At 59.3% G+C, this 40,489-nt stretch carries 26 protein-coding genes (1 of these 26 running past the window's edge); 12 read left to right on the forward strand and 14 right to left on the reverse strand.

Translation table 11 applies throughout. The annotated features are described in order from the left end of the window. The 4 genes from CLV41_RS20735 to CLV41_RS20750 form a co-directional block, all read right to left on the reverse strand. Window positions 1-2,371, reverse strand: the 5' portion of a protein-coding gene (locus CLV41_RS20735; RefSeq protein WP_103224335.1) for a translocation/assembly module TamB domain-containing protein. It extends 1,976 nt beyond the left edge of the window; only the first 2,371 of its 4,347 coding nucleotides appear in the window; it begins with the start codon at window positions 2,369-2,371; its stop codon lies off the left edge, out of view. A gap of 5 nt (window positions 2,372-2,376) precedes the next feature. Next, on the reverse strand, window positions 2,377-4,299 hold the full coding sequence (locus CLV41_RS20740; RefSeq protein WP_103224395.1) for an autotransporter assembly complex protein TamA: 1,923 nt from the start codon (window positions 4,297-4,299) through the stop codon (window positions 2,377-2,379). A gap of 346 nt (window positions 4,300-4,645) precedes the next feature. Then, entirely contained in the window at window positions 4,646-5,557 is a 912-nt protein-coding gene (gene folD, locus CLV41_RS20745) for a bifunctional methylenetetrahydrofolate dehydrogenase/methenyltetrahydrofolate cyclohydrolase FolD (RefSeq protein ID WP_103224336.1), read from the reverse strand. Window positions 5,558-5,702: 145 nt separating this feature from the next. Beyond that, window positions 5,703-6,731: an AGE family epimerase/isomerase gene (locus tag CLV41_RS20750; RefSeq protein WP_408014152.1), complete on the reverse strand. Its 1,029-nt coding sequence runs from the start codon at window positions 6,729-6,731 to the stop codon at window positions 5,703-5,705. Window positions 6,732-7,058: 327 nt separating this feature from the next. On the opposite strand from CLV41_RS20750, the gene CLV41_RS20755 reads away from it, so the two are divergent. From CLV41_RS20755 to CLV41_RS20775, 5 genes are all read left to right on the forward strand, one after another. After that, window positions 7,059-8,243: a polysaccharide biosynthesis/export family protein gene (locus CLV41_RS20755; protein WP_235867209.1), complete on the forward strand. Its 1,185-nt coding sequence runs from the start codon at window positions 7,059-7,061 to the stop codon at window positions 8,241-8,243. A 75-nt stretch (window positions 8,244-8,318) separates the two neighbouring features. Then, the gene (locus tag CLV41_RS20760; RefSeq protein WP_208987636.1) at window positions 8,319-9,668 is read left to right on the forward strand and encodes a capsule biosynthesis protein; all 1,350 of its coding nucleotides are present in this window, start codon (window positions 8,319-8,321) and stop codon (window positions 9,666-9,668) included. Further along, on the forward strand, window positions 9,652-10,974 hold the full coding sequence (locus CLV41_RS20765; RefSeq protein WP_103224339.1) for a capsule biosynthesis protein: 1,323 nt from the start codon (window positions 9,652-9,654) through the stop codon (window positions 10,972-10,974). The genes CLV41_RS20760 and CLV41_RS20765 overlap by 17 nt, the downstream gene beginning before the upstream one ends. Then, on the forward strand, window positions 10,971-12,713 hold the full coding sequence (locus tag CLV41_RS20770; protein WP_103224340.1) for a capsular polysaccharide export protein, LipB/KpsS family: 1,743 nt from the start codon (window positions 10,971-10,973) through the stop codon (window positions 12,711-12,713). The genes CLV41_RS20765 and CLV41_RS20770 overlap by 4 nt, the downstream gene beginning before the upstream one ends. A 57-nt stretch (window positions 12,714-12,770) precedes the next feature. After that, window positions 12,771-13,580, forward strand: coding sequence for an SDR family NAD(P)-dependent oxidoreductase (locus CLV41_RS20775; protein ID WP_103224399.1), 810 nt, complete (start codon window positions 12,771-12,773; stop codon window positions 13,578-13,580). Between the two features lie 33 nt (window positions 13,581-13,613). Here CLV41_RS20775 and CLV41_RS20780 read toward each other — a convergent pair whose 3' ends face one another. From CLV41_RS20780 to CLV41_RS20795, 3 genes are all read right to left on the reverse strand, one after another. Further along, window positions 13,614-14,972: an aminotransferase class I/II-fold pyridoxal phosphate-dependent enzyme gene (locus tag CLV41_RS20780; RefSeq protein WP_103224341.1), complete on the reverse strand. Its 1,359-nt coding sequence runs from the start codon at window positions 14,970-14,972 to the stop codon at window positions 13,614-13,616. A 40-nt stretch (window positions 14,973-15,012) separates the two neighbouring features. Continuing rightward, entirely contained in the window at window positions 15,013-22,626 is a 7,614-nt protein-coding gene (locus CLV41_RS20785) for a type I polyketide synthase (protein ID WP_208987637.1), read from the reverse strand. Between the two features lie 739 nt (window positions 22,627-23,365). Then, a complete protein-coding gene (locus CLV41_RS20795) occupies window positions 23,366-24,904 on the reverse strand; it encodes a trimethylamine methyltransferase family protein (protein WP_103224343.1) in 1,539 nt (512 codons plus the stop codon). 358 nt (window positions 24,905-25,262) lie between these two features. Between CLV41_RS20795 and CLV41_RS20800 the strand changes: the two genes are divergently transcribed. Next, window positions 25,263-27,824 (forward strand): GcvT family protein, encoded by a 2,562-nt coding sequence (locus tag CLV41_RS20800; RefSeq protein WP_103224344.1) that lies wholly within the window; start codon window positions 25,263-25,265, stop codon window positions 27,822-27,824. 93 nt (window positions 27,825-27,917) lie between these two features. Continuing rightward, window positions 27,918-28,943, forward strand: coding sequence for a betaine--homocysteine S-methyltransferase (gene bmt / locus CLV41_RS20805; protein ID WP_103224345.1), 1,026 nt, complete (start codon window positions 27,918-27,920; stop codon window positions 28,941-28,943). 25 nt (window positions 28,944-28,968) lie between these two features. On the opposite strand, the gene CLV41_RS20810 is transcribed toward bmt, so the two are convergent. Further along, window positions 28,969-29,472: a hypothetical protein gene (locus CLV41_RS20810; RefSeq protein WP_208987638.1), complete on the reverse strand. Its 504-nt coding sequence runs from the start codon at window positions 29,470-29,472 to the stop codon at window positions 28,969-28,971. A 126-nt stretch (window positions 29,473-29,598) separates the two neighbouring features. Beyond that, the gene (locus tag CLV41_RS20815) at window positions 29,599-30,561 is read right to left on the reverse strand and encodes a hypothetical protein (protein WP_103224346.1); all 963 of its coding nucleotides are present in this window, start codon (window positions 30,559-30,561) and stop codon (window positions 29,599-29,601) included. Window positions 30,562-30,832: 271 nt separating this feature from the next. Here CLV41_RS20815 and CLV41_RS20820 point away from each other — a divergent pair, with 271 nt between their 5' ends. Beyond that, window positions 30,833-31,258 carry a PaaI family thioesterase gene (locus CLV41_RS20820; RefSeq protein ID WP_170107269.1) on the forward strand — a complete coding sequence of 142 codons (426 nt, stop codon included), beginning with the start codon at window positions 30,833-30,835 and terminating at the stop codon, window positions 31,256-31,258. A 69-nt stretch (window positions 31,259-31,327) separates the two neighbouring features. Here CLV41_RS20820 and CLV41_RS20825 read toward each other — a convergent pair whose 3' ends face one another. Then, entirely contained in the window at window positions 31,328-32,536 is a 1,209-nt protein-coding gene (locus CLV41_RS20825; protein WP_103224347.1) for a GGDEF domain-containing protein, read from the reverse strand. Window positions 32,537-32,855: 319 nt separating this feature from the next. Here CLV41_RS20825 and rplM point away from each other — a divergent pair, with 319 nt between their 5' ends. Continuing rightward, window positions 32,856-33,323 carry a 50S ribosomal protein L13 gene (gene rplM, locus CLV41_RS20830; RefSeq protein WP_068417336.1) on the forward strand — a complete coding sequence of 156 codons (468 nt, stop codon included), beginning with the start codon at window positions 32,856-32,858 and terminating at the stop codon, window positions 33,321-33,323. Between the two features lie 2 nt (window positions 33,324-33,325). Next, the gene (gene rpsI, locus CLV41_RS20835; RefSeq protein ID WP_103224348.1) at window positions 33,326-33,802 is read left to right on the forward strand and encodes a 30S ribosomal protein S9; all 477 of its coding nucleotides are present in this window, start codon (window positions 33,326-33,328) and stop codon (window positions 33,800-33,802) included. Between the two features lie 371 nt (window positions 33,803-34,173). Here the strand turns inward: rpsI and CLV41_RS20840 are convergent, their stop codons facing one another. After that, window positions 34,174-34,614 carry a helix-turn-helix domain-containing protein gene (locus tag CLV41_RS20840; RefSeq protein WP_103224349.1) on the reverse strand — a complete coding sequence of 147 codons (441 nt, stop codon included), beginning with the start codon at window positions 34,612-34,614 and terminating at the stop codon, window positions 34,174-34,176. Between the two features lie 68 nt (window positions 34,615-34,682). Between CLV41_RS20840 and CLV41_RS20845 the strand changes: the two genes are divergently transcribed. Then, the gene (locus CLV41_RS20845; protein ID WP_103224350.1) at window positions 34,683-35,936 is read left to right on the forward strand and encodes an MFS transporter; all 1,254 of its coding nucleotides are present in this window, start codon (window positions 34,683-34,685) and stop codon (window positions 35,934-35,936) included. Here the strand turns inward: CLV41_RS20845 and guaD are convergent. Both guaD and CLV41_RS20855 read right to left on the reverse strand, forming a co-directional pair. After that, window positions 35,933-37,252, reverse strand: a complete 1,320-nt coding sequence (gene guaD / locus CLV41_RS20850) for a guanine deaminase (RefSeq protein ID WP_235867205.1) — start codon at window positions 37,250-37,252, stop codon at window positions 35,933-35,935. The genes CLV41_RS20845 and guaD overlap by 4 nt on opposite strands. A 185-nt stretch (window positions 37,253-37,437) precedes the next feature. Beyond that, window positions 37,438-38,373, reverse strand: coding sequence for a cation diffusion facilitator family transporter (locus CLV41_RS20855; protein WP_103224351.1), 936 nt, complete (start codon window positions 38,371-38,373; stop codon window positions 37,438-37,440). Between the two features lie 217 nt (window positions 38,374-38,590). On the opposite strand from CLV41_RS20855, the gene speB reads away from it, so the two are divergent. After that, on the forward strand, window positions 38,591-39,553 hold the full coding sequence (gene speB, locus CLV41_RS20860; protein WP_103224352.1) for an agmatinase: 963 nt from the start codon (window positions 38,591-38,593) through the stop codon (window positions 39,551-39,553). A 20-nt stretch (window positions 39,554-39,573) separates the two neighbouring features. Here speB and CLV41_RS20865 read toward each other — a convergent pair whose 3' ends face one another. Next, window positions 39,574-40,179, reverse strand: a complete 606-nt coding sequence (locus tag CLV41_RS20865; RefSeq protein WP_103224353.1) for a DUF6653 family protein — start codon at window positions 40,177-40,179, stop codon at window positions 39,574-39,576. Window positions 40,180-40,489 lie beyond the last annotated feature (310 nt).

Here is a 40,489-nt window from a genome sequence, read left to right on the forward strand (position 1 = left end):
GAGCATAAGGAGCCGCAACGTTGGCTTTCAGCTTCAGGTTGCTGAAACTGACCGACGGTATGCCGATATCGGCGCCGGTCACGTCAACAGCCAGCGTTCGGTCTTGCGGGTTGGCGGAAAGCGTGCCCTGCAGGCGGCCACTGATGTCGGTGAGCAGCAAGGGGGAGAGGGAGGCGAGATCCGGAGCATCGATCTTCAGATCGCCCTTCAGCGTCTCGACGGGCTTGTCCACGTCTGCGATGGAAAGGGCCCCCGTCACAGTGTTTCCGGCAAGGCGGATCGACAGGGGCTCGACGTCGGCGCCACCGTCCTTGCTCGTCAGCACCACATCGACGGCAATCGGCTGACCGTTGAGCGATGCCGTGCCTTTCACGGCAGCCGTCGGCGCGGCCGGATCGGCCGTCGCATCCGCTGAAAAGCTCAGGTCATCGAGTGGGGTTCCGGCAAGCAGAATCTGTTGAGAGGTGGCGTTCGCCTGTACTTCAAGAGCGCCGAGCGGACCGGACGAACGGACGTCCAGCGCGAGGCCGCCTTCAAGACGGGGATCGACCTTGGAAAGATCCTCGAGGCGGACTGTCAGATCGGACGTCAGAGAGGCCTTTTGGTAGTGCGCGTTGCCGCGAATCTCCAGGGCCTCGTTTTTCACCGCCAGGCTCTTGACGGTTACGTCATCCCGCCCGGCCAGATCCAGTGTCAGATCGACGTTGCTTTCGCCAGTGAGCAGCGCGTCCGCCTGAGACACGTCTGTTTTCAGCTCACGCAGAACAAGCGCGCCCGTTGCCGAACCGGTGAGTGTGTCCGGGTCAAGGTCGGCGGAAAAGGTTCCGGCAAGGCTTCCCGCGAGATTGCGCCCGGCAAGACCAGAGAACATTGCCAGATCCGGTACGGACAGGCGGCCACGAGCATCGATTTTACTGGCCGAAATCTCCGAATCCGTCAGATTGGCCTGGCCGGCCGTTGTGCTGACGGAAAAGCCGGCGATCTGCAGGGACTTGTTTTTACCGTCAGCCGTACCATTCCCCTGCAAAGACACCGGGCCCGACAGCGGAGCGGTTTCTTTCGTCAGTCCTTCCAGTCCGGCAATCGCGAGAGAAAAGCGGAACGGGGAGGTCATGACGGTGGGGGTAAGGTTGGCGCCCGAGCCCGAAGCCTTGAGATCCATCTCGCCCGTCCGGACTTCCGCCGTTTGAAAGGACGCAATGCTCACTTCGCTCGACCAGTCTGCGGATGATCGCTGGCCGGAAACGGTAAAATCGGCTTTCACCGGGCCGAAAGCAATCCGCCGGTTGGCCAGTTCAACGGCAATCAGGGCGTTTTCGCCCGCGCTCACCGAAAGGTTTGCGGTGGCGTTGATTTCCGCGCTGGTGAGGTCTGCGCTGGCGTTAAGAGAGACGGTTCGGGTGGTAAGGGCGAGCTGAGCCGATTGCGGGGCGAAATCGCCGGAAAACCGGGCTTGCCCGGAAGCGTTCGTGGTGCCGAGTAAAAAGGCCTGGACTTCGGGTGGCGCCAGGGGGGCGAGATCGCCGTCCAGATCGAAGGATAGATGCCGGCCGCCGGTGTCTTCCTCGATTCTTGCGGAACCGGTAACAGTTGTTCGTCCGTCGAGAGCCAGGTTGAGCTTGGCCGCCCAGTTGGTCAAGGGGCCGTCGCCTTTCAGCTCAAGGCGCAGGGCCGGAAGGTCCGGGACCTCAAGCAGACGGGCAGCCAAACCTCCGCGTGGCTCCGACACTGTGATGTCGAAGGCAAGTTTTTCTGCTGCAGGTTCGAATTCCGCGGCGGCGATCAGACCGGCGTCGACACCGTCGATCCGGTGGACGTCGAGATGAGCGGTGAGGAGGGCGGGGTTGGCAGCGAAGGCACCGGATCCGGAGGCGTTCAGAGAAACGGGTGTTCCGAGCAGTGCCGGCCCAAGATTGATTTCCCCAAGACGGAAACTGTCCAGAGTGACATCGACGGGCAGCGAGAAACCGGTAGAACCATCGCTTTTGGAACTGGCGCTGGCGGCTTCGTCCTGCGGGGCTGAGGGCTGTCTTTCCAGATCGACCTGGCCTGCTGTCACGCTGGAGATGTCCAGCTCGCCTGAAATGAGCTGCAACGGGTTCCAGCTAAGAGTGATCCGGTCGGCGGCCAACCAGACGCCGGCCTCATCGGCAACTGTCAGTCGCTCAAGTCCGCCGTTGAGTCCGAAGCCGAGATAAAGGCCTTCGACCCTGACTATCCGTCCGTCCGTGGAGACAAGGTTGCTGACGACACCCGAAACAAAAGCCCGGCCGGCCGATACCTGCATTGCAGCGATCGCGAGAATCGGAACGATAATCGCGAGCGCGATCAGGAATCCGAAGATCCGTAATGAAAGCTTTAGAAAACGCATATGCGCTAAAACGCCTGGCTCAAACCGACATAAAGGGCGAAATCCGGGTCACCCGGTCCCGGATCCAGAGGTATGGCCGCATCGATGCGAAGCGGTCCTATAGGGGTAAAGTAGCGCAGCCCGGCACCTACGCCCACCTTGAGGCCCTCAGAAAAGTCGGGAAAACTGTTCTCATACGCGTTTCCGGCATCCACAAATCCAACGACACCGATCGTTTCGGTCATTCTGACGCGAACTTCTCCGGACAATTCGATGAGGGAGCGGCCTCCCGTTACTTCGCCATCCACACGCGGACCGACATTGCGGTAGGCATATCCGCGGATCGAGCCGCCACCGCCGGCAATGTAACGCCGGCTTGCCGGGACAGCTTCGACGGAGGGCGCGAAAATGGAGCCCGCGGTGACTTTGCCGGCAAGGATGAAGCGTTTGGATTCATCCAGTGCGTAGTAGCTTGAAACCGTGCCTTTCACGAACCCCATGGCGTTGGCATTCAGCGTGTCATATGCCGGTTCCGCGAAGAACGCGGCAAAGACCCCTTTGGACGGGTTCAGAAGATTGTCCCTGTTGTCGAAGGTCAGGTCGGCAGGCAATCCGACGAGCAGATAGTCGCTGTCCCCGAAGACGTCCTCTTCATTGGCATAGAAGACCTCTGCGCCCGCACGGCCCTTGAGCTGATCCGTGAATTGGCGGTTCAGATAAGCATCATAGGTAATGGTGCGGCTTAAATAGGCATCGGGATTTTCCTGCCGCGCGCCCAGGCTCGTTGAAAAACTGGTCAGGGGACCGAACACTCCGGGTTTTTCAAAGGCAATGCGTGCGGAATATTCGAGGCTCTCCAGGCTTTCGTTACCGAGCCGGCCGACGGATCCTTCGATCGACAGCAGTTCACCGCGGCCGAACAGGTTTCTGCGCCGCCAATAGGATTCCACTCCGAAGCCTTCCGTGCTGGACCAGGAAGCCCCCGCACCGATCACATGACGTTTGCGCTCAGTCACCTCAATGGTGATCGGCATTGTGCCGTCCGGGCCTTCGATGTCACCCTCGACCAACCGGACCGATGAAAAAATACCGAGGTCATTCAGTCGCTTGCGGGTGCGTGCAAGGTCCTCCGGGGAATAGAGTTCACCTTCCGGCAACATCGCCTGCTGAACGACAAATGCCGGATCGGTCACTTTCGTTCCGCTGACTGAGACGGCGCCGAAACGGGCCTTGGGACCGGCATCCGCGATCAGGGTGACGGCGAGACTGTTGGTGCTGTGATCGGCCGTAATCCTCCGCTCGGCGATTTTAGCCTTCGGATAACCACGTCCGCGCAGGACGGAGACCATGCGGCTTTCCGCTTTCAGGATCTCATCGGAAGCTGCCACCTCGCCGGGAGAAAGCCCCCAGAAAGCCGGATCTGTGGAAAGGTCCGATCCGCGCGAGGAAATCGAAATGTCCGCGAAGGTGAACACGGGACCCGGATCCACCAGAATGATCACGCTGACCGGACGAGCCTCGGGTAAATCGGACTGCTCCAGGGCCGTCTCGAGCGGGATACCCGCGAGCATGATTTCGACTGTTCCACCATAGCGGCCAATTGCGTAAAGCTGTGCGATCAGGCGTTCGCGGTCGGAGAGCGCGCGTGCCAGCAATCCGGCTTCTCCGGAAGGGGGGCGGTCCTTTTGCTGCATCAGGAGCGATGCATCCCTCAATTCCGTCGCTATACGTTCATTGTCGTTTGAGACGGTGAGTTCGGGTTCGTAGGAAATGGGGTCCGGAACGGCCTCGGAATTTTCTTCAGAAGATCCGAAGGGTTTCCAGCCGAAAAGTTCGAAAGAATGAGCCGATTGCGGTGCTGCCGTCAGTACCGTGAAAATCAGTCCGGCCTGGAGGAGGCGTCTGGCAGCACAAAACGCACCGCGCGCCGGCAAGCCGGCCAGTGTCATCAAAGCGTAACCACGCGCACCCGAATCAAAGCCGGGTTTGCAGGACGGTAGACCCTTCACTTACTGCCGCCTGACGGTTTGGCATGGCCGGATTGCCTCGGTGCGACCTGTCACAATCAAGCCAAACTGCATACGCAGCCCCTACGTTTCTCACGTTAGGTCAACCACGGTTAATGTACTCTCAACACGATAGATCATGGCGTCGCGGGCAGCGCAAGTGCGCAGGCGCTACAACGACTTCGCTCGAACAGGTGTTGCCGCGGCCACAAGCGGTGCAACCTTCGTTCGAAGGAACAAGGATTGCTCGAGCATTTCAAGTTCGATCGGTTTTGCTATGGAAAGATCCCTAGAACAACGGGTCTTCTTCCTGAAGGTTGAGCAGGCGCCGTGCGGCGGTTAGCGTGTTGACCATCAACATGGCGATGGTCATCGGCCCGACACCGCCGGGAACCGGCGTGATTGCGCCTGCATGTTCCAGCGCTTCTTCGAAGGCGACATCGCCGACAAGCCGGCTCTTGCCCTCGCCGCGCTCAGGCGCGGGAATACGGTTGATACCCACGTCGATCACCGTCGCCCCCTGTCCGATCCAGTCCCCCCCGATTATCTGGGGACGGCCGACTGCGGCGACGACAATGTCGGCCGCGCGCACGACATCGGGCAGGTTTCTGGTCCGGCTGTGGGCGATTGTGACGGTGCAGCTCTCCTGCAGCAAAAGGCTGGCCATGGGTTTGCCGACAATGTTGGATCGTCCCACCACGACGGCGTTCTGCCCGGCAAGCGTGTCCCCCAGCGTCCGTTTCAGGAGAACCAGACAACCCGCTGGCGTGCAGGGAACCAGCGCGCTGGCCCGTTCTCCGGCGGTCAGAAGGCCGACATTGACGGGATGGAACCCGTCGACATCCTTTTCCGGCCGGATCAGGCGAAGCACCTTGCTTTCGTCGATATGCCCGGGCAGAGGCAACTGCACCAGAATGCCGTGAATGTCCGGGTCGTTGTTGAGCTTGTCGACGAGCGAAAGAACATCCGCTTCGCTGGTCTCTGCGGGAAGCGTATGCTTGAGCGAATGAAAACCGCAGGCTTCCGCCGCCCGGTCCTTGTTGCGCACATAGACCTGGCTTGCCGGATCTTCCCCGACCAGCACGACTGCAAGGCCTGGACGCACACCGCTGGTCTCAAGCAGCGCCGCCGCCCGGCGGGTGATTTCTTCGCGAACCGTTTCCGCGATCGCCTTGCCGTCAATGATCTGTGCCTCGGGCATTCCGCTTCCTTGTTACTGTGTCCATGAGCTGAAATCCGGATTCGACGACAAGCTATAGATTGCCGTGAGCAATTGAAAAAGACGGTTTGCGTCTTTTCCTGCTCCCGTTTCGTCATTAACGCCTGATACAGGCCGTCGCATTCCTTTAAAGAGACTTCGCAAATGCGCTCAATTCGGAAATTGCGCAAACGATGTGATAGAGCGAACTGGCCGGGGCCGGCTCGTCGAGAAACTGGCCCTCCGAAGTGAGCTTGTCGTGCCAGAGACCGTCCGGCACACCTTTGAAGTAGATCTGCAGCGCATGCACCGCATCCGGTATATCGGCGAGATAGGCTTCTCTCTCGGCCCCGGTCGAGATCCGCGCCAAAGCGACTGCCGCCTTGATCCATTCGGTTTGTCCCCAAAGCCGGGCAACCGGATCGCGGACGGTGAAATCGTCGTTCAGCGCCATGAAGGCCACGCCTCGGCTTTCGTCGATGCCGTATGTCCAGCCGATGTCATAAAGGCGCCTTGCGGCGATAAGGGCGCCCGCATCGTTTCGCGATTGTCCCCAACCCGCCAGCAGCCAGGCCCATTCGAACTGATGTCCGGGTTCCATCACCCGGCCCTTGTCGCCGGGCATCGGCGTCCAGTCCAGATCGAAGAATTCACGCAGGCCGCCGTTCACGGGATCGATAAACCGGGTCAGCGCAAGTTCGGCGATTTCATCCGAGAGGTCTCTCCAGACCGGATCGTCGGATATAACTTCCCAGGCGAGGCACGCCTCGAACAGGTGCATGTGCGGATTGGAGCAAAGTGGCGCCTTGTCCGGTTGGGCCTCCCGGAAACCGGCTTCAGAATGACGGTAATTCTCGAACAGAAAATTGAGAAGATTTAAGGCCTGTGCGGCTGCCGAGGCCCTGCGTTCGGGGGGCGCCGCCGCTATCTGGGCGAATCCCAGCAGGGCGAAGGCCTGATTGTAGAGGTCGAACGAAGGATCCGTGATGCGGTTTTCCATATCCACGGCACCAGCGAAATAGCCTGCATCTGTCAGGAACGCTTTCCCGTGCCAATCCGACAGCTTTATCGCAAGCTCACCGGCCGGACCCGCCCAGCCAAGTTTTGCACCTTCCAGAAAAGAATAAATCTGCCGGGGAACGACACGCGCCCGGCGCGGAACTGGAACCGCCCGCATGCTTGCCAAGTCGATTGCTTCGAAACACTCACCAGTCACAAGGTCAGCGCCTGCTGCAAACCAGACAGGAAGAGCTTTTTCTGTCAGCCACCTAGTTAAATTTTCAGAGGATTTCTTTACTGTTTCACGGATTGTGGTCAGGTCGTTTGCGGTCATCGATGTCCTCATCGGGAGCGGGGAAAAACCGGGTCACTAGCGCGTTGTGTGTGCCGATCTTAGGACGATAAATCGGAAATTAATCAATTCACTAGGAAAAAGAGGTGTACTGTTACAGCAAAGTCACAGGTGGGACATTTCTCCTGGGAATAAGGCTGTTGCGTCTTGGACATGACGGCAAGAGGATGCTACCAGACGGACAGCAAACGGGTGGATCGGGATCTAATGCGAATTTTGTCAGTACTGGTGGTTGCGGGGGCGTTGTTCGGATGTTCCGCTCTACCCGGAGACGGGCCGGCCGCGATTAATATTACCTCGCAGGATGTTGAGGAAAGCGCCAAGGCTGGCGATTATACCGTCGTAGTACTGGAAGCGACAAATATCGATCTGGTCAAGGCCTATCGGCCCCTTGCATTCGCAAACCAGTTCCATGGCGTCGGCAGCGGCGGTTCGTCGTCCCTGCTCGGTGTCGGTGACACACTTGTTGTCACTATCTGGGAAGCGTCTCCCGACGGCTTGTTTTCCAGCGGTGGGGGTGGGTCGAGCCAGATTCCGTCCGTGGTGGATGAAAACGGTTCTATTTTCATCCCGTATGCAGGGAGCGTCCGCGCAGCCGGTCTCAGCATCGAAGGGCTGCGCCAGTCGATCCAGAAAAAACTGATCGGAAAGGCCGTAGAACCGCAGGTCCTTGTTTCACTGAAGGACAAGCTCAGCACCACCGCGGTGGTTGTCGGAGACGTGGCGAAGCCGGGCGTTTACCCTCTGCCCCTGCGCAATACGCGTCTACTTGACCTCGTAGCCCAGGCGGGTGGGTCCCGTGAGGCCACTTACGAGACGGTCGTTACGCTGAAACGGGGAAACCGCGCCGGTACGACACGGCTGGAAGATCTCATAGATTATCCGGAAAATAACGTTCTCATTTCACCGAGCGACAACATACTGCTGTCGCATCGTCCGCGCACCTTTTCAGCTTTTGGAGCTGTGAAAGACAATCAGCTGGTTCCGTTCAGGACCAAGACCGTGACGATGGCCGAGGCGCTGGCAACGGTAGGCGGGTTACGCGATGATCGTGCCGACGCGAACGGGGTGTTCCTGTTCCGTTATGAAGATGCCGCGCTTGTCCGTAAACTTAAGCCGGCCCTCGACCAGAAGCTTTCCGGCCAGACGGCTGTTCCGATGGTCTACAAGCTAAGCCTCAGAGATCCCCAAGGCTTCTTCCTGGCTCAGAACTTCGAGATGCGGGACAAGGATATCATCTACGTCTCGAACCATCCGACCGCGGAACTCGGGAAATTCCTCCAGATCATCGCGCCGCTGATCAGCAATTACTCGACGGTACAGAGAATTTACGATTAAAGATTGCTGGTCGCAACATTCGGCGGTTCGAACCGGCTTCTCAAGCCGCCTAAGCCAGCAGATTGGCAAAACGCAATGAGTCCAGTCAGCTCCATGGTGGTGCTTTTTCTGCAAGGTCCGCCCGGGATCTTTGCGCGCACGATCGCGGACAGCCTGGAGAAACGCGGCGTGCGAACCTTGCGGGTCAATCTGTCGGCAGGTGACTGGCTGGGCTGGCATGACCGCAGATGCCGCTCCTATCGTGGCAACCTTGAGAACTGGCCGAATTGGCTGCGGGACTTTTGCCGGCAGAACAGAATTACCCACATCGTCTATTACGCCGATCGCATTCCTTATCATGTCGCGGCGGCTGAGGTCGGCGCGGACTTGGGGCTAACCTGCCTGACCTTTGAAAACGGATATCTGCGGCCCGACTGGATCACTCTGGAACATTGCGGAATGTCAGCCCACTCTCTCTTTCCGGAGGATGCGGACCACATCCGCAGAAGCGGTGAGGCGCTTCCGGAAATTGATCGCCAGCCTTTGTACAAGTATCCGTTCATCAACGAAGCGGTGAACGAGGTTACTTACAATATGGCCAACGTGATTTTCGCATGGGCCTTTCCTGGTTATATACGTGACAAGCTCTATCATCCCTTCATCGACTATCTCAGCAACATTCCCCGGTTCGCGATGGCCAAGCGCCGCGACCGTCACGCCTATCATGTCATCGACGACATCATCGCTACCGGGCTTCCTTACTACGTTTTTCCCCTGCAGCTTCAGAGCGATTATCAGCTTCGTTACAATTCCCAGTACGATCATATTGCCGACGCGGCCGAGGATGTCATTCGGTCCTTTTCCCTCCATGCCCCATCGTCTGCCAGGCTGGTCTTCAAGGTTCATCCGCTTGATAACGGGATGGAGCCATGGTCGCGGATCTTGCGCACAATCGCCAAAAAACACGGCGTCAAGAAACGCGTTCTGCTTGTGGATGGCGGAAACCTGAACAGGCTGCTCAGCCATGCGGCAGGATCCCTGACCATAAACAGCACGACCGGTTTACACGCTTTGCGGGCGAACTGTCCGACGAAAGTTCTCGGGATTGCCCTCTATGACATTGAAGGGCTTACCTGTCAGAAACCGCTGGACACATTCTGGCGTGAAGGATCGGCTCCCGACCAGGAACTTCTGGACGCGCTGGAACGTCTGCTGGCAGCTTCGATACAGGTCAAGGGTTGCTTTTATACCAGGGAAGGCCGTGAAGCCGGCGCGGAACTGATGGCCGAACGCATCATTGCCGGCACCGTCAATTTACCGGACGCGTTTTGCGAGGCACCTCCCAGGCTGGAAAAGGCCCGATCGCGCGGCATAGCAACAACTTTTTGCGAGCAGCTGAAGGCGCGCGGCAAGATGGAGCGATGGACTCATGTCTGGCCCGGCTGATCCCCGCAAGGGAGAGGTCAGGGCGGACTGCTCCGAGCGACGGATACTCTTTCTGCAGGGGCCGCTGTCACCTCTTTTCAGAATGACGGGAAACCATCTCAGGAAATTCGGCTGCCAGGTGTTCCGGATCAATTTCTGTGCCGGAGACTGGATGCAGTGGCACGGAAAGGAATGCACCAGCTTCAAAGGCTCACCGCGGGACTGGCCTGACTTCATTGAAGACTATTTGGCCGTGCATGGAATTACAGACCTGGTGCTGCACGGAGATCAGCGGATCTACCACAGGATCGCCGTCGAAAAGGCGCTGCCGCTGGATATTCAGATTGCCGTGACCGAACTTGGGGCATTGCGGCCCGGTTGGATGACGCTGGAGAGAGACGGGTTGTCGACACTGAGTCGTTTTCCCGCCGATCCGGATGCCGTCCGGGCTGTTGCGGACAGGGCGGGAGATGTGGATTTGGAACCGCGGTTTCCATCCTCCTTCTGGCTTCAGACGGCTCCGGATGTCGCCTACAATCTGACGAACGTCTTTTTGAAGCTGCTTTATCCAAACTATGTGCGGCATACGATCTACCCGCCGATAGAGGAGTATCTGCGAGGGGCCTCGCGGCTCCTTCGGGAAAAAAGGCGGACTGCCGAAGCGGATCGTAAAATCGAGGCGCTCCGGCAAACAGGTTGCAGCTATTTTGTGCTGCCGATCCAGCTGGAGGGCGATTTCCAGCTTCGCAGGCATTCCCCGTATCAAAGCTTTTCCCAGGTTCTGGAAATTGTCTTCCGGTCCTTTTCCGAATCTGCTCCAGAGGACGCGCACCTGGTGTTGAAAAGCCATCCCCTCGATGTCGGCTTCGAGGACTGGTCTGGGGTATCGAACGCATTGGCGCTGAAATACGGCCTGAGTGCCCGTATGCATTATTTCGATGGCGGCGGCCTGTCGAAACCCCTTGAGGCAGCGGCGGGAGTGGTGACGCTCAATTCGACCGCCGGCCTGGAAGCCTTGCAGGCGCAGGTCCCGGTCAAAACCCTGGTGCCCGCCCATTATGACATGGAGGGGCTGACCCATCAGGGAGACCTTTCCGGTTTCTGGAATGATCCTCACAGGCCGGACCCGCTGCTTCTCAACGCCTATATACGCGCGCTGGCGGCGACAACTCAAATTCGCGGATCGATCCATAACCGGGAGGGCGTTTTTGTCGCTGCCTGGAATATCGCGGATCGCATCGCAAAACGTGAGCTCAATCCGCTCGGGGCCTTTGTCGAACCGCCTCCAAGGCTTGAAAAAGCACGTAAACTTGGAGTGCCTCTATGAGCGCGCGCGTCAAAGATCCGAAAATACTCTTCGGCGCGGCCCCTTCGCTCGTCAGGTGGAAGACGCTCATCAGGCGCGCGCTCGATGCGCAAGAGGCGAAGGAGCAGAACCGGGAACAACTCTATGTCGTCGCCGTACCGGAACAGCTGCCTTTGGCTGTCGACATGGCGAAGCGAAAGGCAGCGGTCCTTCTTCTCGTGCTACCGGGACCGACGCCGATTGAGGCCAAACGCGTTCCCGCAAGCCTCATTCTGCTGCCGCTGGACAAACCCGGCAATGAAGATCTGAGCAACCCGTGGCTGCTCCTCGCACGCGCCTGCGCGGACGCGATCGGTGGGGCTGCGGAGCGGTCCGACCAGCAATTTGTCAGCACCTGGCGTTCCCTTGACCTTTCTTGCGACGCAGCCGGAGAATCTGAAACTTCTGCCCGCGGCGGCGTGGATCTGGAAGGTGTTCTTTCGGACCGTAAGCACATTGGGAAGGAGGCGAGCGGGGTTTGGCGTGGCATCGAAGAGACTTCCGCCGAGCATGATATCGCTCCAGAGGCTGTACTGGAATCGATACTGACGCATAATACGGTCTGGTTTTCACCCTATACCGGACAACCGGTCAGGTGGTCCGAGGCCCTGCGAATCTTCCATACGGTCCAGACGAGCTGGCAGGAAAACTGCCGCGCGAGCCACTGCTATGGAGCCCAGTACTGGAACCATCCTTCAATCCGGGCAACCTTCTCCGGTACGGGCGGTGAGGTGTCATTTCACGAAACGCAGGAAGAGGCGATCGCGGCGGCAGGGCGAAGCGGCGGGCAGATCCTGTCCTGGGCGGGACGGACGGACGCGGCGTTTGAGGAAGCCTGCTCGGAAGCAGGAATCCCGCTCTTGCGGATCGAGGACGGATTTCTGAGGTCGGTGGGGCTGGGGGCCGGTCTTGCCCGCGGCGCGATGCTTGCCGTCGACGATCTCGGGATCTATTACGATCCGTCCCGGCCGAGCCGCCTGGAGGTGTTGCTGAAAGACTATGAGCTTTCTGAGGCGGAACAGCAGCGCGGCAAATGCCTTGTTGAACTGATCAGTGCCGCACGCGTGTCGAAATACAATTTCGGCAAATCGAGATCGTTTTCCTTTCCCGCGGACAGAACAACGATCCTGATCCCCGGACAAGTTGCTGACGACGCGGCGATCCGCAAGTCAATGTCGGCGACAATCGACTGCGCCAATACGCCGAATGTCAACCTGGATCTGCTGAAACTGGTGCGCGGCCGGCATCCGGACGCCCATCTGATCTTCAAGCCGCATCCGGATGTGGAAACAGGGTTGCGCAAAGGCAAGGTCGAACGGCGAACGGCATTGAACTATGCCGATGAAATTGCCGAAGATGCCAATATCATCGATCTGATCGAAGCGGTCGATACTGTTGAAACTTTCTCTTCGCTTTCCGGCTTTGAAGCGCTTCTTCGCGGCCGTAAAGTTACTGTGCACGGCGCACCGTTTTATGCCGGTTGGGGATTGTGTGAGGATCTGACGGAAATACCGGGCAGGGGACGCGCGCGCAGTCTGCCGGAACTGGTCTATCTTGCGCTGGTGAAATACGCCCGCACGGTCGATCCGGTCTCTCTGCTGCCCTGCACACCTGAATTCCTCGTGGCGAGGCTGAGTGAACAGCGCGGGGACCGAAAACACCTTCTTGTCACGGCGCTGAAGCGTCATTCATCCTGGCTCGGACGCAAACTGGGCATTTGATGTCTCAATTCAGCAGAACATATATGAAAGCGGAGCAATCCGGATGAAGGAATGGCCATGACGAACCGATATGACAGGGTCATCGTGCTGACAGGAGCCAGCGGCGGCATTGGCCAGGCGCTGGCCAGGGAATTTGCCTGCCCGGGAACCTATCTGGCGTTGATCGCGCGCGACGAGGCGCGGCTCGGACCGGTCATGACAGAAATACGCGCACTGGGCGCAGAAGGAGAAGCCGCGGCGATCGACATCCGTGATCGGAAAAAACTGCACGCCTACCTGAGCGACCTCGATACACGCCATCCCGTCGATCTTGTCATTGCCAACGCGGGAGTCACAGCCGGCCTTGGACCAAACAGGACCCGTGAGAGCGATGCGGACAGCGACCGGCAGATCGACGTGAATTACCGTGGTGTCGTCAATACCGTCTCCGGTGTTGTCGATGCCATGCAAGCGCGCGGGCGGGGACAGGTCGTTCTGGTTTCCTCACTTGCGGGAATGCGGGCCCTTCCGGACATGCCGAGCTACAGCGCAACGAAGGCCGCGATTATCGCCTACGGCCACTCTCTGCGCGGCTGGCTTAAACCCTTCGGCGTTTCGGTGACAATCATATGCCCGGGTTTCGTGACGACCCCGATGTCCGCCAGGCACAAGGGAGCAAAGCCTTTTGAAATGCCTGCGGAAAGGGCTGCCGTACTGATGCGGCGCGCGATAGAACGCAGGCGCGCCTTCTACGCCTTTCCGTTTCTGCTGGCATTCGGCATCCGGTTGCAGAATCTGTTGCCGCCGATCCTCGGCGATCTGTTCCTAGGGGGATTTGAAGCGGAAATCGAACGTGATCCGCGTTACCGGGAACCATCTGACAGATAGCGGAAAACGCGGCCGCCGGAGTAGCCTCCAGGGTTACCTGGCGGCCTTGATCAGCCGGTCGACCGCTGTCCCGTCCGCGCGCATGGCATCGAGTTCGGCGGCAGTCGTTTCCACGGCGCGGATGATCTGTTCTTCCGTGTGCTCGCTCGTGATGAAGAAGCGGATGCGTGCGGACTTTTCCGGAACGGCCGGAAAAATGATCGGCAGCGCGTTAATGCCTTTCGCAAGCAAACGGTTGGAAAGCGTTGCCGCACCGGCGGAATCACCGACAATAACCGGAATGACCGCGTATCCGGTACTCGGCCCGGTATTCAGCCCGGCTTCTTTTGCGAGCTTCAGAAACAGCGTTCCGTTTTTCTGCAGGCGCTCAACCCGCTCAGGCTCCTGTTCCAGCAATTCCGCCGAGGCGATGGCGGATCCGGCAAGGGCGGCGGACAGGCCAACGGAAAACACGAACCCCGGAGCCGAGACCTTCAGATAATCACACAGGACTTTCGAGCCGGCGATATAGCCGCCGCAGGAGGAAAAGGTCTTGCTGAGGGTTCCCATCCAGATTTCGACTTCGGTCGGATCGATCCCGAAATGCTCGGAAATTCCATGACCGGTCTTGCCGAGTACGCCAATCGAATGCGCTTCATCGACCATTAGCCAGACATCGTAGGCCTGCTTGAGTTTCACGATCCTCTTGAGGTCGGGAAAATCGCCGTCCATCGAGTAAAGGCCTTCGACGGCGATCAGGACTTTTTCGAATTTGTGCCGGTGATCGGCCAGCATCTTTTCCAGCGCATCGAGATCGTCATGCGGGAAATTCATGCGGGTGGCGCCGGAAAGCCTGACACCTTCGGCAATCGAATTGTGCACGAAGGAATCGGTGAGGACCAAGTCCCCCTTTTGCATCAGATGGCCGATGGTTGTCACGTTGGTGGCGTGGCCCGAGACCATGACGATGGCGGATTCAACGCCGTGAATGCGGGCCAGGGCCGCTTCCAGTTCGCCATGAAAAGGCCGTTCGCCGGCAACGATCCGGCTGGCGGACACACTGGTGCCGAAGCGGTCGATTGCTTCCTTCGCCGCGGCGTTCACCTTCGGATGTCCATTCAATCCCAGATAATTGTAGGACGCGAAATTGTCGTAGTTGTGCCCGCCGATAACGCTGGTTTCAGTCGCTAGCCCGTCATGCGGCCTGAAAAAGGGGTTTTCGATCCCCATCATGTCCGCGGCTGCCCGGTGCATCTGCAGCTGTTTGACCTGAGGCAATTCCTTGAAGTCGAAAACCTTGCGTTTGGGAGAGGTTGCCTGAGAGCGGTCGGGCGCTGACGCTGTGCGTCCGCGCGCGGACCGCCGGTTGGCTTTCAAGCTGTCCATAAGCTTGGCCCGATCATCTGAGCCCATAGCTGTCATTCCTTATTGCATCCGGCCTAGCTACTGGCAGTCAGAGGAAGGAACCGAGTTCACGGCTCTTGCTCTCGACTTCAGCCGCGACGTCGGAAAGGTCTTCTGTCTCGGAACGTTCGTCATCCGTGTGCAGGCTGGCGAGCTGTTGACTCTCGTCCGACATGCCGGACGCATTTTTTTCTCCAAGAACACGATTGGCCACGCGGCTGGACAAGTCAATCAGCGTTGCGCCATTGGCTAGTGACATCAGCGGAATGTCGATACCGAGCTGGCGTTCCGCGCTCATGCGCAGTTCCAAAGCCATCAGCGAATCCATACCGATATCCGAAAGCGGTTTATGCGGATCGATTTCCTCCGGCGCGATCCGAAGGATCTTGCCGATCTCCGCGGCCAGAAGCTTTGCAACCGTTTGAGCGGCGGTGACCTGATCCATGCCCAGCAGCATGACGGCCAGATCTATAACGCCATCGGAACCGGTGTCGTCTTCATCGCCAAGACCAAGCAGGCTGACAAATGGCGTTCCCACCAGAGCCAGATCCTTGCGCGCTGCCTGCCAGTCGACACGGGCGTAGCCGAGCGCTGCGAGGCTGACGTCTTTCGACTGCTCCGGCTGCGCCATCAGCGCCATGAGGCCATCCAGGGCTTCCTTGGCCGTCAGCGCGTGCCGGCCAAGCTTGCGGGACAGCAGTTCGCTGACGTCTTCGTTGCGGGCGAGATAACCGGCATCGGAAATGGCGCCCCAGGCAACGGCAAGCGCCGGCCGGTCTTCGGCGCGGCGTTTCCTGGCCAGCCCTTCCAGATAGCCGTTCGCGGCCACATAGTTGGCCTGGCCCGGATTGCCCACGAGAGTGGTTGCCGAGGAATAGAGAACGAAATGGTCCAGGGGATCGTCCGCCGTCAGGCGGTCGAGCAGCTCCGCGCCGCGGATCTTTGGAGCAAGCACCCGGGTCAGGCCATCGTGATCCATGTTGGCAATCAGGACGTCGTTCAGAACCATGGCCGTGTGGAACACACCCTTGATGGGTTTGCCGTGCGCGCGAATTTCGGCAAGCGTGGTTTTAACCGCCTTTTCGTCGGTGATATCGCAGGCATGGCCCTTGATGGTCACGCCTCGATCCGTCAACTGGCTGATGACGGACTGAGCTTCGTCACTGGCATCGCCTCTGCGGCTCAGCACCGCAAGGTTTCGAGCTCCGTGGTCGGCAAGCCGGTTCAGCAGAGCTGCCCCGAATCCGCCGAAACCACCGGCAATCACATAGACCGCGTTGCCGTCGAACGCGATGTCGGTTGCCGTGGGTATCGAAGCAGGCACCTCGGGCGGACGAATGACGATCTTGCCGATATGCCCGGCCTGCTGCATCAGGCGGAACGCATCGACAACGTCGGCCGCTTCGAACACACGATGCGGCAGGGGCCGCAGGGTGCCGTCCTCGAACAGTTCGACAAGCTTGACGAAAAGGTCGACGGCCAGTTTCGGCTGGCGGGTCAGCAACTGATCGGCGTCGATACCGAAATATGTGAGGTTCTGGCGGAAGGGACGCAGGCCGATCCGGGTATTGCCGTAATAGTCCCGTTTGCCCAGCTCCAGGAAACGGCCGAACGGCTTCAGCACCTCAATGCTGCGCTCCATCGCTTCGCCGAAGAGCGAGTTCAGAACCACATCGACGCCATCGCCGCGGGTTTCTTCAAGAACGGCATCGACGAAGGCGAGGCTGCGGGAATCCAGCACAACATCCGCCCCGAGGAGCTTCAAAGTGTTGCGCTTGTCTTCGGACCCGGCTGTGGCGATGATCTTCGCACCGCGCCATTTTGCGATCTGCAGGGCCGCCAGGCCAACGCCACCGGCGCCACCATGGATCAGCACGGTTTCCCCTTCGGACAGGTTCGCCAGATGCACGAGCGCATAAAAGGCGGTCAGGAAGGTCACCGGAATGGTGGCCGCTTCCTCCGCCGACACCGTCGAGGGCATCGGGGCGCATCCGCTTTCGTCGACCGTGACATGGGAGGCGAAACAGGCCGGTGCGAAGGTGATGACCTTGTCGCCGGCTTTGAACCGGGTGACATCAGGACCGCAGGCGATCACATGACCGCAGCACTCCATGCCAAGGGTCGGACCGGCAAAGCCGTCTTCCAAAGCCTCTTCCGGCAACAGGCCGAGCGCCCACATGACATCACGGAAGTTGAGGCCGCTGGCTTCAACCGCGATTTCGATATCCCGGCCGGCAAGCGTATTGCGCTCGACCGCCTTCCACGTCAGTTGGTCAAGCGATCCCTGACGCGAAATATCGAGCCTCATTGCGGGACGCGCACCTTCCGGGAGGGCGGCATCCGACAGGACACCGCCCTTGAGGAGGCGCAGGCCGGACCGCGTCTCGCTGTCGAGAACAATTTCCCGTTCGCAATTCGCGATCAGGATCTCCTCGGCGACACGGGCCGCGGCAATGCCCGGCTCCAGATCCGGAGAGACATCGATCAGCTTGAGGTTCGCATCCGGATATTCATTCATCACCACCCGGCCGAAAGCCCAGATGCCCGCCTGATCGGGGGCGGGCGCCTTGCCGCCGGCAATGTCCTGGGCTCCGGCCGGAGCGAGCAGGGTGAATTCACCCTTTTCAGCTCCGAGAGCTTTCAACAGGATCATCATGCTGTAGGCGCGGCTATCAACGGAATTCAGCGCGTCGCCCGGTTTGGCATAAGCGCCGCGCATGTGAACCAGACGCCCGTCATGAGCCGCCAGAAGTTGCCCAAGCGTCTCGTCCGGTGCTTCTGGTGGTCGATCCAGCTCCAGCGCGGCGCTCCAGATGCCATCGCCGAGCTGTTCGGTCACTTCGCCGGGGACAAGAAGCGTCGCCGCGTGTCCGTGCCGTTCCATGCAGGACTTCAGGCCTTCTGCCAGACGGTGCGCGGGGCCCTCCGCATCGGTCAGTAGCAGAAAAGCCTTCGCTTCCGGAGCTGCTTCCGCGGCTTCTTCGTCTTCCTCGGTACGGGGAAGGTCCGCATCTTCCGGAATGCGCGCACTGATCAGGTCCGCCTCGATCAGTGTACTCTTCAAGGGGACGATTTCGACTTCCCCGAGTCCGGCGGCTTCGAGGGTTTTCGTCCAGTCGCTCTGCTGCCTGGAGATCGGTTCGGCGGCGGTTGCTTGTTCATCCCACCAGCTCGACCCGACACCCATGATCAGGTCCGAAAGTGGTTGCGGCAGCGGTTCGGCCGCAAGCACCACGCCGCCAGGTGTGAGCGACCTGACGAAACGCTTCAGTGTTTCAGGATCGATATCGGCAAGCGAGGTATCGAACAGCACCAGGTCGAAATAGCTAATGGCATCGAATTCCGCTTCCGTGGGCTCAAGAAAGGTCGTTGCGGAACTCCCTTGCCAAAGCCGCTCCCCGCGGCCAACGGCGGCGGATGTCGCGTCTGTGACCGTCATGGCCATGTGGGTTGGATCGAGGTCCTTGTCGAGGTTTGCGGCGAGGCCGCCTCCGGCACCCACGAGAAGCACCCGCAAAGCCTGATCCTTCGACCAGTTCGCGAAAATCGATCGGGCGCTGCTTTGCAGCGCTGCGGACAATGCCCGCTTGCCCGGAGAGGAGGAACGGTAGGCGTCGAACAGGCTGGAGGCATAGACCTTGGAGGCCGTGTCTTCCAGGCCTGACAGGAATATGTCGCTCAGACCCGTCCACAGCCGCGCGAGAAGAGCTGCTTCCGCGATATGTTCTCCGCCGCCATCGGTGAGGGCCTGGAGCAGATCATGCGCCGCAGGATGTCCTGCAGGATCCTCGAGTCGGAAACCCTCATCCGTTTCCTCGCAAAGGCCGCTTTCCGACAACCAGATCAACATGCTCGAAGCAAGCGGCGCGGCCGTTTCGTGCAGTTCGCCCGCCGCCACAAGATCGCGAACACGGATTTGCCTGTCACTGAATTTTCCGAACAGCGTGTGATGAGAGATCGCCCGGCCGAGCGCCTCGATCAAAACGCGGCTGTCCTCCGGTTCCTGCTCTTCTGAACCGGCAAGATCCAGTCTTTTCGCAAGGCTGGCGAGTCCCTCGAAGGTTTTCAGCAACGGGGAGACGCGGTTCGGATCGGGAAGCACAGTCGCGATCTGCCGGTAAACGAGATCATCCGGCCGTGTGTCCTGGCCGAGCGTAACCGCCTTGAAACGGGCCTTGTTCAGGCGCACGACCGTCTGTCCTTCCGCATCCAGAAATTCGAAACTCGCCTCGATCGACCGTGGAGAGGCCTTGGTGACTTCTATGCGCACCGAAGCCGGATGCGTTTCAGGCGCAAGAAGGCGCAGAGTTCCCAGCCGGATCGGCAGGAAGGAGGTATTTTGCGGTACGCCCTTTACACCATCGAGAAGGGCGAAGAGCCCGTGAAATCCGGCATCGACCAGTGTCGGGCACAGCGCGAAGGACAGCTTTTCCACACTTTCGTCCTGGCCCATCAACTCGACGGTCGCGGTCGTATCGGAATGTTTGATCACCCGATGGGCCCGCCGGAAGGCCGGGCCGTAGTTCAGGCCGAAACTCTCTGTGACCTTGTAAAGGGTTTCATGATCCAGAACAGAAACCGTGTCCGTGCCTGTCTTCAGCCACGGCGTTCTTGAAGTGGTCGAAGGGGTAATGAAGGTTCCACGGGCATTCAGCGACCAGTCATTATCCGACAGCCGCGGCCGGGACAGGATTTCGATCACATTGTCGTCTGCTGAAATCCGGACCTGCGTTTCCCAGACCTCGTCGCCGTCTATAACCAGCGGTCGCACGATGTCGAAATCGCGCAGTTCGATCTGATCGCTCCTCGTCCAGCGCAAGGCCGCCCTGAGGCACATTTCGATGTAGCCTGCCGCTGGAAATACAACGCTTTCTTCGACCTTGTGGTCATGAAGGAACGGCAAGGAGCCGCTGTCGATATGGTTGAACCACTCGGCAGTGTCCTTGCGCAGCCGGTATCCCAGCAGCGGCCACGTCTGGCCGAACATGAAATCGACCTGTTCCGGGCTGCTTTCCGGGCGGTATTCCGTGTTCTGCCAGGGATAGGAGGGCAGGGCGGCCCGTCGGGCGGGTTTCGGCCCGACGTATTTTTCAAGATCCGTCTTGCCGCCATGGGCCAGAATGGAAGCGGCGATCCGGTCGAGCGGGTTGCCCGTGGCCGGGGCCGACTTTTTGGACGGTTCCTTGAGCGTTTCGAGGAACTTGGCTTTCTTGCCCTTGGCTCTCAGAACGTCATTGATATAGGTGCCAAGGACGGGCTTGGGACCGATTTCCACCAGGACGCTGAAATCGTCGGCGGTCATGTTTTCTATCGCAGCGGCGAAAAGAACCGGTTGGCGCACATTCTTCCACCAGTATTCACTGGAAACGCTGACGTTTTTTTCCTCGGGCGCCACGGTCGAATAGAACGGCAGCACGGCTTCATCCGGTTTGAGCCCTTCCAGAGCGGCCAGAAGCGGTTCTTTAATCGGGTCCACGAGCGCACTGTGGAATGGATAGGCGAGGTTGAGACGGCGCATCGCCCATTTTTTCTTGCGGGCGAACTTGGCAAATGCGTCCAGACTGTCGCTGTCGCCGGAAATCGTCACGCTGCGGGGGCTGTTGTCGGCTGCCAGTTCAAGACGGGGCAGGCCGCTTTCCTTGATGGCGGCAACCGCCTGATCGGCCGACAGCAGCAGAGCGCCCATGGAACCGAGATCCCGGACGACTTCCTGCTCGCTTGAACGGGCCCGGATGACACGCACGGCCTGTTCCAGATCAAGTGCACCGGCGCACCATGCCGCCGCGACCTCGCCGACGGAATGCCCGGCTGTGCCCGATGCCGTGATGCCGCGTTTGCGGAGCGATTCCACGATACCGATCTGAATCGCAAATAGCAGCGGCTGGGCGATTTCCGACCGTTCCAGATCGCTTTCCAGGTCCTCGGCAAACAACGTGGTCACCAGTGACCAGCCGCTCAGACCCATGAAGATCCTGTCGACCTTGTCGAATGCATCCCGGAAAGCCGTATCCGCCTGGTAGGCTTCCTGGCCCATCCCGGCCCATTGCGAGCCGTTTCCGGAAAAGACGAAACCGACTTTCGCATTCGCCTTGATAACGCTTCCCGAAATAAGGCCGGGCAGTTCTTCGCCGTTTTCGGAGAAAGAACGCAGCGCGTCGAGTTTTTCCTGCCTGGACTTGCCCAGAACGACCAGGCGTTCGGACAACAGGTCGCGGCTGTGGGCGCTCGAGGCGATCAGATTGCCCGCGGCTTCCTCGCCGGCTGCGTCGAACCGCTTCAGGTAGCGTCCGGCAAGTTCCTGCAGGGCTTCCCTGGAGCGGGCGCTGAGAATGAGCGGCGCATCTTCCGGCGCCTTCGTTTCGCTTTCTGGAACCGGGTCCGGATCGCCGATGACGGCATGTGCGTTGGTGCCGCCGAAGCCGAAGGAGTTGACACCGGCAAACCTGCGTTCCTTCGAGGGCTCAAGAGCAATTGCTTCTCCTGCGACCTTGAGATTGAGCTCTTCGAACGGAATATCCGGGTTGGGCGTGTTGAAATGAAGTGACTTGGGAAACAGATCTTCCTTGAGAGCCATCAGGGCCTTCAGGAAGCCAACAAGCCCGGAAACCGGCTCCAGATGGCCAACATTGGTTTTGACGGACCCGATCGGCAGTGCGTCGCTTCGTTTTTGTCCGATCACCTTGCCAAGCGCATCGGCCTCGGCCGGATCGCCGACGCGTGTACCGGTGCCATGCGCTTCGACGAAGGCCAGTCTGGACGGATCGATACCGAGCCCTTCGTAGATCTCGCGCAGTAAATCTGCCTGGGCATAGGGCGAGGGGAGAGAGAGGCCGACGGTGCGTCCGTCTGCGTTGATGCCTGTGGCCAGCAATTTGCCATGACTTTTGGAACCTTCGGGCATCCCGGCACGCGCAGCGCGCAGAATGACCACCGCGCCGCCTTCGGACCGCACATAGCCGTCACCATTGGCGTCGAATGCCTGGCAAAGCCCGGTCGGGGAAAGCATGGTGGCTCGGGAAAAACCGACAAAGGCGAACGGACTGAGAAGCAGGCTGACGCCGCACACGATCGCGGTGTCGATCTGGCCGCTCTCTATCGCAGATACGGCTTCATGAAGCGCGACGATCGAGGAAGAACAGGCGGTATCGACCGTGAAGCTCGGGCCTCTCAGGTCATAAATATAGGAAATTCTGTTGGAGACGATCGACAGGGTATTGCCGGTCATGAACTGCATGTCCGCCATGGCCGGATCGACCAGAAAGCGGTGATGGTAATCCAGCGAAGATGCGCCGACATAGACCCCGGTTGAAGTGCCGGCAAGATCGCTCGGCCGGATATTGGCGTGTTCCAGAGCTTCCCAGACGAGTTGCAGCAACAGACGCTGCTGCGGGTCCATCTGTACGGCTTCGCGTGGCGAAATACCGAAAAAGGCCGGATCGAATCCCCAGACGCCATCCATTTGGCCGGCTGCCCAGGTGTAGGTCTTGCCGGAGGTGGATTGAAGCGGATGGCCGAATCGCGCCAGCGGCCAGCGATCAGGCGAAACCGATGTGACGGCGCATTCACCGTTTTTCAGAAGCGACCAGAATTCGTCAGAATCTTTGGCTCCGGGAAGCCGACTGGAAAAACCTAAAATGTCGATGTTTGAGGTAAGCGCCGCCACAGAACAACCTGTTTTTATTGGTTAAGATCGATCAACCTATTGAGTTTTAAACAAAATTATAGTCAACGAATACTCATTTCTCAACGCTCCCTCAACGTCAGAATCGCTTGCGGATGGTCCATCCTGCATAATGCCGCGAGCAAGCTTATCCCATGCCCCGGCCCGATTCCACCGGCCGGAGCCTTCCTTATCCGGGAACCATTAGCCTAAGCGGAATTTTTGTGGAAGGCATTTAGCGTAAAAAGAACATGCTTTCCGAAAGTCTTGCCTAATTTATACGGCAATCGCGGTAAATTTGAGGGGTGCGGTCAGGAAATGTCCTTTCCATACAGCATTCCGGAGCGTAGAGGCGCAAGGCGATTCAGAATAGAAAGCATCCCGCGTTCGGATGAACACGGGACGCTCTGAGATCGGTGAACTTTGCAGCCTTGATGTGAGCCCGAACGTTAGCTCAATTATGGGGCCGTGACCTTGGGTCTGTGGACAATAAGGATTTGGGTCGCGGCGCGAGCCGGATTTCGGTGTCCGAACAGGAGGAAAGTCCGCAGTGGTGCCGCCCACCACAAGGACTTTCCGACGCAGTCGGGACCGAAATCCGCCGCGTCTCGAAGAGATTTGGCGCAAAACGCCCATTTCGGCGTCCCAATGTCTTGAAAGGGAACACCCTTCCTGCGACCTTGCTTCTTGAACTGGGCGTTTTGCATCCAAACCTCGACCAAATCCTTATTGTCCACAGACCCTAGACGTTGCTGTCCGGGAACGAGGCCTTGCGCTCGGTCATGAAAGCCTGCAGCGCCTCATCTGTGCCGGTATCGAGTTCCGGACCGCTATAGGCTGCAAGCTGTTCTTTCCAACGGGCATTCGCACGCCGGGATGCATCCAGTTCGCCATCGGCATGCCACTGTTCGTAGGAATTGTTGTCGGCGATGGCGGAGCGGTAGAAAGCGCTTTCGAAGTTCCGCTGGGTATGCGCGGCGCCTAGGAAGTGTCCTCCCGGTCCGACTTCCTGCAGGGCGTCCATGGCAAGGCTTTCCTCCGACAGATCTATCCCCTTTGCCAGAACGTGCATCATGCCCAGCTGATCCGCATCCATGATGAATTTCTCGTAGGACGAGCACAGTCCGCCTTCCAGCCAGCCAGCCGCATGAAGCGCGAAATTCACACCCGACTGCACTGTTGCCAGGATCGTCTGTGTCGATTCCTGCGCCGACTGGGCATCTGGAAGCTTGGACGCGGTGAAGGAGCCGCCGGACCTGAACGGCAGGTTGAGCCGTCTGGCGAGCTTGGCGGCCCCGGTGAGCAGAAGCGACCCTTCCGGGCTGCCGAAGGTCGGTGCACCGGACTGCATGGAGATGGAGCTGACGAACGCGCCGAACACGACCGGAGCGCCTGGACGGACAAGCTGTGTCAGCGCACAGCCCGCCAGGGCTTCGGCAAGGACCTGGGACAGGGTGCCCGATACCGTCACGGGGCTCATGGCGCCCGCCAGAATGAACGGCGAGACGATGCAGGCCTGGTTGTGGCGGGCATAGACTTTCAGTGCGCCGAGCATGGTGGCGTCGAACACAAGCGGTGAATTGGCGTTGATCAGCTGTATCATGACGCAGTTCTGGTCGACGAAGTCCTCGCCGAAGGTGATCTGGGCCATCCTGACGGAATCTTCCGCCCGTTCCGGTGCCGTCACCGATCCCATGAACGGCTTGTCGGAATATTTGATATGGGAATAGACCATATCGAAATGGCGTTTGTTCACCGGCAGGTCCACCGGTTCACAGACCGTTCCGCCTGAATGGTGGAGCCACGGCGACATATAGGCGAGTTTCACGAAATTCCGGAAATCCTCGATCGTGCCGTAGCGGCGGCCCTGGTCGAGATCGGTAACGAACGGCGGACCGTAGACCGGGGCAAAGACGAGATTGTTGCCGCCGATCTCGACGTTGCGGGCCGGGTTGCGGGCATGCTGCGTGAACTGCGCCGGCGCAGTCTTGAGAATCTCGCGCAGCATGCCTTTGGGAAATCGCACGCGTTCGCCGTCAACTTCAGCCCCGGCAATCTTCCACAGGTTCAGAACCTCGGGGTCTTCGCGGAATTCCAGGCCGATTTCCGCGAGAATGCGGTCGGCATTGGCCTCGATCAGTTCCGCACCCTCATCGCCGAGTACATCATAGACCGGAATTTTTCTGGAAATGTAGGGAACGGCTTGGCCGCCCGGGCCTGCTTGCCGCCGCTCGCGGCGGGCATTTCTTCCTCGGCGGCCTGATATGGCGGCGTCTGACATTCTAAGGCTCCCAAGATGAAATTTCGTCTATCGCAGTCTTCACCAGCTCATGCGGCGATCCGGGTCCAGATGCGTCTTAACCTACTCTAATTCCGGCATCGAGGTCCCGGAGTATTTCCTTGTTATTGTCAAGGTGGCGGTATTTCGGTTCAGCGTGTCGTGGTGACACTGCCACCATGACGCAATTAAGCTATTTTGCAGGGGAATCTGCCGCGATACTGCCCGTCGGAAGAATGACCTCCGGCGCCGGTCCATGGGGAAGCGGCGTCCGGATCGGGGGTATCCGTCGCGAAAATATGCGGGCTGCGGCAGCGTGTCGTTGGCGCTTCACTGCCAGTCCATTGAAAAGGAATGAAAAATGTCAGAATTTCCTGGCAAGGCTAAAGTCGTCATCGTCGGTCTGGGCGGCATTGTCGGTGCTTCGGTGGCCCATCACCTCATCGAACGCGGCTGGGACGATATCGTTGGCATCGACAAATCCGGTATTCCCACTGACATCGGCTCGACGGCGCACGCATCCGACTTCTGCTACACGACAAGCCACGACTATCTCTCCGTCTGGACCACGCAGTATTCCATCGATTTCTTCGCCAGGATGGGCCACTACGCCCGTGTCGGCGGCCTGGAAGTCGCGCGCACAGGCGATGATGCCTGGATGGAGGAAATCAGGCGCAAGGTGACCTCGGGCAAGGCCTTTGGCACGAACGTGCGCCTGGTCACTTCCGCCGAGATCAAGGAAAAATTCCCGCTGATCGAGGAAGATATGGTTCAGGGCGGCATGTGGGACCCCGACGCCGGTCTGGTCATTCCACGCTCGCAGACCGTGGCGGGCAAACTGGTCGACGAGGCTGAAAAAACCGGCAAGCTGAAAGCCTTCGCCAACACCCCCGCCCAGTCGCTGCTCGTGGAAGGCGGCCGCATCAAGGGCGTCGTTACCCATCGCGGCACGATCATGGCCGACCACGTCATCGTCTGCGCCGGTCTCTGGGGCCGTCTGATAGCGAACATGGTCGGCGAAGATCTGCCGGTGATGCCCGTCGATCACCCGCTCACATTTTTCGGTCCCTATAACGAGTTCGAAGGCACCGGTAAGGAAATCGGCTTCCCGCTGCTGCGCGACCAGGGCAATTCCGCCTACATGCGCGATACCGGCGATCCCAGGACCGCGGAAGGCGGCCAGATCGAATGGGGCTTTTACGAACCGGACCGGCCGCGCATGTGCCACCCGCGCGATCTCCTGGAAAAGGATCAGGCGCGCCTGTCGCCGTCACAGCGCGATCTGGAGATGGAACAGGTGATGGAGCCGCTTGAGCGCGCCATGGAACTGACCCCGGTCCTCGGCGAGATCGGTTACAACGAGGGCCATTCCTTCAACGGCCTTTTGCAGGTTTCAGCCGGAGGAGGCCCTTCCTGCGGAGAAAGCCAGAAGGTGCGCGGCCTTTGGTATTGCATCGCCATCTGGGTCAAGGACGGTCCCGGCTACGGCAAGCTGATTGCCGACTGGATCACCGATGGCCGCACCGGAATCGATCACGCTTCCATCGACTATTCGCGTTTCTATCCGCATCAGCTCACCGAGGACTTCATTGCGGGCCGCTGCTATGAGGCCGCCCAGAAGATCTATTTCCCGGCGATCCACCCGCGCGAACCCTATGCAAGCGGCCGCAACGTCAAGCGCTCTCCCTTTTATGAGCGTGAGGTGGAACTCGGCGGTCATTTCATGGAGCTTGGCGGCTGGGAGCGCGCCCACGGATACGCCGCCAACGAGCACCTGCTTGAAAAATATGGAGACAGGGTCCCCGTTCGCGAAAAAGAGTGGGACAACCGCCATTTCTGGCGCGTCTCCAATGCCGAACACCTGGCGCTGAGCGAGGATTGCGGCCTCATCAACCTGTCGCACTTCTACATGTTCGATGTGGAAGGCCCGGACCATGTCGCGCTGCTGGAATGGTTGTGTGCCGCCAGGATCGGCGGCGAAGCCAATATCGGCAAGGGTATCTACACCCACTTCCTCGATGACGACGGCAATGTCAGGGCGGATCTGACGGTCTTCCGCATGGCCGATCGCTGCCGCATCGTCGATGGCGCCGATGCCGGTCCACGCGACTATCGCTATGTGAAGCGCGTCGCCGAGGACAGGGGTTTCGATGTCACCGTGAGCGATGTCAGCGAGCAATTCACGACCATCGGCATCTGGGGCCCCAACGCCCGTGACAACCTGAAGAAAGTCGTCGCCGATCCAGCCGGCCTCGATCCGGAGACTTTCCCGTTCGCGGCCATCCGGCAGATCGAGATTGCCGGCAAGCCGGTCTCCGCGCTGCGTCTCTCCTATGTCGGCGAGCAGGGCTGGGAACTGCACATGAAGTACGAGGACGGTCTGGCCGTTTGGGACGCGCTGCGTGCAATCGGTGTCATGGCCGTCGGTGTCGAGACCTATGCCAACTCGCGCCGCATGGAAAAGAGCCTCCGCCTGCAAAATGCCGACCTGCTGACCCAGTACAACCTCTATGAGGCCGATCTCGCCCGGCCGAAGGTGAAGGAAGCCGACTTCCGCGGTAAAGCCAGACACGTGGAGTACAGGGCGCGCGAACATCAGCCCGCCATGCTCTGCACCCTGGTCATGACGGAAAACACGGACGCGGATGATGTGAAGCGCTATCCGGTCGGCGCCATGCCGGTAATGGATCCGGAGACCGGCAAGACGCTGGTCGACAGCCTCGGGCGGCTATCCTACACGACCTCGGTCGCCTACGGCCCGACCGTCGGAAAGAACATCGCACTTGCCTACCTGCCACAGGACTATTGCCAGGTCGGCCGCAAGCTCAATGTGGAATATTTCTGCGAATCCTATCCGGTTGAAGTGGTCGCGGTTGGCTACAAGCCGCTTTACGACCCGGAAAACCTGAAGCCGAGAAGCTGAGCCGTGGGCCCGCGCGGACCCTTGACCCGCAGCGGGCTCTGATAACAAACGTTCCAAGCGAGCGGCCAATGAAAAAGTGAAAGACCAAACTTCATGTCCAAGCTGGAAGACCTTCTGGCCCGAAATGGCGCTCTCCTTGCCGACGGTGCAACCGGAACAAACCTGTTCGATATGGGCCTTGTGTCCGGCGACGCACCGGAGCTCTGGAACACGGATGAGCCGGACAAGATCAGGGCTCTCCATCAGTCCTTCGTCGATGCCGGCTCCGATATCATCCTGACCAACACATTCGGCTGCAACCGTCACCGGCTGAAGCTGCACAACGCTCAAGGCCGGGTGAAGGAACTGAATATCGCCGCTGTAAAGCTGGCCCGCGAGGCAGTCGATACCGCAGACCGGGAGGTGCTGGTCGGCGGTTCCATCGGTCCGACCGGCGAGCTCTTCCAGCCGCTCGGCGCACTCAGCTATGAAGAGGGCGTCGCCGCGTTCAGGGACCAGATCGAAGCCTTGGTGGAAGGCGGAGCGGATATTCTGTGGGTCGAAACCATGTCGGCTGTCGAGGAGATGAAGGCTGCCGCGGAAGCCGCGAAGGGCTTCGATCTGCCGCTGGTGATCACGGCGAGTTTCGACACAGCGGGCAAGACGATGATGGGCCTGGCACCGAAGGGTCTGGGAGACCTTCAGACACAGTTTGCCTGTACGCCTGTCGCGATCGGTTCCAATTGCGGGGTAGGCGCTTCCGACCTTCTGGCCGCGATCATGGACATTACCGAGGCCTATCCTGAGGCAATCGTGGTCGCCAAGGCCAATTGCGGCATTCCCCAGATCCGCGGCGACGAGGTCGTCTATACCGGCACGCCAGATCTCATGGCCAGATACGCGCATATGGCTTTGGACGCCGGCGCGCGGATCATCGGGGGCTGCTGTGGAACCTCGCCGGTCCATCTGGCGGCTATGCGCCAGGCGCTCGATAGCCATCAGGCGGGAAGCCGGCCGGAATTGGCGGACATCATTTCCGAAATCGGCCCGCTGGTGTCGCCTCCAAACAGGGAAGCCGACGCTGCGCGGGCCGAAAGTGCAAACGGATCGGCCCGCCGGCGCGGTCGCCGGAGAGGCTGAGACGCGCTGAAACTGACTGCTGAATTCAGCAGCCTCCAGGCGTTGCCTTGTCGTAAGCGACGCCTGTTTCTTTCAAGGTCGCGGATACGATGCCCATGGGCTGGTAGGGCGGATCGACCTGCATGCCGGGATTGGCCATGTGGATCTTGTAGCAGCCGGTGAAAACCTTCGCCGTGCCGTCGGTCTGCATCGCCGAGAGCGCGACCGGCAAAGCCCAGTATATCTGACCCGCACCGGGATCGGGTGCCGTTGATCCGAATTTGACGGTTACGCTGGTCGTATCGGCGTAGCCTTTCATCCAGTGATCGAAGTCATCGGGGGCCGAACCGCTCTGAAAATAGCCGTACGCCTGGGCATAGTATTTGTTGCTGATGGCGAAATAGAAACTTTCGACCAGTTTCTGCGGCGTGGACCGGTCATCCAGATAGGTCCAGTCGTCAGCATGAACATGCCCCGGCAGCAGGGGTGCCGCCAACGCCAGAAATGCGAAACAGGTAAAGATGCGCGGGAAATAAGATCTACGTGTCATTGTAACCTGCCTTTGGAACGGCGACGAGCCGGAGCCAGCCACGGATTTCTTTTCACACTACCTATTGAGCAAATGCGGTTGACGCGCAATGAGGCGCAATATCACCTGCAATCCGGCTTCAGGTAATCAGTTCAGCCAGGGAGCTGCCGCGCTCCAGAAAATGATGTCGACACCGAGGTAGTCGCGCGCAAAATCAATGAACTCTTGCCGGCTGAAGGGCTTGCCGGTTTCAGGGTTCCTGTATTTCAGGGTCGGTTCCTGGATGGCCATCGCGATCACGGGCAACTTGTCCCGGTAGTCATGAAAAAACGGATAGGAATTCTTCATCTGCCCCTTGCGAAAGGGGACGATGTCCGGCCCGCCGAGTCCGGCGTCGATCTCCATGGCCGCTTCAAAGGCGCGCTCCATATAGCCTTCGCTGTTGTTCCATTCGCATGGCCAGAAATTGACGTACTGCACGACGAGGGATTTCCGGAACACCTTGCGCGCGTGGGTCAGATTCTCAAGCGTCGCCTCAAAGTAGGCCTCGCAGGTAAAGCCGGAGACATTCTTGTTCCGGTCGATATCCATTGAGCTCTCGGGCAGGTTTATTCCTTCGATCCGGCCGTCGAATTGCTCGGCCAACGCCGTCAGAAGGGCCTGAAACCGGATCCGTACGGCCGGAACCCATTGCATGGTTACCCAACCCTCGGGCTTTGGGCTGGCTGCCTCTGAATCGTCGACCTGCCGCGCAAGACCGCCACCGAATTCCGAACCTTCAAGAATGTAAGCCGGAACATACCTGGCGCTCTCCAGGAAAAACCGGTCCTGAACCTGGAGAAAGAATTTCTTGTCATGACTTTCTGCCTCGGCGAGCGCCTTCTCAACTCCGGAGAAGTCATACCGGTCTTTTTCCGGCTCGAGCATCTTCCAGTTGAAGAGGACCTGAACACCTGCGAGTTCCCGATTTTCCAACCGGGATTTTACGTGATCGAAGTCGCCGGCGCTTGTGTAGAGAAAGTGCCGGATTTCAGCCGCCGCCGCGGATGATTGAAAGTATCCCGGTGCGACGGTCAGCAGCAGGGTGGCAATGCACTGAACGGCTCGCATCGGGTGCGGTTCCTTCAAGATGAGAGCAAGGGCGCGGGAAGAAATAATTGACAAAAGTGCGGATAAAACCAACGTAATCTCGAAATCACGGCGAACTTGTGACATCGGGCATCGTCGGTTCGAATTCTCTGCTTCACAGCATCGGCAAGGTCAATCGACGCTCGAGGGGAATATATCCGGCATTAATCGCCCTTGCGTCTTCTATTGTTTGACGTTTACGTAAAAGCAAGTCGGATTACCGGCGCAAGATGAAAGCGATAGGGAGTAAACAATGCAGCCGGTCATGAGCGCGCGGGAAATCATGGAGATGCTGGACCGGGAGTTTCCGCAAATCCATGCCGGGGGCAGGGTCTATGCCATCGACAGCGTCTCCACGGGGCAGGCGGTGCTGCGTCTTACCGCCAATGAACTGCATCTGCGGCCCGGCGGAACCATTTCCGGGCCGTCCATGATGGCGCTGGCCGACCTTGCCGCCTATGTGGTGATCCTTGCCCATATAGGACCGGTCGCGCTGGCGGTCACCACCAGTTTGAACATCAATTTCCTGCGCAAGCCGGGACCGGGAGACCTGCTCTGCACTTGCCGGCTCCTGAAGCTCGGCAAGCGGCTCGCGGTTGTCGAGTGCAGCCTTGCGGGGGAGGGGAAGGAAGACCTGGTGGCGCACGCCACGGCCACCTATTCGGTGCCGCCGCGGTGAAAAGCGGGGCACGGTTCCGGGACGGCCAGGGACATTCGCGTTGTCCGCTCGCGCGGATCCCCGGGAAACTCAAGCCGTCTGGCGGCGTTCTTCCTGTTTGAAAAGCCCTTCCAGGTCACTTGAATATTCAACGACCTGACTGCGCCCTGCACGTTTCGCGGCATAGACGGCAAGGTCGGCACGGTGCAGGGCGGTTTTTTGCGTGTCTCCTGCCCGGGCCAGATAGGCGCCGACGCTCAGGCTCGGCGTATAGTTTTGATCCTGATACCGGAAAGGCATCTTTACCCTTTCCATCAGGCGGCCGTAAAGATGCTGGAAATCCGCATTGTCGATATCGCGGCAAAGCACGATGAATTCGTCTCCGCCGAACCGGCCGACGACGTCATTGGAACCCCTGACGCTTTGCTGCAAAATGTCGGCGATATGCTTGAGAAGGCGGTCGCCGCAGGCATGTCCGAACCGGTCGTTGACCTGCTTGAAAAAATCGACGTCCACGAACAGGATGCCGACATTTTGCGGCGTTGCCGACACGTCCAGAAGTTGCTCGAGCGTTTCGGAGATGGAATTGCGGTTCAAAATACCCGTCAGCTGATCGTATTTCGTCAGTTCCAGCAGTCGCATGTCGCGGTTGCGCAGCTGCTGCGTTCTGATCACGTAAGCGGCCGCTGGGAGCGCCAGAATGAAGGTGGTGGCAAAGATCAGGATCCAGCTGATTTCCTCGAACGAATCCTCAAGCGCGTCCTCCAGTTCACTGACGTCCACATAGACCTCGACAGAACCGATGCGCTCGCCGGTTGGCAATGTGGCGGGAAAAAAGGCTTCAACGACCGTATCCGCACCACCGTGCTGTTCGCCGCCTTCATTATGATGGATTGCAAAAACGGGCTCCCCAGACCGGTAGACCTTCAATGCCATGTTCTGGCTGTCATCATCCGGCACGGGATCGCCCGTGTTCGACGCGAGAACGCGGTGACCGGCTTCATCGAAAAATTCGAAGTGAAGTATGTCGACCATGCTGAAGGACTTTTCCAGGCGCCTGATCTCCTCCTGGGTAAGGGTGCCCTCGGCGAACACCTTCTGTGCGTTCGGAATGTTGCCGAAGAACTGAGTGGACCAGGCAGCGGTCTTGGTTTCGGCATGTTTGAGGATCGACGACCTGACCTGCCAATCCAGAAGCGTATGCAGTGCACCGGCCAGCGCAATAAACAGGATCGCTCCCAGAAGGACCGCGATCACCGAGGGTTTACTCAGGCGATTTTTCAAGACTGACAGCTGCATTTACCGGACTTTCGGATCTTTTCTGCTCGAATAGATACACACATCCCTTTAAGCTTGAGTAAAATACGGATGGGCAATTCAAACTTCCCGCGGTTTCGCAAGCCGGGCCGGGAATGAAACAGCCGAAGTAAATGAGGTAATATAATACCGTTTTTATAAAGCTATGATTTTATTGAGAAATTATTGGCGATCAGGCAAAGAACGTTCTTGACGCTGAAATGGCCCCGGCGTATAAGCGCAACCGAACGAATTCAGGGTCCGTTCGCTGGCTCAGGCCGCGCGGACCTTTTCTTTAAACTGACCAATACGGATCAAACTCATGAAGACCTTCTCTGCCAAGACGGCTGAGGTCGAAAAAAAGTGGATCTTGATTGACGCAGAAGGCATGGTTGTCGGGCGTCTCGCCGCTTTCATCGCCAACCATCTGCGCGGCAAGCATCTGCCGACCTACACGCCCCACATTGACACCGGTGACCACGTCATCGTCATCAATGCCGACAAGGTGGTGTTCACCGGCCGCAAGTACGACAACAAGAAGTACTATTGGCACACCGGTCACCCGGGCGGCATCAAGGAGCGCACCGCGCGCGCCATCCTGGAAGGCCGTTTTCCCGAACGTGTTCTGGAAAAAGCCGTTCAGCGTATGATGCCGGGCGGTCCGCTGTCCAACAAACAGCTGAAAAACCTCAAGGTTTACGCTGGACCGAACCATCCGCATGAAGCTCAGACACCCGAAATGGTCGATGTGAAGAGCCTCAACGTAAAAAATGACGGCAAGAGGGCTTAACAATGGCTGAGCTGCAATCCCTGGAAGAACTGGGCGGCGCGGTCGAAACCGCAGCCCCCGAAGCTCCGGTCCATGTCCAGAAGCTGGACAGTCTGGGCCGGGCCTATGCGACCGGTAAACGTAAGGACGCCATCGCCCGCGTCTGGATCAGGCCGGGCACCGGCAAGATCGTCGTCAACAAGAAGGACTTTACCGAGTATTTCGCTCGTCCGGTTCTTCAGATGATCCTTCAACAGCCGGTCATGGTGGCCAACCGCACCGGTCAGTACGACGTGATCGCGACCGTCACCGGTGGTGGTCTTTCCGGCCAGGCCGGCGCCGTGCGTCACGGTGTGTCCAAGGCGCTGACCTACTACGAGCCGGAGCTGCGTGGCGTTCTGAAGAAGAACGGCTTCCTGACCCGTGACTCCCGTGTTGTCGAACGTAAGAAGTTCGGTCGCGCCAAAGCCCGCAAGAGCTTCCAGTTCTCCAAGCGTTAATCGCCGGACGAACTGGTTTCTGCAAATCAAAAGACCCGCCGGAGCGATCCGGCGGGTTTTTTCGTGGCTTTCGAATGCCTTTGCCGCCGCTTACGGGCGCACCTAGGGTCTGTGGACAATAAGGATTTGGTCGAGGTTTGGATGCAAAACGCCCAGTTCAAGAAGCAAGGTCGCAGGAAGGGTGTTCCCTTTCAAGACATTGGGACGCCGAAATGGGCGTTTTGCGCCAAATCTCTTCGAGACGCGGCGGATTTCGGTCCCGACTGCGTCGGAAAGTCCTTGTGGTGGGGGGGCACCACTGCGGACTTTCCTCCTGTTCGGACACCGAAATCCGGCTCGCGCCGCGACCCAAACCTAATTGTCCACAGACCCTAGGGATTGTTCCGCTCCGGTACACGTTTCTTTTCCTCCCGGCCGCGTTTCCGGCGGTTGCTGATGCGGATCAGCTGCTGAAACTTCGGGCACTCCATATGGGTCGGCGCCGGGCAATCCGCGACATGCCGGATCATGTCACGCAACGCGGAGAGCCGGTCTATCTGCCGGTCGAGATCATCGGCCTTCAGATGTAGGCTTGACCTGGAAAGGGCGGGGCGGCCATCCGGGCCGAACATCTTCCCGATGTCATCGAGGGCAAATCCGGCTGTCTTGCCAAGCGTGATCAGCGCCAGCTGGTCCAGAACCTCGGCATTGAACAGCCGCTTCAATCCCCTGCGGCCGAGGGACGTTATCAGCCCTTTTTCCTCATAGTGGCGGATTGCCGAGGCGGCCACGCCGGTCTGTTTCGACACTTCTGAAATATCCAGTAATTTCATCTATTGACCTCAAGTCGACTTGAATTGTTACGCTGCCTTCCGGTTCCCTGAAAGGCAAGGATAATAAAATGTCTCGTGCGAATTCATTGACTGAGCGACCGCTCTGGCTGGACGCGGCCGCAATCGGGCTGCTGATGACGGCAACGCTGAAAATCATGGCGAATGCAACAATCAGTCCGGCCTTGCCGGCGCTCGAGGCGAGCTTTTCCGACGATCCGGGAGCGGCCTATCTGACGCGCTTTCTGGTCTCTGCGCCATCGCTTTCCGTCGTGCTGGTCGCGCCGTTTGCCGGTATGGTGGCTGACCGTATCGGTCGGGCCCGGCTGTTGCTTGCCGGCGTCCTGCTTTTCGTAGTGTCGGGCAGCGCCGGGGCCTATCTGCCGGATCTGTTTTCCATACTGGCCAGCCGGCTGCTGCTTGGTGTGGCTGTTGCGATGGTCATGACCGCGCAGGTGGCTCTGGTGGGGGACATGTTCACCGGAGCGCAGCGCAGCGCCTTTATGGGTTGGCAGACCGCGGCCATCAATTTCAGCGGCTTCCTTTATATCGGGTTCGCGGGCTATCTCGCCGGTCTTTCTCCAAGACTACCGTTTTTTGTCTATGCTTTGCCGGTCGTCCTCCTGCCGTTTCTGGTGCTGATCCTGCGCAACGAAAAACGGCCCGCGGCATCTGCCGGCCGTCCTTCGGAATTGCCGGGGGGAACGGCGGTCGGACGCTGGTTCCTACCGGCCGCATTGACCGGGTTGCTGACCATGGTCACCGTCATGCTGTTTTTTCTGATGCCCAGCCAGTTGCCGTTTTATCTCGACCGGAACGGCTTCGATGCCGCCTCGGCCACAGCCATAGGGCTCGGAGCGCTCACGCTGACCGGCGGCGTTGTGGCATTCACTTTCAGGCGGATCAGCGAGCGGCTCGGACTGGCCGTCACCTTCGGGTTGGGCTTCCTTCTGATGGGCTGTGGTTTCGCGGCACTGTCAGGCGCTGCGCTGTGGGCTCTCATTCTGGCCGGGGCGGCGCTGGTCGGCGCAGGTTATGCCCTGGTCCAGCCGGGCTTCCTCATGCTGGCTCTGCAGGTGGCACCGCCCGCGCGCAGGGGCAGCGTAGCGGGTGTCGTCACGACTGCGATGTTCCTGGGACAGGTGATATCGCCGCTTGCGCTGACGCCCGTTATTCAGGGTTTCGGATTTGCAGCGGTCTACCTGGGAGCGGCGGCCGCGCTATGCATGCTTGCAGTGGCTTCGGTAGTGTTCGCATTGTTTCGCCATCGGGGACGAACAGATCGAAATAACGACACCCGTCAGGCTCTGCCGGCCGACCTTTAACCGGTCTTCTGTCTTTCCCCGGCCACATAGGTTTCGGCTACGGCCCGGTCATCGCCGAGCGTCTGCAGGATGAAGAGCTCCTCGGAGAGCGTTTCCACCGTTTCCATCCGCAAGGCCATTGGCGGGGTCGCCTTGGCATCGAGAACCACGAGGTCGGCATCGGTGCCAGGTTCCAGCGTCCCGATCCTGTCGGACATGGAAAGGGCGTTCGCATTGCCGAGGGTCACCCAGTAGAAACTCGTCAACGGATGCATGCGCTGACGCTGGAGCTGAAGGATCTTGTAGCCTTCGTCCAGCGTGCGCAGCATGGAATAACTGGTGCCGCCACCGACATCCGTCGCGATTGCCGTCGGGATGCCCGCGCTTTCCATTCCGGCCTTGTCAAAGAGCCCGCTGCCCAGGAACAGGTTCGAGGTCGGACAGAAAACCGCCACCGAACCGGTCTCGCGCATGACCTGCATCTCGTGACCCGTCATGTGGATGCAATGGCCGAGGAGCGTCCTGGGCCCGAGCAGACCGAAGCTTTCGTAGACGCCGAGATAATGGCCCGCGTCCGGATAGAGCTCCCGGGTGAAGGCGATTTCGTTATGGTTCTCGTTGATATGGGTCTGCAGGTGACAGTCCGGCTGTTCCTTAAGCAGCGTCCCGGCGGCCTCCAGCTGCTCTGGTGTCGAGGTGATGGCAAAGCGCGGAGTGATGACATAATGCGCCCGGCCGCGGCCATGCCACTTCGCCAGCAGCGCCTTGCTGTCATCGTAGGAACTCTGGGCGGTATCGCAAAGCGCCTCGGGCGCATTGCGGTCCATCATGGTCTTGCCGCCCAGCATCAGCATGCCGCGCGTCTCGGCCTCCTCGAAATAGGCATCCACGGAATTGGGATGGCTGGAGCAATAGGCAACGGCGGTGGTGGTGCCATGGGCTATCAGGGCATCGTAGAATTCTCCGGCGATCCGCTTGCCATGGGCCTTGTTCTCGAACTTCAGTTCGGTCGGAAACGTATAGTCGTTCAGCCAGTCCAGCAGTTGGTCCGCCCAGGAGGCGATGATCTCCGCCTGCGGAAAGTGAATATGCGTGTCGATAAAGCCCGGCAGGATCAGATGCGGCCGGTGGTCGGTGATTTCGGCAGTCTCCGGCGCGGCGTCCCTGATCTCCGAAAAGACACCCTTGGCCACGATTTTGCCGTCCCTGACCAGCAAAGCGCCGTCTTCCTCGTAGGAGTAGGCACTTGTATCCTCCGGCCCCCGCGCAACGGCGGAAAAGCTCAGCAGTCTGCCGCGCAGGATTTTTGTGTTCTGGTCTGCGGTCTGATCTGGCAAGAAACGAAATCCCTGGTCCTGAGGCTCGAAAAGCGCCGATGAGGCGGTTCCCTGTTTTAAGTCCCTCGGAAGGAACGAACAATGGATCATCTTTGCAGGTTTGGAAAAGCTGATCTGCATATGCGGCGTGTCGAGTTGCAGGGAAATCTCCCGCAGCCCATGCAACTGCGCGCATCGTGTGAGGGTTATGTCTCGGAGGCCGTGGAAACCTCTATGGTGACATGCGCGATGCCGTGTTCGTCGTTGAGCCGGGCGCGCATTTCCCCGGGAACGGTTTCAGCATATTCCTCCGACGAGGCCACGGCATGCATGGTCGCGTTCACCTTGCCCTCTGCGAGCGACCACAGGTGGATGTGGTAGACATCCGCGAGACCCGGTATCGCGGCAAGCAGATCGGCCTTCAGGGCCTCACGGTCGATGTCCGGCGGAGCGCCTTCCAGAAGGATGTGCGACGACTGTCGCAGGATGGCAACCGCGGACCGCAGAATGAGCAGCGCGACAAACACCGAGAGGATGGGATCGATCGGGTACCAGTTGGTGAAATAAATGGTCACCGCCGCGATAATCGCCGCAACCGATCCCAAAAGATCCCCGAGGACATGCAGGATCGCGGAACGGATGTTGAGCGAGCCGTCGCCTCCGCGTTGCAGAATGAAGAATGCACCGATGTTCACGGCAAGCCCGATCACGGCGATGACAAACATCGGACCGGCCAGAACCTTCTCCGGTTTGGCGAACCGTTCAGCAGCTTCGATGCAGATCCAGGCGGTCACAACAAGCAGGAAAATGGCGTTGGAGTAGGCGATCAGGACAGGCAGCCTGTCGCGGCCATACGTCAAGCGCGCGTCGGCGGGCTTCTTGGCCTGCTGAAACGCCCACCAGGCCAGCCCCAGGGACGCGGCGTCCGTGACCATGTGAACAGCGTCGGCCATCAGGGCGAGCGATCCAGCCAGCCAGCCGCCGATCAGTTCGGCAAACATGAAGCTCGCGATCAATAGCCCCGCCCAGGCCACCGCGCGTGCATTGCTGTCGTTCACCGTCGGAGCGTGATCGTGCCCGGAGTGATCGTGGCCAGCGTGTTCGTGCCCGTCGCCGGTCTCGCCTTTGTGGGGCTCGGTCATCAGGTTGATCTTTCTGTCATAGGCTTGAATTCAGATCGGGAAACCGAAGTTTGAACAGTTCAGGGGGCATTTCAAGGTGCGCGGCCTTGAAGCAGCCTGCATCGGCGGCACTGATCCACCGCAAAATATCCTTCAGTGGTGATTGGACTGAATTGGGAGGGCTGTTAAAACCGGTCTGCGATGTGGTTCGCATCGCGCAGCTTTCGGGAAAATAGAAATGTCAGCAGATTTGCCGCGTCCGACCGATAATGCCTTTCTGGGAACATCCGTGAAAGGCGGTTCGCACGAACCGACCTACGGCGGCGCCTTGTCCTTCATGCGCCGCCGCTACAGCCGCGATCTCGACGGGGTGGATCTGGCGGTCTGGGGCATTCCCTTCGATGCATCGGTCTCCAACCGGCCGGGAGCAAGGTTCGGGCCGCAGGGCGTGCGGCGTGCCTCGGCGATTTTTGACGGCGACCCGCAATACCCGTTCCACATGGACCCGTTCGAACAGCTCGCCTGCGTGGATTATGGCGACTGTGCTTTCGATTACGGCCGCAATGCGGATATTCCGGGCCACATCGAGACACAGGCTGCCGGAATTCTCTCAACGGACACGCATCTGTTTTCCATCGGCGGCGACCATTTCGTCACCTATCCGCTGCTCAAGGCCCATGTCGCCAAACATGGCCCGCTTGCTCTCGTGCAATTCGATGCCCATCAGGATACCTGGCCCGATGAGGGCGACCGGATCGATCACGGTACGTTCACCGGACGGGCTGCGCGTGAAGGCCTCATTGACCCGAACAGGTCCATCCAGATCGGCATCCGCACGCACGCGCCTGAAACCTGCGGTCTGGACCTGATCTACGGCCACGAGATGGACGACCTGGGTATCGCGGGAACCATCGAGCGGATCGTCAGCCGGGTGGGGCAGGGGCCGGCCTATATGACCTTCGATATCGACTGCCTGGACCCTGCCTTCGCTCCGGGCACCGGTACGCCGGTCGCCGGTGGGCTGTCTTCCCGCGAAGCGCTTTCCATCCTGCGGGGGCTGGGGCCGATTGATTTCGTCGGCGGCGATGTTGTCGAGGTGTCGCCCGCATATGACCACGCCGACATCACGTCGATCGCGGGAGCCAGCGTTGCGCTGACCTATATCGGTCTGCTCGCGGAAAAGCGCTCGAAAGCGGATTGAACCTTGAGCCCGGCTGTGACCTAAACGCTTTTCTGGCGCTCGGGGGCGTCGCGGTGATTGTCGTTTTCCGCGGTCAGGGTCCAGGAACGGTAGAGCGGGTCCCTGTCTTTCATGACCCGGTAGAGCTGGACCAGTTTCTGAAACGTGGTGATCTGGGCACAATAGGCAACGAAAAGGCCGGTTGTTGACAGGAGCGGCGAGGCTGTCAGACCTCCCAGGACTGCAACAAGAGTTCCTGTCCAGAACACCAGATACAATGTCGTAAGACGGCGGTTCAGCCCTTGCGGAACGGGAACAAGCAGTCTGTTCAGCCAGATTCTCTCGCCAAATCCGACAAGTCTCGACCAGCCGTTCCGGTGCGGTGAAACAATGGAAAGTTTAGGGATCAGCAGCAGGACAAGCGCGCTGACGATTGCCAGCAGCACAGCGCCGGTATGGCCGAGCCACAGATGGGACCACAGCGCTCCCGTAAGCAGGGCCGGTGCGGCGAGCTTCACATAAGGCGACACAAAACGCGGCGATTTCCCTGCCCCGCCGCACAGGAGCAGCAGGCGGGTGTTGGTACCGAAGGCATTGAGCTGCCCGGGACCGGTTTTGCGTGAAATTTGAAGCTGTGACGGTTGCATATACGGGGTTTGGTCTCGGGATTTCGGACAGTCAGCGATATTACCCGGGTGTCGGTGGATTTTGCAAATAACTTCGTAGGCTTTGCAACTTCCAAACAGTGAATAGCCACCATAAAAGCTTTTGGGGAGAAAGTTCTTCAAGCCGTATCACGTGGTGTTGAATATAAATAATATCATGATGATAAAAGGAATTTTTGCAGGCTGCCGGTTAATCTGAGCTACTCCCCATCACTTGGACAACTTCAGGTGCAAATTAAGCTACTCTCTGCCCCTGCTGGTCGGTTTCGATCTGGTTGAAGTAGACCATGGC

The sequence above is a fragment of the Roseibium marinum genome, assembly GCF_002906165.1.
In the GTDB taxonomy this organism is placed as follows: Bacteria; Pseudomonadota; Alphaproteobacteria; order Rhizobiales; family Stappiaceae; genus Roseibium; species Roseibium marinum.

Coding starts and splice junctions, on each gene's coding strand:
- CLV41_RS20740 (WP_103224395.1), bottom strand. CDS start 4,299: ATGACACTGGCCGGCTTGCCGGCGCGCGGTGCGTTTTGTGCTGCCAGA.
- folD (WP_103224336.1), bottom strand. CDS start 5,557: ATGCCCGAGGCACAGATCATTGACGGCAAGGCGATCGCGGAAACGGTT.
- CLV41_RS20750 (WP_408014152.1), bottom strand. CDS start 6,731: ATGCGGGCGGTTCCAGTTCCGCGCCGGGCGCGTGTCGTTCCCCGGCAG.
- CLV41_RS20755 (WP_235867209.1), top strand. CDS start 7,059: ATGACGGCAAGAGGATGCTACCAGACGGACAGCAAACGGGTGGATCGG.
- CLV41_RS20760 (WP_208987636.1), top strand. CDS start 8,319: ATGAGTCCAGTCAGCTCCATGGTGGTGCTTTTTCTGCAAGGTCCGCCC.
- CLV41_RS20765 (WP_103224339.1), top strand. CDS start 9,652: ATGTCTGGCCCGGCTGATCCCCGCAAGGGAGAGGTCAGGGCGGACTGC.
- CLV41_RS20770 (WP_103224340.1), top strand. CDS start 10,971: ATGAGCGCGCGCGTCAAAGATCCGAAAATACTCTTCGGCGCGGCCCCT.
- CLV41_RS20775 (WP_103224399.1), top strand. CDS start 12,771: ATGACGAACCGATATGACAGGGTCATCGTGCTGACAGGAGCCAGCGGC.
- CLV41_RS20780 (WP_103224341.1), bottom strand. CDS start 14,972: ATGGGCTCAGATGATCGGGCCAAGCTTATGGACAGCTTGAAAGCCAAC.
- CLV41_RS20795 (WP_103224343.1), bottom strand. CDS start 24,904: ATGTCAGACGCCGCCATATCAGGCCGCCGAGGAAGAAATGCCCGCCGC.
- CLV41_RS20800 (WP_103224344.1), top strand. CDS start 25,263: ATGTCAGAATTTCCTGGCAAGGCTAAAGTCGTCATCGTCGGTCTGGGC.
- bmt (WP_103224345.1), top strand. CDS start 27,918: ATGTCCAAGCTGGAAGACCTTCTGGCCCGAAATGGCGCTCTCCTTGCC.
- CLV41_RS20810 (WP_208987638.1), bottom strand. CDS start 29,472: ATGACACGTAGATCTTATTTCCCGCGCATCTTTACCTGTTTCGCATTT.
- CLV41_RS20815 (WP_103224346.1), bottom strand. CDS start 30,561: ATGCGAGCCGTTCAGTGCATTGCCACCCTGCTGCTGACCGTCGCACCG.
- CLV41_RS20820 (WP_170107269.1), top strand. CDS start 30,833: ATGCAGCCGGTCATGAGCGCGCGGGAAATCATGGAGATGCTGGACCGG.
- CLV41_RS20825 (WP_103224347.1), bottom strand. CDS start 32,536: ATGCAGCTGTCAGTCTTGAAAAATCGCCTGAGTAAACCCTCGGTGATC.
- rplM (WP_068417336.1), top strand. CDS start 32,856: ATGAAGACCTTCTCTGCCAAGACGGCTGAGGTCGAAAAAAAGTGGATC.
- rpsI (WP_103224348.1), top strand. CDS start 33,326: ATGGCTGAGCTGCAATCCCTGGAAGAACTGGGCGGCGCGGTCGAAACC.
- CLV41_RS20840 (WP_103224349.1), bottom strand. CDS start 34,614: ATGAAATTACTGGATATTTCAGAAGTGTCGAAACAGACCGGCGTGGCC.
- CLV41_RS20845 (WP_103224350.1), top strand. CDS start 34,683: ATGTCTCGTGCGAATTCATTGACTGAGCGACCGCTCTGGCTGGACGCG.
- CLV41_RS20855 (WP_103224351.1), bottom strand. CDS start 38,373: ATGACCGAGCCCCACAAAGGCGAGACCGGCGACGGGCACGAACACGCT.
- speB (WP_103224352.1), top strand. CDS start 38,591: ATGTCAGCAGATTTGCCGCGTCCGACCGATAATGCCTTTCTGGGAACA.
- CLV41_RS20865 (WP_103224353.1), bottom strand. CDS start 40,179: ATGCAACCGTCACAGCTTCAAATTTCACGCAAAACCGGTCCCGGGCAG.